Raw genomic sequence first — 55834 nt, forward strand, 5'->3', positions numbered from 1 at the left:
CGGACAAGGTCTCCACGGACAAGATCAACGTACTGCGGGCGTACGGCGCCGAGGTCGTGGTCTGCCCTACCGCCGTGGATCCGGAACATCCAGATTCGTACTACAACGTCTCCGACCGGCTGGTGCAGGAGACCCCGGGGGCCTGGAAGCCCGACCAGTACTCCAACCCCAACAATCCGCGTTCGCACTATGAGACCACCGGTCCCGAACTGTGGGAACAGACCGAGGGAAAGATCACCCATTTCGTCGCGGGCGTCGGCACGGGCGGCACGATCTCCGGCACCGGCCGCTACCTCAAGGACGTCAGCGACGGCTCCGTCGCGGTGATCGGCGCCGACCCCGAGGGCTCGGTCTACAGCGGCGGTTCCGGCCGCCCCTACCTGGTCGAGGGCGTCGGTGAGGACTTCTGGCCCACCGCCTACGACCGGACGGTGACCGATGAGATCGTCGCCGTGTCCGACAAGGACTCCTTCCAGATGACCCGCCGCCTCGCGAAGGAGGAGGGACTCCTCGTGGGCGGCTCCTGCGGCATGGCGGTCGTGGCGGCACTACGGGTCGCCGAGCGCCTCGGGCCCGACGACGTGGTGGTCGTCCTCCTCCCCGACAGCGGACGCGGATATCTGAGCAAGATCTTCAACGACGAGTGGATGGCCGACTACGGCTTCCTGGAGGGCTCCGGCCCTTCCGCGTCCGTCGGTGACGTGCTGCGCCACAAGGAGGGGGGAAAGATCCCCAGCCTGGTGCATATGCACCCGGAGGAGACCGTGGGCGACGCGATCGAGGTGCTCCGCGAGTACGGCGTGTCCCAGATGCCGATCGTGAAGCCGGGCGCGGGCCACCCCGATGTGATGGCGGCCGAGGTCATCGGCTCGGTGGTGGAGCGCGAACTCCTCGGCGCCCTCTACACCGAGCGCGCCACCCTCAGCGACCCGCTGGAGAAGCACATGAGTGCACCCCTGCCGCAGGTCGGATCGGGTGAGCCCGTGGCCGACCTGATGAGCGTGCTCAGCGACACCGCGCATGCGGCGGACGCAGCGATCGTGCTGGTGGAGGGCAAGCCCAAGGGAGTGGTGAGCCGCCAGGACCTGCTGGCGTTCCTCGCCAACGGCGCCAACTGACGACCGGCTGAGGACGGTCCCGTACTCCCATGCTCCCTTGAGGGCCGGGGCGACCTGACCGGAGGGGCGGCGCTCCGGCGGCACCTGCGGCCGGTGGGGTACGGGCACCGTGCCGGATGCGGTTGCGGATGCGGGACCGTGCCCGGCACGGTCTGGTCCGGTCGCGGGGCCACGATTCGGCACGCGGGTGTCACATCGGGGCAGCATCCGCTTAACACGCGTCGTGCACAGTGGTGCTTCACGGACGGCGTCGTGAACCGGAGCGGCTCCCGGCTCGATGGCGTCTAAGGACACAGGCCCGGCCCTCACTCGGGCCCGTGTCCCCCGCGGGGACCGCTGCCGTCCCGGCCCTCGGCCGGCGGCCGAGGGGTTGCGGCGGCCCCCGCGTCAGCCGTACGTACGTCCGTGGAGCGGTGGTGTGACCTCCGGGTGCCCGGAGGTCACTCCTCCCACTCGGAGTGCCCCTCGTCCCGCCGGCTCTTGCGGGAACGGGAGAAGCCTCCCGACGCATGGACGACGTTCACGCCCACGATCCCGGTCCACGTCACGATCAGCCCGGGCAGATCGGCGTTCACCACACCGATCGCGGACAGCGGAATCGCCAGGATCATGGTGATGATGCCGAAACCGAACCGCTCCCCGAAGTTGGGGTCGGCCGGTTGCTGGGGCGGGCGGGTCCCGCGCGCCACTGCCATCTGCTGCTCGGCCAACTGTCGTCGCACGCGGCGGTCCACCGTTCCGTCGAGGCGCTGCTCGACCTTGTCCAGAAACGACTCGACGAGCGCTGATTCGTATTCTTCCCCCAGCTCGCGGCGGGCGTGCAAGGTGGCGTCGAGCTCCTTCTTGAGCTCAGGGTCGCGGGCTTCCATACTCCCTCACGCTACGGGGACGGATCGCCCGCGTCAGTGGGGCTACCCCCACTGTTTCGGCGCCCCGACCATCCCGAGCGGCCGGAACCCGGCCGTGGTGTGCCGCCCTGACCGATGATGAGACCGTCAGGGTCCGGCTCCCCGACCACACCGCACACGACCACGGACCCAAGGAGTGCAGAGGCGATGACAGGCGCGACGAAGAGGACGGCATGAGCGACACCCCCGCCACCCGGCTACAGGAGCTGTTCGAGGGGCATCGACTCACCCCCACCCAGCGGCGCATCGCCCACCACATGGTGCGCCGCGCCGCCGACGTGCCCTTCCTCTCCAGTGTGGAACTCGCCGAACTGGCCGGCGTCAGCCAGCCGTCCGTCACCCGCTTCGCCGTCGCCCTCGGCTTCGACGGCTACCCGGCACTGCGCCGGCACCTGCGCGAGATCACCCCACCCGGGCGCACGGTCGCCACCACGGCCGATGACACGCCCAACGAGTACCAGCAGGCCGTCCAGGCCGAGATCGAGAACCTGCGCCAACTCTCCGACCTGCTCGCCGACCCGAAACCCGTCGAACGCGCGGGCAGACTCCTCGCCGCCTCCCGGCCCCTTCCCGTCCTCGGTCTGCGCGCGGCTTCCGCACAGGCCCACGGCTTCGCCTACTTCGCGAGCAAGGTCCACCCGGATGTGCGCCTGCTGGACCAGGCCGGCAGTCTGCTCGCCGACCGCATCGACTCCTCCCTGCGCGCGGGCGCCGACGTCCTGCTCTGCTTCGCACTACCCCGCCACCCCAAGGAGGTCGTGGAAGCACTCGCGTACGCGCGCTCCCGCGGGCTGACGGTGGTCACGATCGCCGACTCCCCGTTCGCCCCGGTCGCCGAACACAGCGACCTGCTCATCCCGGCGGCGGTCGGCACGGGCTTCTCCTTCGACACGGCCTGCGCCCCGATGCTGCTCGGCCGGGTGCTGCTGGAAGCGATGTGCGACGCACTGCCCGATGCCCAGTCCCGGCTGGAGGACTTCGACGCCCGCGCCGCGGCCCGGGGCCTCTTCGCGGAGTGACGAGCCGTCGGGACGATTCTCAGACGGCCCTCAGAAAACGGCGCTAATCTCCGCGGGACGTTCACCTCACGACGCCCCACAGGTCGCGCTCGACCACGGCGTACGACGGTGGCGAACACATCGACGGACGGAGTGTGGAAGTGGGGCGCGGGGCGCAATCACTGGCGAGGGTCGCCGTGGTCGTACGGGCAGGGGCAGCACCCCTGTGGTGGTCGGGACTGATCGCCGCGGGCATCGGCGTACTGCTGCCCGGTCTGACGGGACGCCGCATCGGCGTCCTGTCCGGGGCCGCCCTCTTTCTGATCGCGGCGGTCGTGACGGCCCTGCTACGCCGCAGGCGCTACGTCCACTTCGCCGACACCGCCACCCGAGCAGGACGCACCGACATCCTCCAGGACCGCCGGGTGACCCTGCGGAACTGGCGCCGTGCCCATCGGTGGCACGGCGCGGTGGCGGTGGTCGCAGCCATCGTCAGTTCCTTCGCGCTACCGGCGGCCGGTGGTCTGCTGCTCGCCGGGGCGGGCGCAGGGCTGTGGGCCAAGGCGCTCTGGCTCGGCCGGCGCGAACAGGACGCGGAGCAGTTGTTGTGGCTGCGCACCGACTGGGCGAAGGCAGGCCCGGTGGGCAAGCCGGTCAAGGGCTTCCGTACGACGGGGATCGCCGCCGGGGACGCCGCGCCCGGTGGGGCGCGGCGTCGCTGAGCGCCGTCCGGGGCCTGGGCCCGGACGGCTTCGGTCCGCTGCCGGGCCGGTCAGATCTCCAACTCGGCCTCGATCTTCTTCAGCTGGTGGCGTGCCATCGCCAGGTTGGAGCGGTTCTTGTCGAGCGCCAGGTACAGGAAGAGTCCGTCGGTGCCGCGCCCGCGCAGCAGTCGGATCAGGTGGTACTGGGTGCCCAGGGTGATGAGGATGTCCTCGATGCCGTCCTTGAGCCCCAACTGCTCCATCGTGCGGACCTTGGCGCGCACCACGTCGGTGTTGCCCGCGGCGGCCACCTGGAGGTCGAGGTCCTTGCCGCCGCCTATCGTCCCGAGCGCCATTCCGCTGGTGTAGTCGACGAGGGCGGCGCCCAGGGCGCCTTCGATGAGGGTGGTCGCTTCCTTGAGGGCGGCTTCGGTGTTGGCCATGTGCTGTGTGCTTCCTTCCGGTGTTCGTTGGTACTGCTCGTGATGCGGGGCGGTGATCCGTCGACGGCTCGAACCGTGCGGCGTGCGCCCTGGGTGCTGATGGGTCGGGGAGGGGCGGGTGGAGGGGATCGGTCAGGTGGCCTCCGGCCGTTCGAGGGCGCCGAGGGCGTCGTCGACCAGATCGCCGATGCGGGCACCGGCACGTCGGGCCTCCAGATGGAGCCGGCCCACGTTGACCCGCGGGCCGGCCAGCAGCGCGAGCACCGCCGAGGGACCGGCTCCGTAGATCGCCGTGTAGCCGAGTTCGCCACGGATCAGGAGTTCACGGAAGCCGCCCCGGCCGCCGACCGCGGTGAGGTGCGATGCGGGGCCGAGGACGGAGAGGGTCAACGACACCAGTCGGTCGGTGTGTTCCTTGGACTCCTCCGGTGCGCGTCCGGTGTCCGATGCCAGCACCACGCCGTCCGTGCTGATCGCGAGGGCTCCCGCCAGCTGAGGCATCCGGACCCGCAGGCGCCGCAGTTCGGCGAGGACGTCGGCCTCGGTCGTCATCAGCTGTCTCCTTTCGGCACGGAGCCGTGTGGCGCGCCTCATGAGGTCCGACGAGGGGCCTGGCGGACGTTCGGCGAGGTCACCGCGGGGCCTCCAGCGCTTCACGGATACGGCGGAGCAGGGCACTGTCCGGGGCGGGCGGCGGCTCGTGCGCCGTGGCCGCCGAGAGCTCCTTCGGCCGCACCGCACCTTCCGCGGGCGGCGGTGGTCGTACTCCCGCCCCCGGGACACCGGCCGATGCGTCGATCAACCCTTCGGCGGCGAGTCTGCGCACTTCGACGAGGGTGTTGAAGGCGGGGCGCCCCAACTCCCGCGCGATGGTGGGTGGTGTGCGCACGCCGTCGGCGAGGTCCAGGAGCGGACGGCGGTGGGGGCTGATGGCCCGTCCGTGGTTCGGGCGTCGCCGTACGGGCGCGGTGTCCACTTCGGGATGGGGCCAGATGGAGTTCAGCAGCCGGACCCGACGCATCGATTCGCGTTCGACCGCGCCGGGGGACACCGGTCGTACGGGGCCCAGCCAGTGGGTGACCCCGTAGCGGAACCTGGTTGCCCCACTGCGGGTGGCAAGGGTGAAGAAGGCCGCGTCGAAGAGGGCGCCGAGATGGCAGATCTCCAGTTCACCGGCGGTGATGACGCCGCTGTCGACGAGTTGGCGGGCGACCTGGCACCGGGCACCCGCCTCGGCTATCGCGTCCTCCCAGTCGGTGGCGCGGAGTCGGCCGCTGGCGGCGGTCAGCACGTCCAGTCCGGGGGCGGCGGCTGCTTCGGCATGGACCACCTGGCCGTCGACGAGGTAGAGCGCCCCGTGGTCCCGGATCAGTACGCCGGTGGCGCGCTCATCGGTGAGCCGGCGGAGCATGGGCGAGACGACCGAGAGCCTGTTGCTCATCCGAGCACCAGCCGTTCGGCCAGGTCGCGCATGCGGATGCGGGCCAGGGCCAGATTGCCCAGGTCGCGATCGAGCCAGAGGTGGAGGCACACGGTGCTGTCGAAGGCCGTGTCCACGAAACGAACCATGTGATAGCCGGTACGGGTGGTGAGGATGAGGTCTTCCACCAGTGGGCCGTCGTCCGGGGCGGGTCGGGGGAGCGGGACCGTTGGGGATCCCTCCGCCCCTTCTGCTGTCGCCTCTGACGGCGGGGGCTCACCCTCGGTCGGTGCGGTCGGTGCGGTCGGTGCGGTCGGTGCGGTCGGTGCGGTCGGTGCGGTCGGTGCGGTCGGGGTTGCGGCGAAGGCCGCGAACTCTGTGCTGAGCCTCGCCAGTTCGCTGGTCTCTGCCGCGGTGCTCTCGTGGTCGCCACCTGCCGCTTCGCCCACGCTACCGAGCGCCAACCCGCTGGCCCAGTCGACGACGGAGGCGCCGCGTGCGCCTGGCACCAGCATGGCTTCCAGTAGGCACTCGTCTATTCCAGGCACGTGGACTCCTCCTTTCCCGCCCAGGTGTTCCGCGCACTGATGTACGGCGGCGGTGACCGGGAGGCTACGCTATGTGGTGGCTCCAGATGAAAGAACTTTCATTTTTCGCCGACTTTGATCGAAAGTTGCATGAACTCGGTAAGATTCGCGCACCACATGATCATGTTTCTGGGTTTTGTATCTTTCTGTACTGGATGTGCGGTTTGTCAACCTCCGTTGGTATGAGGTGTAGTTGCCTCCACCACCGATACGAGCCGAGCGCGCGCCGCAGCGCACTTCCAACGGTCGAGCGCCCCCGCCTCACGCCACCGAAACGGGACCTCCCCCGGGCGCGGTTCTCGTAGGACCTCCGGGCGTTGGAAGAGGGGCCCGGTGTTCACCGGACCCCTCTTCCGAGCCGTGACCAGTCGTTCACTGTGTCCCGGCTGTCATGCACCCACCTCGCCGCGTGCCTTCAGTACAGCCTTGTTCAGCACCCACAGGGCGATGCCGATGGCCAGCAGCACGCCCGCCCGGATGTAGACCTCGGCGTCCCGGTCGGCCAGCGGGCTGGCCAGCACCAGCGCGGTCAGTGCGCCGAGCACGGGAAGCGCCGTGGGGGTGCGGAAGTGCCGGTGCGCGACCCGGTCCCGACGCAGTACCAGGACCGCGATGTTGACCACCGCGAACACGCACAGCAGCAGGAACGCCGTGGTGTCGCTGAGCCCCTCGATCTCCCCGGTGGTGACCAGTCCGATCGCGAGCACCGACACGAACACGATGCCGACCACGGGGGTGCACCGACCGGGGAGCACCTTGCCCATGGCGCGCGGCAGGATGCCCTCGTTGGCCAGTCCGTAGCACAGCCGCGAAGCCATCATGATGTTGATGAGCGCGGAGTTGGTGACGGCGAACAGGGCGATCAGCGCGAAGAGTTTGGGCGGGAAGTCCACCCCGCCGGCCTTGACCACTTCCAGCAGGGGGCCGCTGGAGCCCGCCAGGGTGCGGTGGTCGACCAGGAGCGAGGAGACCAGCGCCACCAAAACGTAGATGGTTCCGGTGACGGCGACCCCGATGAAGATCGCACGGGGGAAGGTGCGGATCGGATCCTTCGTCTCCTCGGCCATGTTCACCGAGTCCTCGAAGCCCACGAAGGCGAAGAATCCCAATGCCGTCGCCCCCAACACACTGGTGATCAGCGCGTATCCGGTGCCCGACGCTTCGAACTCGGTGAGGCGGGACGCATCGCCGTCGCCCGAGAACACCGCCCACGCACCGATGCCCAGGATGATGGCCAACCCGCTGAGTTCGACGATCGTCAGCACCACATTGGCCTTCACCGACTCCGACACACCGCGCAGATTGAGCGCGGCGAGGGCCAGGATGAAGAGGATCGCGATGAGGGTGGCCGGGACGGCGTCGGTGAACTCCAGGAAGTAGTCACCGCTGAACGCCCGTGCCGCGGCACTGGCCGACGCCAGGCCCGAACACATCACCAGGAACGCCACGATGAAGGTGATGAACGGGACCTTGAACGCCTTCTGCGTGTAGAGCGCGGCACCCGCCGCCTTGGGGTACTTGCCGACCAACTCGACGTACGAGGCCGCGGTGAGCACGGCGACGACGAACCCGATGAGGAACGGGAGCCAGAGGGCGCCGCCGACCTTGCCGGCGACCTTGCCGGTCGTGGCGTAGATCCCGGTGCCGAGGATGTCGCCGATCACGAACAGGATGAGCAGCTTCGGCCCGATGGCCCGCTTCAGCGGGCCGTCGCCGTCCGGAACCTCTTCGGCTCTGGCGGTTTCGGATGCGGTGGTCATGGGCCTCTCTCTCGATCTCCTGGTGCGGTGTGGGAGGAGGTCTGCCCCCGAAGTGGGGCCTGATGCCTGGGGGATGTGCAGCTTCTGCGTTCGTTGTGTACCCCTCTTGCCCGGGAGGATCCGGGGATGTGCGGTTCCCGATGTGCCGACGAAGGCACCGTACGAACGCGAGTCGGGCACGGCCTGGTATCGGTTCTTCCGGCAACGCCCGGAGCGGGTGGGTTGCGGGGGGTTCGTGGGCTTGCGGCGGGCTGCCACACTCCTGTCGTGATGCGATTCCGATTCGAACTGCGACCGTTGGCGGACGTCCGGCCGTGGGGCGGGGAGAAACCCTCGCTGCACTGGTTCGGGCTGACGGACGGCTGGTACTGGATCGAGGTGGGCGGTCATCAACTGCTGCGCTACTCGGATCGCACGCTGCACCGGTGGGCGGCGAAGTTCGGTGCGGAGCGGCCGTTCCCGTACGCCGACTACTACGTCGCCCGTCTCTGGGAGGACCTGTTGGAGATGGTCCCCACGGTGTTGGAGCCGATCCCCGACGATCTGGTCGGCTTTGTGACCCGGGACAGGGACGACTGGCCGCGCGGTGAGCACACGCCGCAGGCCGAGGCGGCCGAGCAGTGGCACGCCGAGCGCTCGATCGACCTGGGACCCCTCCGCAATCCTCCGCACGTCCGCTGGTGGCGGACGATCACCGAGGACGGCGATCTCGTCACCGTCGACTGGACGCACCGGCCGGATGTCGAGATCGAGTTCAGTTGCCCGTTGATGGGGCGGGTCGAGGTGCCTACCAGCGTGTTCATCGATGCGGTCACCACGTTCGATCGGGCGCTGCTGGCGGCCATGGACCAGCGCATCACCGCTCTGGAGACCACCGGGCCGCCGGCCGGGGTCGCCGTGGACGTGCGCCAGTTGCGTCAGGAGCAGCAGGAGCGGGCGCGTCGGCTGGGGCTGGCGAGGGCCCGTGAGGTGGTCACCGACGCGAACGCGGTGAGGCTCGGAGCCAGGGAGCTGCTCGGTGGCCGTGCGGGAGGTCCCCGGCAGGTCAAGGCGGACGAGATCCGCTGAGAACGGTCGGCGCGGGTGCCCCCGGGGCAGGGGTCAGACCGTGCCGTACCCCTGCTCGACCGCCGTTGCCACGTCCGCCAGGTCCCGGGCGATCGTCTTCGCCACGGCCTTGGCACCGATCGCCCCGAAGACCCTGGCGAGCAGCCCGCTCATCCCCGGGGGCGGCACCGCCGTGAACGTCATCCGCACCTGTGTCCGATCGGTGCCCGTCTCGCTCAGGACGAACTCCGATGTGTAGTGCGCCCCTTGGGAGTCGGCCTCCACGACGAATCGACGCGGTGGCTCGCTGGTCGTCACATACATCTCTTCCGTGGCCTGCCTGCCCAAGACACGGCGGGTCTCCCGCCAGCGCGTTCCCACGCGGAAGGGGCCGGAGGACAGCACTTCGACCGAGTCCACCCCGCTGAGGACGGCCGGTGCCCGCTCCAGGTCCGTCAGCGTGCGCCAGACCCGCTCTGCGGGAGCCGCGATCCGGCGCTCCACGACCACGCTTCTGTTCGCCATGACTCCAGGAAAGCAGCCGGGGGTGACAATCGCCCCCGGAGGGACACCGACGGATGCCGAGCCCCCGCGGGTGACCGGCCGTGCCCGTGCCGTCGGCGCAGGCCGCCTCCGCCCGGTGGCGGCGGCGACCCGTCGTGCCGGCCTGTGGACACTCCCTAGAGCAGCGCCCCCGCGAGCCCCCCGCCCGACTCGGCCACGATCTCCGCCATGGTCTGCGGCGCCCGTACCAGCGAGAAGCGGACCTTGTCGGTCTCGTCCCCGTCCACCGCATAGCCGTGCACCCCGACCCGGGGCAGGCTGTTGTAGCCGTAGTGGTTGGAGAAGTAGTAGGCGCCCGTGTCCAGGGCTGCCACCACATCGCCCGGCTCCAGCAGCGGCAGTGGCCGTCCCGCCGCGAGCAGATCGCCGGCGAAGCAGGCGGGCCCCGCCACGTCCTGCACCACCGGCTCGCCCTCCTTGGGCAGCCCCTCGCCGTCGTACGCGGCGATCCGCAGCGGCCATGACGCCGGGTCGTAGACGGTACGGGTGGCCACCTGCACCCCGGCGTGCGTGACGGCGATCGGCCGGGAGCCGGAGACCTTCGTGTACTCGACCCTGGCCAGGAAGAGGCCGTTCTTGGCGAGCAGGGAGCGGCCGAACTCGGTCACCAGCCCGTACCGCCCGTCCAGCAGCCCGGGCACCTGCTCCTTGAGCAGCTGGGCGTACTGGGAGTAGGTCGGTGCCGTCTCGTCGGATGCGAAGTTGACGGGGAGCCCGCCGCCGATGTCGATGGTGGTGATCTGCTGCCGTCCGGCCGCCGCGTTGACCTCTTCGGCGAGGCCGTAGACCTCGCGCACGCCGTCGATCATCCGGGCCAGCGGTATGCCCTGCGAGCCGGAGTGGGTGTGCAGTCGGGTCAGCCAGGGCCGGTCGAGGTAGGCCCGTACGACCGATGCGCGGGCGCCCTCGTCGCGGAGTGCGACACCGAACTTCGAGGTTGCGGTGGCGGTGGACAGGGCCTCGATGGAACCGCCGCCGACCTGCGGGTTGACCCGGATGCCGAGCGGTGAGGAGGTGTTCGCGACCAGGGCGTCGAGCCGGGCCAGCTCCTGGGGGTTGTCCGCGTTGACCGCGATGCCGAGCGCGAGGGCCTCCGTCAGTTCGGCCGGTGTCTTGGCGGGGGAGTCGAGGACGATGCGTTCGGCCGGTACCCCGGCCGCGCGGGCCAGGGCCAGCTCTCCGGGGCTCGCCACCTCCGCGCCGATGCCCTCGTCGTTCAACAGCGCGAGCACGGGGACGAGCGGTGCGGCCTTGACCGCGAACGCGTGCAGTACGGGGGCGTCGGTCACGGCCGCGAACGCGGCGCGCAGAGCGGTCGCGGACGCTCGGATCCCTGCGGTGTCGAGGAGGGCGACCACCGGTGTTTCCTCGGTGAGGAGCCCCTGTTGGATGGCGGCACGTACGGCGTGGTGACGACGGTCAACAGTCATTGCAATAGCCAATCATTCGGGTCGACCCCGGCGCATCTGTTGACTAGAGATATTCATTTAGTCAGGATGTGAATAACGAACATCACGGTGGCCGTCGAGGCCATGAGGAGGCTCGCTCCATGTCAGCACCTTCGAGGCCCGGACCGCCCCCGTCGGGTCCCCGCCCGGTCAGGGCCCCGCGCGGTACGGAACTGAGCACCCTGGGCTGGCAGCAGGAAGCCGCCCTCCGGATGCTCCAGAACAACCTCGACCCCGAGGTCGCCGAACACCCCGACCAACTCGTCGTCTACGGCGGCACCGGCAAGGCGGCCCGCGACTGGCGCTCCTTCGACGCCATGGTTCGCACGCTGCAAACCCTCAAGCAGGACGAGACGATGCTCGTCCAGTCCGGCCGGCCGGTCGGCGTGATGCAGACCCACGAATGGGCCCCGCGCGTACTGATCGCCAACTCCAACCTGGTCGGCGACTGGGCCAACTGGGAGGAGTTCCGTCGCCTCGAAGCCCTCGGGCTGACCATGTACGGACAGATGACGGCCGGCTCCTGGATCTACATCGGCACCCAGGGCATCCTCCAGGGCACCTACGAGACCTTCGCCGCCGTCGCCGCCAAGCGCTTCGGCGGCACCCTGGCCGGCACCATCACCCTCACCGCCGGCCTCGGCGGGATGGGCGGCGCCCAGCCGCTCGCCGTCACCATGAACGACGGCGTGGCGATCTGCATCGACTGCGACCCGCGCGCCATCGAGCGCCGCATCGAACACCGCTACCTGGACACCCGCGCCGACTCCCTGGAACACGCACTCCAGCTCGCCACCGAAGCACGGGACGCCCGCCGCCCGCTGTCCATCGGCGTCCTCGGCAACGCGGCCGAACTGCTGCCGCAACTGCTCGCCATGGGTGCGCCCATCGACATCGTCACCGACCAGACCTCCGCCCACGACCCGCTGGCCTACCTCCCGCTCGGCGTCCCCTTCGATGAGATGGCGTCCTACGCGGCCGAGAAACCGGCCGACTTCACTCTCAGGGCCCGGGAGTCGATGGCCCGCCACGTCGAAGCCATGGTCGGCTTCCAGGACGCGGGCGCCGAGGTCTTCGACTACGGAAACTCCATCCGCGGCGAAGCCCAACTTGCCGGCTATGAGAGGGCGTTCGCCTTCCCCGGCTTCGTACCCGCGTACATCCGCCCGCTGTTCACCGAGGGCAAGGGGCCCTTCCGCTGGGCAGCGCTCTCCGGCGACCCCGCCGACATCGCCAAGACCGACCGCGCCATGCTCGAACTCTTCCCCGAGAACGAGTCCCTGCGCCGCTGGATCACCCTCGCCGGGGAGCGTGTCCACTTCCAGGGCCTGCCCGCCCGCATCTGCTGGCTCGGCTACGGCGAACGCGACCGTGCGGGCGAACGCTTCAACGACATGGTCGCCAGCGGAGAGTTGGCCGCACCCCTGGCCATCGGCCGCGACCACCTCGACTGCGGCTCGGTCGCCTCCCCCTACCGGGAGACGGAGGCCATGCTCGACGGCTCCGACGCCATCGCCGACTGGCCGCTCCTGAACGCCATGGTCAATGTGGCCTCCGGTGCCTCCTGGGTCTCCATCCACCACGGCGGGGGCGTCGGCATGGGCCGCTCCCTCCACGCCGGTCAGGTCACGGTCGCCGACGGCACCGCACTCGCGGGCGAGAAGGTCCGCCGGGTGCTCACCAACGATCCCGGGATGGGCGTCATCCGCCATGTGGACGCCGGGTACGACACCGCCGAAGCGGTCGCCGACGCCCGAGGGGTCCGCATCCCCATGCGGGAGGGCGAGTGACCGCCCCCGCCCCCCAGTCGAGTTCCTTCCACACGATGTGGAAGGAACTCGCCCCCATCGGCCGCGACCGCGACACCGGTGGCTATCGGCGCTACGCCTGGACCGGTGCCGACGCCGACTGCCGCACCTGGTTTCAGGAGCAAGCGCACGCCCGCGGACTCCACTACGAGAGCGACCGCAACGGCAACCAGTGGGCCTGGCTCGGCGACCCCGCCGCGGGGGACGCCGTGGTCACCGGCTCCCATCTGGACTCCGTCCCCGACGGCGGCGCCTTCGACGGCCCCCTCGGCGTGGTCAGCGCCTTCGCCGCCCTCGATGAACTCCGCACCAGGGGAGCACGGTTCACACGTCCGCTCGCCATCACCAACTTCGGGGACGAAGAAGGCGCCCGCTTCGGCCTGGCGTGCGTCGGCTCCCGCCTCACCGCGGGCCTCCTCACCCGTGAACAGGCGTACGAGCTGAAGGACGCGGCCGGTATCGGCCTGCCCCAGGCCATGGAGAGCGCCGGATACGACCCCGAGGCCATCGGCCCCGACCGGGAACGACTCGACCGCATCGGCGCCTATGTGGAACTCCATGTGGAACAGGGGCGGGCCCTGGACCTGACCGGGGACGCGGTCGGCATCGCCAGCGCGATCTGGCCGCACGGTCGGTGGCGGTTCGACTTCCGCGGCGAGGCCAACCACGCCGGCACCACCCGGCTCGTCGACCGCCGCGACCCCATGCTCACGTACGCCGAAACCGTCCTCGCCGCCCGCCGCGCCGCCGAACTCGCGGGCGCGGTCGCCACCTTCGGCAAGGTCGCCGTTGAACCTAACGGTGTCAACGCCATCCCCTCCCTGGTCAGGGGCTGGCTCGACTCCCGGGCCGCCGACCAGTCCGCACTGGACACCGTCCTCGCCGAGGTCCAACGGGCCGCGCGGGAGCACGCCGAACACAACGGCGTGGACCTCACCGTCGTCCGGGAGTCCTTCACCCCGGTCGTCGAGTTCGAACACGCCCTGCGGGACGAGATCAACCGACTGCTCGGCGGCCGGACCCCCGTTCTCGGTACGGGAGCGGGACACGACGCCGGAATCCTCTCCGCGGCCGTCCCGACCGCCATGCTGTTCGTACGCAACCCCACGGGCGTCTCCCACTCCCCGGCCGAACAGGCGGCGGAGGACGACTGCACGGCCGGGGTCCTCGCACTCGCCGACGTACTGGAAGGTCTCGCGTGCCGCTGACCCCGGGAACCGTGTACTGGGCCGAACACGCCTGGCTGGGCGTCCACACCGAACCCGGTGTGGTGCTGGAGGTCGCGGACGGCCGGATCTCGGCCGTCCGCACCGGCGCGGACACCCCACCGCCCGGCGCGGAGGTCCTGCGCGGCCTAACCGTCCCCGGCCTGGCCAACACCCACTCGCACGCCTTTCACCGAGCCCTGCGCGGCACGGTCCAGGTCGGCGGCGGTTCGTTCTGGACCTGGCGCGAAATGATGTACAACGCCGTCCACCGCCTCACCCCCGACAACTACTTCGCCCTCGCCCGTGCCGTCTACGCCGAAATGGCCTTGGCGGGGGTGACCGCGGTCGGCGAGTTCCACTACCTCCACCATGGCCCCGGCGGCACGCCCTACGCCGACCCCAACGCCATGGGCGAAGCCCTGATCGCCGCGGCTGCCGAAGCTGGCATCCGCATCACACTCCTCGACACCGTGTACCTCCGCGGCGGCCTCGACCACAACGGCCACCAGCCCTTGAAGGGCCCCCAACTCCGCTTCGGCGACGGCTCCCTCGACGCCTGGCACGAGCGCTGGAGCCTGCTCCGGGACACCGACCGGGTACGGATCGGAGCGGCGATCCACTCCGTACGGGCCTTCTCCGACCGCGACGGCTACGAGGAGTTCGCCGCCCGCACCGACGGCGTACCCGTCCACGTCCACCTCTCCGAACAGCCCGCCGAGAACGAGGCGTGCCTCGCCGTCCACGGGCGCACCCCCACCCGACTGCTGGCCGACGCCGGCTTCTGGAAGCCCACGGTCACCGCCGTCCACGCCACCCACCTCACCGACGACGACATCGCCACCCTGGGCGGCGCGGGCACCGGCATCTGTATGTGCCCCACCACAGAACGCGACCTCGCGGACGGCATCGGCCCCGCCCTCGCCCTCCAGCGCGCGGGCTCCCCGCTCTCCCTCGGCAGCGACAGCCATGCGGTGATCGACCTGCTCGAAGAGGCGCGGGCGATGGAGCTGAACGAACGCCTGCGCACCCGCGCCCGCGGCCACTGGACCACCCCCGCCCTCCTCCGCGCGGCCACCGCCGACGGCCACACCGCCCTCGGCTGGCCGGACGCCGGCACCCTGGAGGCGGGCGCCCTCGCCGACTTCACCACGATCGCCCTGGACTCGGTCCGCACGGCCGGCCCACCACCCCGGATGGCCGCGGAGGCGGTGGTGTTCGCGGGCACGGCTGCGGACGTCCGCCATGTGGTGGTGGGCGGTCGCACGATCGTCCGCGACGGCGAACACCTGCTGGTCCCGGACGTGGCGGGGGTGCTGGGGGAGGCGATCGGGGGGCTGCGGGCGTAGTCGCCTGTTCGGGACGGGGGGTTTTGACACTTCCTTCGGGCCGCCGTGTGATCGGGACATGCTGTATGCAACCCCTGCACTCGACGCCGATGACCTCCGTGTGCTCGCCGATATCAAGGAGATGAGTGATCGGCTTCTAGACGTCACCAACGGTGGGCCACCTTGGACGGTTCACCTGCGACGGAACTTGACCGCGCGAGCGATCGCGGGATCGAACACGATCGAGGGCTACGCAGCGACCGTGGACGATGTCGAAGCATTGATGACGGGCGAGGAGCCGTTGGAGACGGCTGACCGCACCCGGGCAGAGCTGGAGGGCTACCAGCGTGCCATGACCTACATCCAGGCCCTCGCGGACGCGGCAGAGGACTTCCGCTACGACGCTGGCCTGCTCAACGGTCTTCACTTCATGCTGCAAGGCCACCACCTGAACAAGCGCCCGGGCCGTTGGCGCGATGGGCCGGTGTTCGTCACTAGCCCCGACGATCCGTTGGTGCCCGCCTACACGGCCCCGGACTCCGAACTGGTTCCCTCCCTCGCGGGTGAACTGATCGAGTGGCTGAACGACGGCGAACTGGATGCGCCGGTGCATGTCAGGGCGTCCATGGCCCATCTGAACCTGGTGAACATCCACCCGTGGAAGGACGGGAACGGGCGGATGTCCCGGGCACTGTCGACGCTGGTGTTCGCCCGCGAGGCGCTGATGCCGCCTGAATTCTCCTCCATCGAGGAGTGGCTGGGTCGCGGCCAGAACACGTACGGCTACTACCGCGTACTTCAGCAGGTGGGCGGGCCCCGGTGGACTCCCGAGCGCGATACCCACCCGTGGATTCGCTTCTGTCTGGAAGCCCACCACCGTCAGGCCCAACAGGCACAACGCCGTACGGACCTGCTGTCGAGGGCATGGATCCATCTGGGCGATGCCGCCGCAGAAAGCGGTCTGGACGAACGGGTCGTCTATGCGCTGCTGCCCGCGTTCTGGGGATCGAAGGTGCGGCGCACGGTCTACCAGCAGGACGCCGAACTCTCCGACCAGCAGGCGATCCGCGACGTTCGCGAACTGGTCCGCTTGGGCTGGCTCACACCCCACGGCAAGGCGCGTGCGCGCTACTACGCGGCAGGGCCTCGCATGGCGGCGGCGAACGCGGAAGTACGGGGCAACTTGGAACCGTACGCCGATCCGTATGCCGACTGACGTCTGGTCCTCAAGATTAACTGCGGCCGTGCGCCGACTACTCTGGCGCGGCCCGCCGGCTGTCTCGTTGTCGGCACTCTTTCGAGTGGTGTGCTTGTCGGTTGGTACTTCTGCTCAGAGTGGCGGGAGTAGTAAGTATGGTCATGGGGCTTGGGGATAGACATCAGAAGAAGGACATTGAGGCGGCTCTGAAGAGGGCCGAGGGATGTGAACTCAAGGTGAAGGAAAGCATCGCGGATGTTCCTAGTTGGCACTTCATCATGCACGCGTATGAGCCAATTACGTCTGAGCAGGACAACATCATGGCCCATCTTGATTGCTTCGCCGATGGGTTCGTCGGAACTGAACAAGGTCCAGGTTTCACCAAGTTCGAGTGCTACTTCGAGGCCGACAGTCTTATGGACGCGATGAAGCAAGCTCTTGCTCGGATGGAGCAGGTTCCGGGTGTGCTCATCAGCGGCATTGAACTGAGTCCACGATCCTTCGAACACAATGGCATGGACGCGGCTTCTGTTTTGCCGCCACCCACCTGGGATTAGTTCGCCCTCCGGCCGTGTCCACCCGGCTGCGAAGATGACGAACTTGCTGCTGCTCGGCAGTTCCACGTGCGGAGTGCCCCTCGTCCGAGTAGGAGAGAGGGGCACTCCGCGCGCTCGTCCATGGGAGCTTGGCTGGTGGTCAGTCCAGTGGCGCGCGATCGGCTGCGAAGGCGATGAACGTGTGCCACGCGCCTGTTGGGACGACCAAAGCCGGGCCCTGCTTGTTCTTAGAGTCGCGAATGCCCACCTGCCCCGGCAGTGCCGCGATCTCAAGACACGCTCCGCCGGTGTCGTTGCTGTGGGATGACTTGAACCAGGCGGACTCTTCGACCACATCAAGTGCCGCGATTTGCTCGTTGATGACTACTCCCGTTCTTGTGCTAGCTGATGTAGGAAGTCAGCAGTGCGAGCCGGAGGCAGCGCGCTGTCCCGCATTGCATCGAAGCGTCTGATGTTCCTTTGGACCTCGCGCCATTCGTCCGTGACGCTGATCGTGTTTGACATGTCGACCTGCACCACAGGGTCGAGCGCGTCCGAGAAGTCGAGCAGGATGAAGTTGCTCTCTGTTCGGTAGGTCACCACGTCGTGCGGGAGGATCTGGACGGTCACATTGTCCAGACGACTCATCCCAGCGATCTCGTCGTACTGCTCGCGCATTACCATCGGGCTTTCCACCATGCGACGCACGGCTGCTTCGTCCATGATGACGCGAAGTTCCAAAGGGCTTTCGGAGCGAGTGATCAACTCTTTTCGCTCCATGCGAAGCCTGACGTTCTGCTCGATGTACTCCGAGGTCGTCTCTTCGACCGGTTTGGCGATCGTGTAGAGCGCTCGCGTGTACGCCTCCGTTTGCAACAGCCCGAACACGAAACTCGGCTGGAACGCACGCATCACCCTCGCGTCCTGCTCCAACCCTCGAAACGTCGGCATCTTCGACGGCATGAACGCCTTGTACGGAGTCCACGGCTCCTTGCTCAGTGACTCACGGTGGAGCTTGAGCAGTGTGTCCCGGTCCTCCCGGGCCATGTGCGCGTCGTAGAGGTCCAGGAGTGCTTCGAGATCACCTGACCTCGGGAGATCGTTTTCGCCGATCTCCACCCGCGCCAGTTTGGTGAACGAGAAGCCCAGCTCTCCCGCCACTTCTTGGAGGGTTAAGCCCTTCTTCTCCCGGAGCTTCCGCAGCTCTTTGCCGAGCTCCCTGCGTCGGAACGTAGCGCCCCTTTTGGCTGCCACCTCAATGTCCCCCTTCCTCATCGGTCTGTCCTTGGCTGACGTGACCTCTGTGGGGTGCCGACGCATGTCGTACCCCGAGTGTGCCACTCCGTGCCTGCCTCTCGGCAACCCATGTCCCTGCTCGGGCATGTGCCAATCCTAGAGTCATTGGCTATGCGCTTGAATATTAACTCCCATATGCGGCACGGTATTTGAGTCAAGCAAAGACGGACAGCAGTGGGCATACCCGGCGTCCCTCACGTCGTGGCTTGCCCTGTCCGGAGATCGTGGAGGACCACGCCCATGCCCCTCGCCGTCGTTCAGTCCGACGCCCCCACCACCCACCACATCGGGCAGCTGACCATTGGGCAGTCGGACATAGAGCTCGGGTTTCAGGTCAGTGTGTGCAGGACCGGGCCGGTCGGGGAGCCGATGAGTGTGCAGGATCGGACCTGGGCCGGTCTGATGCGGCGCATCGGGTTGGTGCATCTGCGGATCTGGCAGTGGGAAGTGCTCGCTGACAGGGTCGATCTGTTGTTGTCGGAGCTCGTCACCAATGGCTTTCAGCACGGGCAGGGCGAGACCGTCGACGTACGACTGTGGCGGACCGCCGACCACGTTGGGATCGAGGTGGCCAGTGGGAGCGGGCCGCAGGTGCCCTGTCCTCGGGTGCCCGGGTTGTTCGACGAGAGCGGGCGGGGGCTCGGGCTGGTCGCGGCCGTGGCCGACGCCTGGGGGATCGCTGACGGCGGGCGGATCTGGTGCCTAGTCGCCCGAGGGGAGTCGACATGAGCCGGCACACCGGGCAGGTGTGTGCGGCAAGCGCCGATCTCCCGCTCCAACTGCTGTTGTTCGCCCTGGAGATCGCGCCGGACGAGCCCGGGCATCCGCTGGAGGTCGTGACCCAACTGCGGTGTCCGTTGGAGGGTGGCCATCTCGGTCCGCACCTCGATCTGGTGCGCGCGCTCGACGGTGATCGGGGCGATGTCTGGGCGCGGTGGGAGGGCGGGCAGGAGCCCCGGGCTGTGGCCGTTCTAGCGGACTGCACCGTGGACAACGGCCTGCCCGGAGATGCCCAGGACGCCTGCACCCTCTTCCTGGGGCACCCCGGTGGGCACGGGTTCACCTTCGTCGATGCCGGGTTCGACACCGTCCCGGAGGCTGACCGTGCCGGCACCGCGCCGTAACGTGTGGCATGACCTGCGAGAGGACGTCATGAGCACCACCCTCATCACCCATATCGGCAGCCTCGTCACCAACGACCCCGCGTTCGGCGACGACGGTCCGCTTCACCTCATCGAGGACGCGGCCGTGGTCATCGAGGGCGCGCGGTACGCCTGGGTGGGTCGGGCCGCGGACGCGCCCGACGCCGACACCGCGCACGACGCCGGAGGTCGCGCCGGCATCCCCGGGTTCGTCGACTCCCACTCCCACCTCGTGTTCGCGGGCGACCGCACGGCCGAGTTCAACGCCCGGATGTCCGGTCAGGCGTACGCGGCCGGGGGCATCAGGACCACCGTCGCCGCCACCCGGGCCGCGTCGGACGAGGCGTTGGATGCCAACCTCGCCCGCCATGTCGCGGAAGCCCTACGGCAGGGCACGACGACGATCGAGGTCAAGTCCGGCTACGGACTCACCGTCGAGGACGAGGTCCGGGCGCTGAAGATCGCCGGGCGGCACACCGAAGAGGTCACCTATCTCGGTGCCCACATCGTGCCGCCCGAGTACGCCGATGACCCCGCGGGCTATGTGGACCTGGTCACCGGCAAGATGTTGGACGCCTGCGCCCCGCATGCCCGCTGGGTCGATGTGTTCTGCGAGAAGGGCGCCTTCGACGGCGACCAGGCCCGGGCCGTCCTCACCGCCGGGGTCGCGCAGGGACTCATCGCCCGTGTGCACGCCAACCAGCTCGGCTACGGCCCCGGTGTGCAGTTGGCGGTCGAGTTGGGGGCGGCCAGCGCCGATCACTGCACCCATCTGACGGACGCCGATGTGGACGCGCTCGTCAGTGGTTCGACCGTGGCCACCCTGCTGCCGGGTGCCGAGTTCTCCACCCGGGCCCAGTGGCCCGATGCGCGCCGGCTGCTGGACGCGGGGGTGACGGTCGCGCTCTCCACCGACTGCAACCCGGGATCGTCGTACACCTCGTCCATGCCGTTCTGCATCGCGCTCGCCGTGCGCGACATGGGGATGACCCCCGATGAGGCGCTGTGGGCGGCGACCGCGGGCGGGGCCGCCGCGCTGCGCAGCACGTCCCGGGGCAGGGTCGCGCCCGGTGCGTACGCCGATCTGGTGCTGTTGGACGCGCCCAGCCATGTCCATCTCGCCTATCGGCCGGGTGTTCCGCTGGTGACGGACGTCTGGCGTCACGGGGTCAAGTGCGCGTAGGACTCCGGGTTCTCCCGGAGGAACTGGGCGAAGGACTGGGCGGGGCGGCCCGCCAGTTTGGGTACCGCGTCTGAGACGGTCGCCATCTCACCGCTGGCGATCGCCTCGTACGAGGTGACCCAGCCCGTCACCTCCCAGGACTCGGCGCCGTACACGGACCGGGAGGCGTACGCCTCGTCCTCCGACTCCGGCACGTAGCCGATCGTGCGGCCGGTGACCAGGGACAGTTCGGCGGCGGCCTCCGCCAGGGTGATGGCGCTGGGGCCGGTGAGGTCGTACGTGGCGCTGTCGTGGCCCTCGCCGAGGAGTACGCCCACGGCTGAGTCGGCGATGTCGTCATGGGCGACCGCCGACACCCGGCCCGCGCCCCCGGGCCCGCGGATCACCCCGTCCGTGCCGGCCATCCGGGGGAGCGAGTCGAGGTAGAAGCTGTCACGCAGGAAGGTGTAACGGAGGTTGGACGCGCGGATGTACTCCTCGGTGTGCCAGTGGTCGCGGGCGAAGGTGAACGTGGCATCGGGTGCGGCGTTCAGGAAGGACACGTACACCAGGCGTTCCACCCCTGCGGCCACGGCGGCGTCGACGGCCGTCATATGTTCCCGTACCCGGCCCTGTGCCTCGTGGGCGGAGACCATGAACAGCGTCTTCACCCCGGTGCAGGCGGTACGCATCGCGTCGCCGTCGCCGTAGCCAGCGGCGGGGCCGACCCGGGCGCCCGTGATCTTCGGCAGTCGGGCGGGGTTGCGACCCAGGAGCCGTACGTCCGCACCCCGCTCGGCGAGTCGCTCGGCGACCCGGCCGCCGATGCGTCCACTCGCGCCGGTGACGGCGATGACAGAAGGCATGGGATGTCCTCTCGGGGCCGGGCGACCGTCGTGCGGTGCGAGAGCCAGTCTCGGTCAGCAGGGTGGTGTTCGCAGCCGGGCCGACGCGTCTACGGCGGGCCCGAGCCGTGTAGCCAGAACGCGCCGTACACCGCGGCCACCACTGCCGCCCCCGCCACCACGGACCAGGCCACCGCGGTTCTGGTGCGGGCGAGGGCCAGTCCGAGCGGGATCAGCAGGGGGAAGGCGGGCATCAGCAGACGGGGTTTGGAGCCGAAGAACCCGGAGGAGCACAGTGCCAGCAGCACCACGATCCCGCAGTACGTGAGCAGGGCCGGCGGCTGTCCCTGCCGTACGCCCCTCACGAACAGCCAGCCCACCAGGGCGACACCCGCCAGCAGTCCCAGTCCGGCCGGGAAGGCCGGGCTGAAGAGGCGTTCGCCGATGAAGCGGGCGAAGGCGATCCCGCCGTCGAAGCCGTTGCCCCAGGCGCCCTGGACGTCGAGGTAGCCGAGGAGGCTTCCGGTCCGCTGCCCCACCCAGAGGACGTATCCGCCCGCGCCGAGGGGGGCGAGCACCATCCCGGCCACCAGCCGACGGCGGTCGGTCGACGTCTTCCAGGCCAGCAGCGCGGCCACCCAGAGCGCCGCCGCGACCGCGAGACCCACCGGTCGGGTCAGTCCCGCCAGTGCGGCGAGCACTCCGGCGAGCAGCCAGTTCCGTCGTAGCACCGCGTAGAGCGCCCAGGCGGCCAGGGCGGTGAACAGCGACTCGCTGTACGCCATCGACTGGACGATCGCGACCGGCAGCGCACCCCAGACCGCCACCGTGAACAGGGCGGCCCGCTCGCCGTACACCGCGTCGACCACGCGGAAGATCCCCCAGGCCGCGGCGATGGACGCGACCGCACTGATCAGTACGCCCGCATCCGCAGGACCCAGGGGGGTGAGTGCGGACAGCCCCTCCTCCAGCCAGGGCAGCAGCGGGAAGAACGCCATGTCGGACAGGACCCGGCCGTCGGGTGCGGTCAGGGTGAAGTCATAGCCGTGCTCGACGACCCGGACGTACCAGAGGGAGTCCCAACGCGCGGAGAGCAGGGTGTACGCGTCACGGTCCGCGAGGTGTGCCCAGAGGAACAGGACGGCGAGGCAGAGCGCCTTGACCGCGACGAACAGCGTGAGCGCCCGACGCGGGGACGCGGGAGGTTCGGTGCGGAGCACGGAGCCCTGTGCGGGCGGGTCGGTGAGGGACGGCAGGGGGGTCGGCATGGCCCGTTCAGCCTACCGACAGCCCCTGGGGCCCGTACCGCTGTGACCTGCTGCGGAGTCCTCCCCGGGCGCTCGGGCGTCAGATCTCCTGTGGCGGTGCCGACCGTTCGGGGTGCTCGGGGGCATGGGGCAGTTGCGGTTTGGCGAAGCGGACCGGCAGTGCCGCGAGTCCCTTGCTCCAGGGCGATCGCACCCAGGCCAGCTCCGATTCCGGTACCGCCAGTTCCAGTTGGGGCAGCCGGTGCTGGATGGTGTCCACGGCGGTCCGGGTGATCAGCCGGGCCGGGTCCTGCGCCGGGCACATGTGCGGGCCCGCGCCGAAGGAGAGGTGCGAGCGGTTCCCGATGACGGGAGTGCCGCTCTCGGGCAGTACCTCGGGGTCCTGGTTCGCCCCGGCGAGACCGAGGACGAGCATGTCTCCCGCGCGGATGTGCCGGCCGCCGAGTTCCAGGTCCCGGGTGGCGTAGCGGGCGGGCACGTTCTGCGTCGGCGGATGCCGCCACAGCACCAGGTCCAGCGCGTCGTCCACGCTGAGGTGTCCCCCGCTGACCGAGGAGCGGAACCCGGGATCGCAGATCAGGACCCGCAGGGTGGTCGTGATCCAGTTCACCGTGGTCTGGTGGCCGGCCACGAACATCACGACCAGGTTGTGCAGGACCTCGTCCTCGGTGAGGTTCGCCGGATGGTTCAGCAACGCCGAGGTGAGATCGCCTCCCGGCCGGCGCCGCTTCTCCTTGATCAACTCGTGCAGGATGGAGTCCATGCGTCCACTGGCGTTGATGGAGTCCGCATTGGTGACGATCACTCCCATGATGGCCTGCGCCAGGAGTTGGCCGTTGCGGTCGTCGAGCCCCAGGAGCCCGGTCAGGACCTGGAGCGAGAGTCTACGGGCGTAGTGCGGTACGAGATCGGCCTCCCGGCGATCCGCGAAGGAGACGATCAGTGCCTCGGCCGCGCCCTGCACGGTACGGCGCAGGGCGTGTCCGTCGACGGCGGCGAGCGCGTCGGACACGGCGGTGCGCATCCGGCGGTGCTGCTGGCCGTCGGTGTAGAGCAGGGCGGGACGCCAGCCGACGATGGGCAGCAGGGGCGAGTCGGGCGGCACCCGACCCTCGCGCAGCAGGGTCCAGCGCCTGGGGTCGTGGGAGAAGTCCTGCTCCTCGCGCGTGAGTCGGAGGACCTCGCGATGGCCGATGACCAGCCAGGCCGAGACTCCGGGCGCGATCATCACCGGGGCCACCGGGCCGTGCACCCGTCGCAGTTGCTCGTACAGGGCGGGGAGCGAGTCCCCGTCCAACTCGGGGCCGTACAGGGCGACCGCCGGACAGCGACCGAGGAGCCGGGGCCGCCCGGGGGGCGTCGCGGAGGACGGCGGCAGGGTCACCAGGACTCCGTGACGGCCGGTGGGGTGGGTTGGGCCGTGTTGATGAGATGCGTGAGCAGGGCGATCAGCACGCCGACCGACGAGCGACGGTCGCGGGCGTCACAGCGCACCAAGGGGGTCTCGGGCAGCAGGTCGAGCGCCGTTCGCAACTCCTCGTCCCGGTAGGGCGGACTGTCGGGGAACGAGTTGACGGCGACCGCGAACGGCAGTCCGAGGTCCTCCAGATTGCCCAGGGCGTCGAAGGATGCGGCGAGGTCGCGGGTGTCGACGAGGGCCAGTGCGCCGAGGGCGCCACGGGCCAGGTCGCGCCAGGCGGGGAGGAACCGCTGCTGGCCGGGGGTGCCGAAGAGATAGAGCACCAGGGCGCCGTCGACGGTGATGCGGCCGAAGTCGAGGGCGACGGTGGTGGTGGTCTTGCCCGGGGAGTGCAGGGTGTCGACGAGTGCGCCGGCCCGGGTCATCACCGCTTCGGTGGAGAGCGGTTTGATCTCCGAAACCGTGCCGATCATGGTGGTCTTGCCGACGCCTGTCGGGCCGACGATCAGGATCTTCGCGGAGCCGGTGACGGTGGGGCTGACGAAGATGCCTCCCTGGGCGGGGGTGCTTTCGGCGGGCGGCCCCCAGGGGCGGCCCGGTTCGATCCGTGCGCCCGGGGTGCCGGGACCGCCCGGCTGCCCGGCCGGAGCATGGGATCGCGCGCCCGGCGCCGTGCCCGGGCCCTGCTCGTGTCCCGACGCCCCGTCCTGGGCGTCAGAGACGGCTTTCGAGGCCATGGAGGACCTTTCTCAGCATGGTCACATCGTGGTGTTCGGCCGGCGGGATGGGCGGGCGGATCACGATGAGCCCCCAGGTGACGAGGTCGGACAGCAGGACCTGTACGACCGGGGGTGGCTGACCGAGATGAGCGGCCACTTCGGCGACCGACAAGAGACCTTGACAGAACGTCAGAATCCTGTGGTGCTCGGGTTGGAGGGACGCGGGGAATGCGGCGTCCGTCGCCATCACCAGCGTCTCCCAGTCCAGTGGTGCCGCGCCGGTCTGAGAGCGTCCCAGGGTGATCACGTACGGGCGTACCGCCGAGGGGGTCCGGTGCTCCGGACGGTCGGTCATGAGGAGTCGATCACCGGATCCCGTGGCTGGCTGCCCACGTGTGCACCGATCTTCGCCACCAGGAGTTGCATCTGCTGGGCGACCAGGCCCACATCCGCGTCCGTCTCGGTGGCCACGCCCAGGTGTGCGCCCACCCCCGCATGGGTGAACAGCACGAAGCCGTGCTCGGACTCCAACATCAACTGCCGCACCCCCGCGCCCCGGCCGAACAGGAGGGAAGCGGTCGACCGACCGGTCATCGTCATGGCGGCGCAGGCAGCGGCCAGCGACTCCGCTTCCGCCACGGACAGGGCGGGGACCGGACCCGAGAGCTTCTCGGCGGAGACGTGCCCGAGCCGCAACCCGTCCTCGGAGACCACGACGGCATGTCGGACACCGGGGATGTCGGTCAACGGGCGGAGCATCCAACCCAGGTCGGGAAGTCTGGTGATGATCCCGGTCACAGCCGGCCTCCATGGTGCGGATTGGGTTCGGAAGGGTGCTCGGAGGGCGCGACGCCGGCGACGGCCGCGCGACCGCGACGAGAGCCGGACACCACACTGGTGATGGACGCCCGTGCCGCCTCGGGCGTCCATGCGGGCCGGTCGGCCGGGACGGGCGGTGCCTGAGGCATGGACGGCTGCGGCTGGAGGGCCTGTTGGGCGGCTGCCTCCACGGCGGCCCCGCGCCGGCTGCGTCGCCGGGGGAGGGGCTGCGGGACGGAGGTCTGACCCTGGCCCTGGTTCTGCCGGGCGCTCTCCCGCAGGCCCGGAGGGCGAAGGGGTGTGTCCGCCGTACTGCCCTGCTGGGTCCCGCCGTACCGTCCGGGTTCGACCCGCGCACCCGTCTGGTGGACGTCGGTGCGGGCTGCCGCGGTCGGTCGGGTGTCGGACCGGCCCTGGGCCTGGTGGGCGCCGGGGTGCTGCGCCGCGCCCTGCCCGTCCTGGTACGCCGTTGCGTGCTGGGGCGTGCCCTGGGGGGAGACCGGAGGTTGGACCATACCGCGATAGGCGGCGGCGGCCTGGGCCGCGACCGCCTCCCGGTACGCGGCGGAACCCCCGATCGACCCGTCGGCCGGCGGGGTCACGAACCCACGGCCGGACGGCTCCTCGTAACCGTGGGAGACGTCCTCCTGGTCGGCCGCCTTCCGCTCCCGGTACGCGGCTGCCGCCCTGACCTGGCTGTGGTAGGCGGCGGACGCCGTGCTGCGCCCCCGGGCCCGGTACACGGCGTCGGACGGGTCCTCGGTCCCGCCCGTCGCGGGGTCGCTCGGGCGGCCGATCCCGCCGTACTCCGTAGCGCTCGGTGAGGGTTCCGCGTACTGCGTACCGCCGTACTGGCTGCCGTCCGCGCCCACTCCGGCATATTCCGTAGCGCTGTTTCCGCGTCCCGCGTACGCGGCGCCCATGTTCACACCGTCGGCCTGCCCTGCGGTCGACGGGGCCGAGCCGGGCGCGGGCCATGGAGCCCGACCCGAGTGCTCCCGGGCCGTGGTGTCGTCGAAGCGGACGCTGCCCCGGTGCCGTCCGTCGGAGAAGTGCGACAGCGGCTCGGTCAGCAGCCGGTAGGGCACGAAGGTCACCGCCCGGGTGCCGCCGTACGCCGATGTGCCCGTCAGCTCCACACCGAAGCCCAACTCCCTGCTCCAGCGGCCCACGCAGGCGAGGCCCAGCCGGGGCACGGCACCGAGGTTGGCCAGGTCCAGCTCGTCCTTGAGCCGGGCCGTCGACTGGGTCAGCACGTCCGGCGGCATCCCGAGCCCGGCGTCGTCGACCTCCACCACCGCACCGGCCCCCACCTCGCGGATGGTGACCACCACCTGGGTGCGCGAGGGGGAGAACACGGTGGCGTTCTCCAGCAACTCGGCGATGGTGTGCATCAGGCCCTCGACCGCCGGGGGCACCACGTACAGCGTCTGACCGCCGTGGACCTCGATCCGGGGGAACTCCACGATCCGCGACTGCGCCCCGCGCACGCAGTCGTAGAGCGAGACGGGGTGGACCTCGCGCCGCGCGGGCCAGATGCCGCACATCACCAGCAGGGTCTGTGCCTTGCGGGTCATCTGGGCCGCCGCGTGGTCGGCCTTCATCACCTCGGCCAGCAGCCGGGGGTCCTCGATGGTCTGCTCGACCCGGTCCAACACCTGCTGCTGGACCGTCGCCATGGCGTGCATGTTCCGGGCGACCGATTCGAAGGCGGCCTGCACGGAGTCGCGCAGGGTGCGTTCCCTGCGTACCGCGTCCTCCGAGCCGAGTGCCTCGACCACGGCCTCCAGCGCGTCGGTGAAGGGCTGGCCGACCTCGTCGGCGCCGGCCAGCGGGCCGGGCTCCGCATCGGGCCTGGCCCCCGCCCGCAGGGACGCCACGATCGCCGGGATGCGCACCTCGACGAGATGGGTCACCTCATCGGCGCGCGTCTGTGAGGTGCGCTGATCCGCCCGCCGTCGCAAGCGCTCCAGCCGGAGCAACCGGATCAGATGGAGGGTCCACGCCAGGGCGAGGACCGCCGTGGCGGCGCAGGCCCAGGCGAGTATCTTCCCGAGTTCCGCGCGGGTGTAGAGGTCGGTGAGCGCCGAGGCCGTGATCACGGCCGCCAAGCCCATGAGGGGCGGCCACCACACGGTGGGTCCGGTGCCGGATGAGCCGGTGGAGTGAGGTGCGCCAGGTGCCCGGCTCACCATGACGATCCAGCCCTGCTCGACAGGATGTCTCTGTAGACCACGACCACGAAGACCGAGCCCTTCACGAAGACTGAGCCCTACCAGGACACACCGGACTCCCGCGGAGAATCGGGGAGCGTGAGGAATCCTACGATCAACGGAGCGGCCGCGAATATCAGTTGGCCAACTCACTTCAGATTGTTGCTGCGCTGCGCACGGATTCGTGCTAGGCCCCAGAAGTAACATGAACACCATGTGTATCTGGCCCCCCGATTCTTCACGAATCCGCCACAAGATGGCCGGGGTTCGCTCCCCCGCTGACCCCCTGCCGGTACCGTCCCTGGAGATGGGCTCAAGGGGAGGGACCGGGGGGTCACATTGAGCGGCTTTGAGAACTGCGGTGCCCAGGACGAGGGCGTCCGCATCCGAGTGGTGAAACCCGAACAGCTCGGGGAAGACCAGATCGAGTCCTGGCGGATGCTGCGCGCCAAGACCGGCCTGCCCGCGAGCCCCTTCATGGAGCCCGAATTCACCCTCACCGTCGGCCGGGTGCGGCCCGCGGCCCGGGTCGCCGTGCTGCGCCAGGACGGCGAGGACGCCGGATTCTTCCCCTACGAGCGGGGCGCGCTCGGCCACGGCAGGGCCATCGGCTTCGGCGTCTCCGACTGCCAGGGCGCCGTGCTCAAGCCCGGCCTCGACATCACCGCACGCGATCTGCTGCGCGCCTGCTCCCTGTCGGCCTGGGAATTCGACAACCTCGAAGAGGGCCAGGAACTCTTCACCCCGGCCGTCGCCGAGGGCTTCGACTCGCCGGTGATCGACGTGGGCGAGGGGTACGCCGCCTACGAGGAGCAGCTCCGCGGCGAGTCGCCCAAGTTCCTCAAGAGCACCCTGGCCAAGGAGCGCAAGCTCGGCCGGCAGGTGGGCGAGGTCCGCTTCGTCTTCGACGAGCGCGACCCGGCCATGCTGCGCACCCTCATGGAGTGGAAGTCCGCCCAGTACCGCAGGACGGGGCGCCGCGACCGGTTCGCCAAGGACTGGATCCACACCCTGGTGCAACTCCTCCACGAGACCCGTGCGCCCGGCTGCTCCGGAGTGCTCTCCGTCCTCTACGTTAAAGACCGCCCGATAGCCGCCCATTTCGGGCTGCGATCGTCCACCGTGCTCTCCTGTTGGTTCCCGGCGTACGATCCCGAGTTCGCCAAGTACTCGCCGGGGCTGATACTGCATCTGCGGATGGCGGAAGCCGCCGCGGCGGAAGGCATCGGGATGCTCGACATGGGGCGCGGATCGGCCGAGTACAAGGACTCCCTCAAGACCGGGCAACTGCGCGTCCACGAGGGTTCCTCCACCCGGCCGGGGGCCGGAGCAGCCCTGTACTGGGTGAGCCGGGAGCCCTCGCGAAGAGCCCACGGCTTCGTCCGCGACAGGCCCAAGCTCGCCGGACTCGCCCAGCAGGCGCTGACGCGCATCGGCAAACTGCGCCGCACGTGACGGTCGGTTCCCTCGCCGGCCGCAGGTCTTACACAAGCAAGGACGAACATGGAAAACCCACCCAAGCTGCCTCCGATCCAGGTGGCTCAGCTCGACCTGGACGGACCCGAGGGAGCCGTACTCGACTTCCGTCCCGCGCTGGGCTCGGGCGCCGAGATCGGGAGCGGTGACGTCTACGCGCTCGTGCGGCTGAACGGCCGTCCCGTGGCCACCGTGGTGTGCCGGGTGGCCCCCGGGAAGAACGCGGCGGACGCCGTCGCCGCCGAAGCCAGGGCCCTGCTCGCCCGCTCCGCCCCCGAACAACCCATCCTCACCGCGCCCGGCCCGCTGCCGCGCACCAGCGTCATCGTCGCCACCCGCGAGCGCGCCGACTCGCTCGCCCGCGCGCTGGACTCGCTCCTGGCGCAGAACCACCCCGCCTTCGAGGTCATCGTCGTCGACAACGCACCGGTGACCAGCGCCACCCAGGACCTGATCGAGCAGAAGTACGAGGGCCGGGTCCGCTACGCCCGCGAAGAGGTCCCCGGCCTCGCCATCGCGCACAACCGCGGAGTCGCGGTCGCCACCGGCGAAGTTCTCGCCTTCACCGACGACGACGTCATCGCCGACCCCAACTGGCTCACCGCACTCACCACCCCCTTCGCCGCGGACCCGGCGCTGGGCTGTGCAACCGGGCTGATCCTGCCCGCCCAACTCGGCACTCCCGCCCAGATCCTGCTGGAGAGCCACGGCGGCTTCGCCAAGGGCTTTGCCCCGCGCCTGTACGACCCGGCCGACCCGCCCGCCGACGAACCGCTGTTCCCCTTCACCGCCGGCAGCTTCGGCTCCGGCGCCAACATGGCCTTCCGCGCCGCCGCGCTGCGCTCCGCAGGCGGCTTCGACCCCGCCACCGGCACCGGCACCCCCGCCCGCGGCGGCGATGACCTCTTCGCCTTCGTCAGTGTGCTCGCCGCCGGTCACAAACTGCGCTACTCGCCCGAAGCGCTGGTGTGGCACCACCACCGCGAGACCTGGCAGGACCTGAAGAACCAGGCGTACGGATACGGTGCCGGGCTCACCGCCTTCCTCACCGCGACCCTCGTCCGACGCCCCTCCATGCTCCCTTCTCTGCTCCGGAAACTACCCCGTGGTCTGGCCCATGCCCGTACGATCACGGCTCACCGTGATTCCGGTGACGCGGCCGTCCCGGGCGCGCACGGCGCCCAGGACTACCCCTGGCCGCGCCACCTCTCACGGCTGGAGCGCCGCGGCATGTTGGCGGGCCCCATCGGGTACGCGAAGGCCCGGCGTCGGGTCCGCGGCGTATCCCTGCCGTGGGACAGAGAGGAGCAGAGATGAACGACGGCGGTGAGGCGACCGCGCCTCATATCCCCGTCCTGCTGTACCACGCCGTCATGGACGATCCACCGGAGTGGATCGCGGAGTTCACGGTCACCCCGAAGGACTTCGAGGCACAGCTGGATGCGATCGTCGCCAGTGGGCGCACACCGGTGACGGTCAGCGCCCTCGCCGCCCACCTCGCGGGTGGCGAACGGCTGCCCGAGCGGCCCGTGATCCTCACCTTCGACGACGGCTTCGCCGATCTGCCCGGGCCGACCGCGGAGGCACTCGCCTCCCGCTCGCTCCCCGCGACGGCCTACCTCACCACGGGGGCGATCACCCCGGGCCGGCGCAGCCTGCTGCCGCCCGCCCCGATGATGACGCTGGAGCAGACACCGCTCCTGGAGCAGTACGGCATGGAGGTTGGGGCCCACACCGTCACCCACGCCCAGTTGGACACCCTGCCGGGCAAGGCGCTCCGCCATGAGCTGCGCGAGTCGAAGGCCGTGTTGGAAGACGTGTTGGGGCACGAGGTGCAACATCTGGCGTACCCCCACGGGTACAACAGCCGCGGAGTGCGCAAGGCCGCCCTGCACGAGGGATACGTTTCGGCGGTGGCGGTGCGTCATGCCCTGAGCTCCCAGCGGGACGAGGCGTACCGCATCGCCCGTCTCATCCTGCGGTGCACGCACACGGTGCAGGACGTCGAGGAGTGGATGGAGGGCAGGGGAGCGCCGATGGCCCCATTCCCGGACTCGCTCCAGACGGTGGGGTGGCGGCTGTTCCGCAGGGCCCGTGCGGCGATCAAGGGCCCGGTCTTCGCAGGCTAGACGTCGTCGACAGCGCAGGGTCCCGACCACGGTCAGGGCGAGGGCCGGGCCGCAGTGCGCGGCCCGGCCCCTTGTGCTGCTGGTCCCGTCGGTGTCAGGGCCTGGGCTGGTTGAAGTACGGGTCGGAGACGGCCTTCTTCAGGCTCTTCCACGACTCGTCCCGTGCGAGCGAGAGATCGCAGTGGGGCCCCGGGTCACGCCAGTTCCACTGGAGCGCCGCCTTCACACCGTCGAGTTCCTTCACCACCCGCGGCACCTCCTTGTACCAGTCGGCCTGGGCGGAAGGCTTGGACGGATCGTCCGCCGTGCCGAACTCCGACAGCATCAACGGCTTGGTGGCGGAGAGGTTCTTCCGGATCCACGCGTGCGCCGCCTTCTGCGTCTGCTCGAAGGTCATCCACGGCGCCTCGTGGCAGCGGTAGTAGTTGTACTGGTTGTAGCCGATCCAGTCGACGTACCGGTCGCCCGGGTAGAGCTGGGGGAAGAGCTTGTTGTGCCCCTCGTAGCCGGTGATGATCCAGGTCCACACCACATTGGTGACGCCCAGTTCGCGGAACCGATCGTGGATGTGCCGGTACGCGGCCACGTACTGCGCCGGAGTGCCCTCCGCCGGGGTCCGGGTGTCCATCTCCAGGTCGAAGGAGAGGAACACCGGCTTTCCGTACGCCTTGATCCGCTTGGCCTGGACGTCGATCACGGTCCGGTCGAGCGCACCCGAGGAGATCTGGGGCCACTTCGGCTGCTGCTGCGGCGTGCCGCCCCACCACTTGCTCTCCCAGGACAGCAGCAGCATCCGTTCCTTGCCGACGCGTTTCTCCTGCTCGGTCAGCAACTGGCCTTCCAGACCGTCCGTGGACATGTCGTGGTAGGCGTAGACGATGTCCAACTTGCGGTCGATGCGCTTCTCGTAGGCCAGGACCTTCTCTTCGAGGTCCGGCTTCTCGTGTCTGACGTACGCGCCGAACCAGGCCCCGCACCGGGGCTCCAACAGCTCGGTCGGTCTGCACTTGGGGTCCACGGCGGCGGAGGACTTGGAGTCGTCCGCCATGGTGTTCTGGAGGGTGAGGGTCCCCACGAGCAGCACGCCGACGAGAGCCGCGGACAGGGTCCACAGCTTTCGTCGTCCGTGCGGCCTGCGAAGAATGCCTGGCGCCCCAGGCTCGGGGCGTCGGGGTTCCGTCACAGAGTTCAGCCTTTCCGAGGCGGTGATGCCACGCGCGCCGACCGGTGCCTTCCGATGGTGGGAGGCAACTGCGGACAGCAGGCGGCGAGCAGGGTTGCGAGGGTGAGCAGCGCCAGGACCATAAAGCCGCTGAAGAGTTCGAGCGCGATCAACGCCGTGGCGACGATGACACTGGCGCTCAGGCTCAACAGGATGACCAGGAGGAACTGTTCGATGCGGTCCGAGTCCCGTTCGAAGTTCCGGTCCCAACTCTCCGCCGGCCCGACCGCACGGTTGCGGTTGAGGGCCGGGCCGCAGATCCGCAGGGCGGCGAAGCCCGGACCTGCCGCCAGGAACAGGGCCACGGGGGCTATTCGCAGCGGAGACGCGGCGGGCAGGGCGGTGGCGCCCATGGCGACCAGGCCCGCGGCGGGAGTCAGCAGTCGGATGGCGAGGGGGCGGTGCTTCATGAAGTCCTCCTCGTGAGGCCGGCGGCGGCATCGGTCGAACCGGCCGCGCTGTGCTCGCTGTCGTTGGTGTCCCTGCGTTGCTCTGTGTCCTCGGTCGCCTTGCGCCGGGCGGTGTCCTCCGTGTCCTCGGCCGGCTTGGTGTCCGACGGCTTGCTGTCCGCCGGCTTGGTGTCCTTGGCTGGCGGCGGTGTCGCGGGGCGCTTGAGCTCGAAGAAGACACCCGCGCTGTTGCGTCCCAACTCCCTGAAGAGCGGCGATGCGGCCACCGAACGCTCGATGCGACGCAGATCGTCCCCCGTGAGCATGCCGTTCATCTCCGAGTTGGCGATCTGGCCCCGGGTGAGCAGGAGGTACGCCTTGCCCGGTGCTTCCACACCCCCCATGTCCGACGCCAGGGTGCCGGCCGGATCCTTGACGATCTTGTCGACGTGCGTCTTGGCATCGTCGAGGAACCAGTAGTGCCCGACATCCCAGTACGAATCGTACGCGAGGGGATAGTTCCGATGTGCGGCAACGACGAGAGAGCCCTTGGGGGCCTGGTCGAACAGCTCCTGCACCAGGGCGACTTCCTCCGGCGGGAAGTAGCTGAGCCGGTCCTTGCCCGAGTAGCTGGGTACGAACAGTGCCGTCAGGACCACCAGCACCACGGCGGGCACCACGCCGTAGCGCAGACCCCCCACGGTGGTCGGCCGCCCCTGGCCCGCCGGTTCGGCCGCCAGCGGTTTGGGCACCGGCAACAGGGCCGCAGCCGCGAAGAAGCAGAGCGCCGGGAGCATGAACATCAACACCCGGAAGATCATTTCGCTGCCGTAGCCGTTGGCGATGGCGAGCATCGGGGGCATCACGGCCAGCAGCAGCAGCGGTCGGGCCCGATGCCTCAACAGCTTGCCGCCCCGCACCAGACCCACGGCCGCCAGCAGGACCACGGCCGCGGACAGCAGCCGCGCGGCCCAGGACGCCACCAGCGCACCCGTACCCGTCGGTTTGGAGCCGTAGCCCCGCTCCAGGTTGTCGGCGACCTTGCCGAAGGAATTGATCATGTCGGGGACCGCTTCCTTCAGGAACGGCAGCGACGCGGTCAGATTCCAGGACATGAACACCAACATCAGGATGATCAGCAGCGTCCAGTCGCGATAGCGCCGCATCAACAGCAGCGAACCGAGACTGACGGCCAGCATCACCGGCGTCAGTTGGTGGGCGATCACGATGCCCGCGATCAACGGCACCAGCAGCGCGGTCCACACCATCTGTCGCGAGCGGCGTCCCGGCGCCCTGCGCTCCGCCCTTCGCAGGGCGACCGCGATGACACCGAGGTGCAGGGCGAAGGCGAGCGACTGGGGCGAGTAGTAGTCCTGACCGACCCAGTTGGCGACGTAGAACAGCCAGACCGCGGTCCAGATCAGCCGGCGGTCCTGGGTGAAGGTCCGGTAGATCAACAGCAGCGGGGCGAGCAGCAGCAGACTGGAGAACAGCGGCCACCACGCCATGAAGGACGCCGCGGTCTCCGCGCCCGTCAGCTTCACCAACGCGGCCTGCGCCGTGAAGAATCCCGGCCACTGGTCATAGACGGCCATGTCGCCCAGCTCCGCACCGCGCTGGAGCCGACCCGCGTCGATCAGGTGGTCGATGACCGCGTCGTGCTTCCACGCCCAGGCGTAGAGCGGGGTGGGATAGACGACCGCCTGCGTGGCGCGTTCCATCACCAAGAGGCCCACGGTGTACGCGAAGGGCCACCAGTTGCTGCGCTGGGGATCGCGTACGACGACCCAGAAGCCGACCGTCAGCGTGGCGAGCCCCACCCAGAAGATCACGGGGAGTTCGGGCACGAGCCCGTAGTCGGTGAGGTTGGACGGGTCGGTGAGCGCCATCGCCACCGCCCACAGCACCAGCCCCACGACCAGCGGAGCCGCCATCTTCAGCAGCTGGGGCCAGCGGACGCGCTCGGTGACCGCGGCCCGTAGACCGGCCACCGACAGGTTCATGGTCGCCTGGTCGTCCAGCGCGGAGCCGGTACCGGCCGCCGCCCTCCGGGCCTCCGCCATTCTGAGGTCCGCGACGGCGAGGGCTAGCGTCGACTCGTTCAGTGACTCGTCCGACGACTTCCCGGGCGACTTCCCGGGCGACTTCCCCGGCGACGTTCCGGGCGGCTTGTCGAAGGAGGTGCTTCCCGCCCGGTTGGCCGCCCGCTGGCGGGCCGCCTCCTGAACCGCCTTGTGCGCCTCCCGCAGATCGGCGACGGAGAGCGCCATGGTCGACTCATTGGGCCGTTCGTCGCCCGTGTCCGCCGCTTTCCGTTCGGCGTCCGCGCGCTGCTTCTTGCGCAGATCGGCGACGGAGAGCGCCATCGTGGACTCGTTGGGGCGTTCCTCGTCGGTGTCCGCCGGCTTCCGTTGGGCGGCTGCGCGCTGGGCCTTGCGCAGGTCGACCACGGACAGGGCCATGGTCGACTCATTGGGCCGCTCCTCGGCGGCCACTCCCTCCGACCGGCCGGTAACCGACTGGGACGGGCTGCTTCCGGACGCGGACCGGTCGTCGGCGGACTTCGGCCGGTCGTCCGCCGAATCCGAGCTGTCCTTCCCCGATCCGGACCGGTCGCCCGCCGATGCGGGTGGGGTCGCCTGCGGCTGCTCCTCCGCCTTCGGGTTGCCCTCCGCTTCTGTTGCCGCCCCCCCTGCTGCACCTGCTTCTCGTGCCACACCTGCTTCTCGTGCCACACCTGCTTTTTCGTCGTGCCGTTCCGCCGACGCCTTCTGCGCCTTGCGGAGATCCACGACGGACAGGGCCATCGTGGACTGGTCCTGTACGGGGGCGTCACCGGGCTCGTCAGGGACACGCTCGCCAGGGGGCGCCACGGATTTCCCGCTGTCAGTGGCTGGTTGTTGCACGGTTCACCCCAGGTAGCTCAGTTCCTTGACGGCGTTCTACGCGCCGCGCGTATCCAGATCAGTGCCAACGCCGCACAGGTAAGGATCAGCTGAAGCGGCAGTGCCACGGGTGCCAGCGGGCGCTGGAGTGCCCAACCACACACTGCGAGCAGCCACAGGACCCCCCACTGGGCCGGTACCGGAAGCGCCAGGCCACGTGCCAGCGCCAGTACCGCCACCAGGCAGAACAACTGGCAGACGGTCGGCAGCCAGCGCAACAGGGGCTCGGTGCTCTCCATCCCCCCGGCCGATGCGAGGAAGCGCGCCAGTGTCTCGTACCACGCGCCCTCCACCGGCTCCGGTTCCCAGCCGAGCACCGCCGGAGCGCTGTGCAGTGCGGCGAACGTCGCCAGCATTCCGGCGCCCAACAGCCATGGGCGCGGGCGCAGCAGCGAGAGCGCGGCACTGTGCACCACGATCAGGAGCACGCCCGCGGTGAGGGTGATGGGCGGCAGCGCCTTCATCAACTCGGTCCCGGAGAGTTCGCCCCCGGTGACGTCCGGGGCCCGGAACAGCGGCACCCAGAACAGTACGGTGGCCAACCCCAGCAGCAGCCAGAGCGTCAGCGCGATCCGACCCTCGGCCACATCGCTGACCGACACCTGGGACGCGGCCGTCCGCTGCTGCGTCGCCTGTTGCGCAGTCCGGTCCGGGACGTACATGGGGATGCCGAACGCCGGTGTGGCGGTGTCGTCGTGCACACCGCGCAGATACGCCGTCTGACGCGCCCAGTCCTCGCCGTACTCCTTGGCGTACTCCTCCGCCGCCGCCTCGCGGCGCTCGGCGGCCTTGCGGGCCCAACTGGTGCCGTACTCGACGTCCGGCTCGGTGTCCTTGCGCAGGGAGCGGGCGAGGCGGCCCAGCACCTTGGCGGTCCGCGACGGCGCGGGCTCACGGCCGACGAGCGTGGCCCGCAGACCGGGTGCGGAGACGACGGCCATCAGCAGCATCGAACCGAGCATCGCCCAGCCCGCGCCGGAGATGCCGACCGGGCCGAGCAGCATCGCGGCACTGCCCAGCACCAGCGCGCACATGGTGCCCTGGAGCGCGGCGAGCATTCCGGTGCGGCCCTGGACGCGCAGCACGCCGATGTACAACTCGACGGCGACCCGGGGCAGTGCGGCGGCGGCCAGCAGCCGGAGGACGGTGGTGCCGTTCTCGGCGTACGCGGCCCCGAAGGGCGCCAGGATCAGCGGTGCGAAGAGGACCAGGAACAGTACGACCGGCACCAGCAGCAACGCCATCCGGCGCAGTGCTCCGCGGACGCCCGCGGCGAGCGTCTCGGGGCTGTGCGAGGCGTGCGCGGTGAGCGAGGAGGCCATGTTGATGGCCATGAACTCCATCGTGCCGCCGACGGTGTACGCGATGTAGAAGAAGCCGTTGTGTTCGGCGTCGAAGTTGACGGCGACCATCACCGGCAGCAGGTTGATCATCGCCAGTGAGAACAGCGAACCCACCGAATCGCCGGCGAGGAACCGACCGATCTCCTTCATCCGCGGCGGTTCGCGGTCCCGGTCGGCAGCCGCCTGCTGGGGTATCAGCTTGCGGAAGATCAGCCAGGCCAGCGGCAGCACCGACAGCACCATGGCCGCCGCCCAGGACACGAAGATCCCCAGCACGGGCAGGGTGGCGGCGAGTGCGGCGAGCAGCAGGAGCTTCCCGACCGAGAAGACCGCATTGCCCACCGGTACCCACACGGCCTTGCGCAGACCGGTGAGCACTCCGTCCTGGAGGGTCAGCAGGGCCCAGCCGACACAGGCCGCGATGAAGAAGAGACCGGGCCCGACGCCGTCGAGGGGTTCGTAGGAGGGGCCCCACAGGTCGAGCGTGAAGAGGAAGACGACCGAGGCCAGACAGACCACGAGGGAGCTGGCCAGATAGGTGCGCCACACCAGTGGTCCGGTGGCGCGTCCGGCGCGTGGCACGTACCGCACCACCGCGCCGATCATGGTGGTCGCCGTGATGGAGGCGAGCAGTCGCATCGCGGCGATGGCGGCTGAGCCCTCGCCGACGGCGTCCTTGCTGTAGTAGCGGGCGGCGACGAGCCAGAAGCCGAGGCCCAGTCCCGCCGAGACTCCGGTGGAGAGCATCAGCATGTAGGCGTTGCGGAACATGGAGTCGCCGCTACCGCCGTCGCCCTCCGCCGCCGGCTCTCCCTCGGCCGGCCCCGCAGCCGCGTCGGGGGGCTGTGGATCGTGCACGTCGTACGGGCCCGGATCGTCCGGGGCATCCCCGGAGCCGGGTTGGGACGGCTTGCGCAGTCGGGTGATGTCAGCCACCGGTCTCGCCCTGGGAGGCGGGATGTCCCGCCGCGGTCCTCGGGTGCGGCGCTGCGGTGTTCCGTAGGCCCGTCGCCACTTCGGTGGTCCGGCCGGTGTCGCCGGAGGGCGCCTGATCGTCGGCCGGGTCGGGAGCGGGTGGCGCCGGTCGTATGCCGGACCGGTGCAGTATCGATATGACCTGGTCCGCGCGGAGCGGGTCGACGGGCAGTGCGTGCCGTGCGAAGTACGTGGCGCTCTCGGGCGACGGCGAGGGGTCGGTGAACGCCTCCCCCGCATAGGTGTCGAGCGGCGGGTCGTAGAGGTATCCGGTGGTGATCCGGTGTCGGGCGAGCGCCGTCATGGCGGCCGTCCGGTCCTCCACGAGCAGCGGTACGCGAAAGAGGGGCTGGTGGGGGCCCGAGTGGGGGGCCGCCCAGCGAGAGGCGGCGAGTCGTTCCGTGCCGCGGCGACAGGCCGTCAGCCGGGGTGGCAGTCGGTCGAGCAGGCGCTCGGTGCGCCGTAGGCGCATTCCGCCCGGGCTGAGTCGATAGTCGTGCATGTCCACGCGTATCCAGGAGTCGAAGTCGTCGAGCGCGGGGGCGACTGCGACGGCGTCCTTGAGTTCGCCGGGCCGCAGTGCCATTCGGATGTCCTCGCGCTCCTCAAGGCCGAGCAGCCTCAGGGCGGTCCGGGCCGCTCCCGTGAGCCGTAGTCCCCGCACACCGGCCTCGGCGTACGGTCGCAGGCCGTAGGCCAACTCCGCCGTCAGCCGGGTCGGCTTCAGGAGTTCGTCCCGGGCCCGCTCAAGTGTCCCTCTCAGCGCCGGATCGGCGACGGCGAGGAAGCCGCCCGTTTTGGCTCCCGTGTGTTTGGAGAGGCTGAAGACGGACGCGTCACCGAAGCTTCCCACGGGCTGGCCGCCGACTTCACTGCCTATGGCGTGTGCGGCGTCCTCAAGGAGGGGGATGCCGAGTCGGTCGCAGCGGGCGCGCAGTTCGGGCGCGGGGTCGGGATTTCCGTACAGATTGGTGGTGAGCACGGCGGACAGACCGGACCACACGGACGCGGGCACGGCGTCGACGTCGATCGAGGCGTCGTCGGCGCGCAGCGGAGCCTGCACCGGGCGCAGTCCGGCGGCGAGGACGACGAAGAAGATCACGTCATCGTTGACGGGCGACATCAACACCCGTCCGCCCGGCGGGCACCAGTGGCGCAGCGCGATGTAGAGCCCCAAACGGCATGACGGCACATACAGACATTCTCTGCCCAGGCGTCGGCGCATCAGCTCTTCCAGTGCTGAGTACGCGGACGGGCAGCCCTCCCCAAGAGCCATTATTGTCCCCCCATTGTTGCGGGCTCAATGGGAACCGATCCGGCCAGCGCCGTCAACACGAGGAAGGGCCCCTTCCGCGGGGGAAAAGGCCCTGTCTCGGGAGGTGGTGAGGGGGGTGCTCACTCATCGAGTGTGAGCCCTTTGCGCAGCTTGGCAAGGGTGCGGGAGAGCAGTCGCGACACATGCATCTGAGACAGGCCCAGTTCTTCGCCGATGTCGGACTGTGTCATGTTTGCGACGAAACGCAGGGAGAGAATTTTACGGTCCCGTGGCGGAAGGGTTGCAATCAGCGGCCTGAGGGATTCGATGTACTCGACGCCTTCGAGTCCGTGGTCCTCGTAGCCGATGCGGTCCCCGAGGGTGCCCTCGGTGTCGCCGACGTCCTCGCCGTCCGACTGGGCGTCCAGGGAGGCGGCGGTGTAGGCGTTGCTGGCGACCATGCCCTCGACGACCTCGTCCACGCCGATGCCCAGATGGGCGGCGAGTTCGGCGGTGGTCGGGGCGCGGTCGAGCCGCTGGGAGAGTTCGTCGCCGGCGCGGGCGAGTTCGAGGCGCAGCTCCTGGAGTCTGCGCGGGACCCGGACCGACCAACTGGTGTCGCGGAAGAAGCGTTTGATCTCACCGACGATCGTCGGCATCGCGAAGGTGGGGAACTCGACGCCGCGGTCGAGGTCGAACCGGTCGATCGCCTTGATCAGGCCGATCGTGCCGACCTGGATGATGTCCTCCATCGGCTCGCTGCGGGAGCGGAAGCGGGAGGCGGCGAACTTGACCAGTGCCAGATTGAGCTCGACGAGCGTGTTGCGGACGTACGCGTACTCGTAGGTGCCTTCTTCGAGGCGCTCCAGTCGGGCGAAGAGGGTCTTCGACAGGGCTCGCGCGTCCAGCGGTGCCATCTCGTCGAACGGGGGGGTGCCGGTGGTGCCGCCGATCTCCGTGGCCACGGGGGCTTCGGCCTCGTCGAGTTCCGCGCCGTCGGCGGCTTCGGCCCGGGCGGGTCGTCCGGGGAGCTCCACCAGGGCGGTGCTGACGCGGGGCGCGGCGAGTGTGTCGGGGTGGCTGGGGGTATTCGGGGTGGGGGCTGACATGGGTCTCCTCCATCGTGCTCGGCACAAGGCTGCCGATGCCTCTACATGCGCTGCGGTGAGCGGCGCCTCCAAAGCCGTCGTGGGGGTTGGTTCTCGCGGTCCCTTCCAGACCTACCCGTTCCCCGGGGGGCGTTGCAAGTGTCAAATGTTCGAAATGCTTGGTTTGTTGGGAAGTCCTGCTGGCCGAGCCCCGTGAAGGAGGCGTAATGTTCGAGGGGAGCCGCCGTGACGAGTCCCATGACGTCGCGGTGGTTCCGCACCGGGAACCACCGGCCCGACATGCGACGCCCCGCCGCCTCACGGACTCACGGCGAAGGGCCGCGGGCGGCGGCGAAGGGTCGTGGCACACGCCACGCCCGATGCCGCACAACGGACGGCGGTATTCGGTGACGCAGCTCACACGAGTGACTCGAATGACGTGAATTGCTCGCATTGCTCGATTCACGACTTAGACGACTTGCACGGCTCATACGGCGAAGTAGGGACGGACATGGATCGCGGGACGGTCGGTAGCGCGAATCGTGGCCGACTTCAGGTCGAGGTTCGGACCGAGGGCGGCAGTGAAGTGGTGCGGCCGGCGGGTGAATTGGATCACCACACCGCCGACCTGCTGAGCGTTCCTCTGGACGAGGCGCTCGCCAAGGGGCGGTCACGCCTGGTCGTCGACTGCTCCGCGCTGGAGTTCTGTGACTCCACCGGGCTCAATGTGCTGCTCGGTGCTCGACTGAAGGCCGAGGCGGCCGGGGGAGGGGTCCATTTGGCCGGCATGCAGCCCGTTGTGGCGCGGGTGCTGGAGATCACCGGAGCAGAGGCTGTCTTCACCGTGCATGACACGGTTGAGGACGCTCTGGCGAGCTGAGTGCCCTATGCGGTGGATGCGGCGCATGTGCCGTCCGCGCTGTGAGATCCGCTTTCGGCGTAGTGAGTGTTGTCACCACGCGACAGGGCAGGAGAACTCCCGCGGGGCCACGCGAAGGTCCGCCGTCCGGCACTCTGAACCTGTGTACGGCGGCGCCCTGGGGCGCGGCGGTCACGCTGACCTGATGAGATACGAACGCAAACTGGTGAATCGGTGAGGTGAAGCGCTGATGAGCACCACCCGGCCGCAGCAGCCGGGCGACCTCGGCCCCGAGTCGGAGGACGTCGTTGGCGCTGCTTCCGGCGTACCCGGTGGGCGGGTGCGCACCCTGGCGCTGGGCAGCGCCAGCGGCATCGTTCCGCTCGCCCGGGACTTCACGCGCCAGGCGCTCTACGACTGGGGCTGGCTCCCCGCCGCCACCGCCGATCGCCGTGCCGCAGCGGAAGACGTGCTGCTGGTCGTCTCGGAACTGGTCACCAACGCCTGTCTGCACGCCGAAGGCCCCGAGGAGCTGAAGGTGGGCTGCGACGGCAAGGTGCTGCGGTTGGAGGTCTCCGACCGCGGCGCAGGCCAGCCCGCACCCCGTACCCCGCACCGCGCGGGCCGTCCCGGCGGTCACGGCATGTTCATCGTGCAGCGCCTCTGCCTCGACTGGGGCGTCGTACGGGTGCCCGGTGCACCGGGCAAGACGGTCTGGGCCGAGTTGGCCGCACCCGCTTGATCCCCGCCGTCCGGTCCGGGCGGCGTACGTCTGTTGTGGAGCACGCCGGGGCGGCGTGCTCTTTCGGCTTTCCCGCCGCGTTCCCCCCTGGAGCGCACCGCCGACGCCAGCACGCACGCCGGCCTGACCGTCCGCGAGTTCCTCACCACCCACCAGCACGCGCCGATTGTCCGCCTTGTACCGGAACGGTCGCTTCCGTCGCTGGTCCGCGGACGGACACCCGGGGAGGCACCCGGCCCGTCACCCAACCCAAAAAAATGCACCAGTGGAGCAGGCCGCCGGCCGTACTACGGTCGGGGCATGACTACTCTCGCGTCCGACACCGGTGTGGGTCCCCTGCTGAGGGGCTGGCGGGAGCGGCGGCGGGTCAGCCAGCTCGAACTGGCCCTGCGCGCCGACTCCTCGGCCCGGCACATCAGCTTCGTCGAGAACGGGCGTTCCCGCCCCAGCGAGGAGATGATCCTGCGGCTCGCGGAGCACCTGGACGTCCCCGTACGGGAACGCAACGCGCTCCTGCTCGCCGCTGGTTACGCCCCCCGGTACACCGAGACGTCGTACGACGACCCCTCCATGGGCGCCCTGCGCGAAGGACTCCAGCAGCTGCTCCACGGCTACGAGCCGTACCCCGCGATCGTGGTGAACGGGGTCTACGACGTGGTCGCGGCCAACCTGGGGATGACCAGGCTGCTGGAGGGGGTCGCCGATCATCTGCTCACGCCACCGTTCAACGGGATCCGCATCGTGCTGCATCCGGAAGGCATGGCCCCGCGGATTCTGAATCTCCGCCAATGGCGTTCCCATCTGCTGCACCAGATGGAGAGCCAGATGTCCCTGGTGCGTTCGGACCCGCTGCGCAAGCTGTACGACGAGGTGGCCTCGTACCCCTTCCCCGACGGCCATCCGGACCACGGCCCGGGAGGGGCCGACGCGTCGGGCGACCCGGGCCCCGGACCGGCGATGCCGTGCTTCGCGCTGCCGCTGCGGATCGCGCACCGGGGACAGGAGCTGTCCTTCGTGTCGTCGATCTCCACGTTCAACACCCCGATGGACGTGACGGTCGCCGAGCTGGCCATCGAGACCTTCCTCCCGGCGGACGCGGCGACCGTCGACCACCTGCGTTCCCTCAGCGCCTGATTCCGGACCCGGCCCGCAGCGCACCCCAGTAGAGACCGGCGAGTCCGGCGGGCACGAGGGCCTGGAAGACGATCCAGACGGTGCCGACGGCGCTCGGGTCCAGCCAGAGGAAGGGAGCGGCGAGACTGGCGGCGGTCCATGCGAGATTGACTTCGATCACCACCTTGACCGCACCGGCGGGCGGCTCCCTGCGGGCCGCGATCAGGGCGACACCGATGGTGAAGAGGACGAGGAAGGCTCCGCTGCCGAGGAGGACGTCCGGGTCCACCCCGAGCAGTCGGCCCACCGGGCCGGAGGCGGCGAGGTAGACCGCCGCGGTGGGGGCGGTGACCACGGCGTCGACGGTGAGGAAGCGGCGCAGCATCGTCAGGGGCTCGGTGGTGCGGGCGATGCCGGTCAGGAACGTTGCGGACACGGTGTTCGGCCTCCTGCGGAGTCGTGACATCGGTGCGGGTCCCTGAGCTCGGGACCCCCGAGGGGGCCGGCCCCCGGACGGAGTGCGCCGCCCGGGTTCCGGTGGGGCAAGGCTGCATCCAGGGGCGGGGCCTCGTCGATTACGCGGGAGGTAATGGGGGTGCGGGCCACCACCCCACCACCTTGACCCAACCCATAGGGGCACCCCGCCGTCCGAGGATCCCCGGTCGCCTGCGTGTGCACCCCGGGGACCTCGGGTCAGAGCATGCGTCCGTGGACGTCCCAGCCGTGCTGGTCCATCTCGCGTGCCGCGGCGAGACGGCGACGACCGACGGGGTGGTCCGCGGTGAAGTTGACGATGGCGACCCAGAACCGGCTGATGTGACGGGTGTCGTTGGCGATGTAGTCGTCTATGTCCATCTTCTGGTAGGTGCGCTTGCCCGCGTAGAGGAGCGACAGCGAGCGGGCCGCGGTGCCCTCGGTTGCCATCGCCGCGCCGATCCGGTCGGCCGAGTACTCCTGGGACCGGCTCAGGGTCTTGCTGAGGAAGACGATGCGCAGTGCCGAGGCGAGGATCACCCGCCGGAAATTGACGTGCCCGAGCCTGATGTGCCCGAGTTCGTGCGCCAGAACGAATCGGATTGTCTCCTGGTCCCCGAGTTCGTAGAAGGTGTCGACCAGATCGCTGTAGACGACGACGTACGTCTTGTGCACGGTGCGCTTGGCCGAGTAGGCGTTGAGGACGCCGTTGCCGTTCGTGATGTAGAGCCGTGGAGGCTTCGACAGACCGATCTTCCGGGACAGTTCCGTGAAGATCGCGTACAGCTCCGGGTACTGGTGCTCGTTGACCTCGACGGCGTCCACGGCCGTCTTCCAGAACTGGTACCTGACGTAGAAGACCAGCATGACCGGAAGTGTGAGCACGCTGGTCACCAGCCCGGACAGCCAGCCCGGCAGCTCCTGGTGCGCCAGCAGGAGCGCGATCGCCGTGAGCAGCCACACGGCGGTGGCCACCGCCCCCGCGGCCACCATGGGCAACTCCGCGCGGTGGCGGAACCGGTTGACCTCGTGGAGTGCCTGCTGCGACTCGACCGCCATCTGACTCACTCTCTCCTCATGGCCCTCGATATGAGGGAACGTTTCTTCGATAGGGATACGGGTACGGCACACGGAGCGCCGAGACAAGATCGTCGTCCCCTGTATCCGGTCACCGCCGCGCTTCCCCGCGCGTGCGTTGGGCCGACCACGAGAAGACCGCCCTCCGGAATCTCCGGGGGCGGTCTCCTACGCGGTCGGGCTTCCCATGGGTTACGGGATCATCTGCGGGCGGTCGGCATCCATCCGCCCGCAGGGCAGCTCGAAGGGGGGTTAGTTCACGCCACCCATGAGCGGCTGCACCCTGCGCCGCCACATGAAGATGGCGACACCCGCCAGTACGGCGACCACGCCCTGACTGGCGAACCAGCCCTGTGTGTCCGTCGATGCCCCCAGCAGTTGCAGCAGAGCGATGACCGAGTTGCCCGCCGTCATGGCGAGGAACCAGACACCCATCATCTGGGACGCGTACTTCCGCGGTGCGAGCTTGGTCGTCAGCGACATGCCCACCGGAGAGAGGCACAGCTCACCCACGGTCTGCATGAAGTAGACGCTGACCAGCCACATCGGCGAGACCTTCACATCGCCCGTGGCCACGCCCTGCGCCACCATCATCACGAAGAAGGAGCCGCCGACCATCAGCAGGGCGAACGCGAACTTCGACAGGGTGCTCGGCTCCTTGCTCCGCTTGTACAGCGCGACCCAGAGCATGGCGAACAGCGGTGCGAGCGACATCACGAACAGCGGGTTCAGCGACTGGAACCAGGTGGTCGGGAACTCGAAGCCCAACAGGGTCGCCTCGGTGCTCTCCTTCGCGAACAGCGCGAGCACCGAACCGGTCTGGTCATAGATCGCCCAGAACGCGGCGGCGGCGACGAAGAACCAGATGTAACCGGACATCCGGGAGCGCTCGACCTGGGTCAGCTCCTTGTCGCGACGGATCTTGAACAGGTACCACGCGGGCAGCAGCAGACCGAGGATCGTCAGCGGCCACAGCACCCAGTCCACGGTGAAGGCCCCGGTCAGCCCCACGATCGCATAGGCGGCTGCGGCGATGCCGACCCAGATCAGGCCCTTGCGCAGCAGACCGGAACGCTCCTCGGCGGACGCCGGCGAAGGGATCTGGTGGGACTCCGGGCTCAGGTGCCTGAAGCCGAGGAAGAAGAAGACCAGGCCCAGTGCCATGCCGACGCCGGACATCGCGAACGCCAGGTGCCAGTCCACGTTCTGACCGACCGAGCCGATCGTCAGCGGCGCGGCGACGGCACCCAGGTTGATGCCCATGTAGAAGATCGTGAAGCCGCCGTCACGACGGGGGTCGTTCCGGTCCGGGTAGAGGTGGCCCACCATCGTCGAGATGTTGGACTTCAGCAGCCCCGAACCGGCCGCGATGAACGCCAGTCCGACGAAGAACATCGCGTCCACCGGCACGGCCAGCATGAAGTGGCCGCTCATGATGATCACGCCGGCGATCGCGGTCGCCTTGCGCGCTCCCCACAGGCGGTCACCGAGCCAGCCCCCGGGGAGGGCGAGCAGATAGACCATCGCGTTGTAGACGGAGTAGATCGCGACCGCCGTCGCCGTCTTCATGCCGAGTCCGCCATCGACCACTTCCGTGGACAGGTAGAGGACGAGCAGCGCCCGCATTCCGTAGAAGCTGTACCGCTCCCACATCTCGGTCATGAAGAGGAAGGCCAGTCCGCGGGGGTGGCCGAGGAAGGTCTTCTCGGTGCCGGTGGAACCGGCGGAACCAGTGGGGGCCTTCGTCAGGCTTGACGCCATGGTCGATCCTTGCGTGCTCGGGACGCACCGCTTCGTGAGCGGTCGAGCGCCCGGTGGGGGTGGCCGGCACCGGTGACGAGACTGCCCCGCCCCACGCCGAGGGGCTGCTCCGGCTGGGATGGCCGCAGGCGCAGGGACAGTACGCACCGGGATCCACGCCCCGAATGCGTCGTCGCGCTCGGGGCCCGGCCCACAGGTCATTCACTGTCTTCGAACCCGGTATTTCCGGCTTCGAGCACAGAAAGAGACCCTTGGATTCACTGCCGCGCTCACTGCTAGCTGCTTGCGCGCAGGCCAAAGGTCTCCGTGTAGTGCTACAGGCGTAATCGACACCATACGACACGACACAACACAAAACGAAAGCGCTGGAGAGGCGGATCGCAGGCGATCTTGCAACCGCACGCGCTCATTCCAAGGTCTTCAGCAAGATCTACGCATAGACCCGCAGGGGTTCCGCATCGCACCCCGGTTCGAACGCGTTGCGGACTACCATCACTCCATGACGCGTGTACTGCTCGCCGAAGACGACGCATCCATCTCGGAGCCCCTGGCTCGCGCGCTGCGCAGGGAGGGATACGAGGTCGAGGTGCGCGAGGACGGACCGGCAGCGCTGGACGCCGGACTCGCGGGCGGTGTCGACCTGGTCGTCCTCGATCTCGGGCTGCCCGGCATGGACGGTCTGGAGGTCGCCAGACGGCTGCGGGCCGAGAAGCACACGGTTCCCATTCTGGTGCTGACCGCCCGCGCGGACGAGGTGGACACCGTGGTGGGCCTCGACGCCGGCGCGGACGACTACGTCACCAAGCCCTTCCGGCTGGCCGAACTGCTCGCCCGCGTCCGGGCGCTGCTGCGCCGCGGTGCGACCGAGCCCGCTCCTCCGCCGGCCACGCACGGCGTGCGCATCGACGTCGAATCGCATCGGGCCTGGATGGGCGACGAGGAACTCCAGCTCACGGCAAAGGAGTTCGATCTGCTGCGCGTCCTGGTCCGTGACGCCGGCCGGGTGGTCACCCGCGACCAGTTGATGCGCGAGGTCTGGGACACCACCTGGTGGTCGTCGACCAAGACGCTCGACATGCATATCTCCTGGTTGCGCAAGAAGCTCGGCGACGACGCGGCGAACCCCCGCTACATCGCCACGGTCCGGGGCGTGGGCTTCCGCTTCGAGAAGAGCTGAGCCGCACCCGCGTGATCCGATCTGGCGGGTCGGGCGGTCGGGATCTGGCGCCTGATGGGCAGAGCCACCTCGCACGGGGCGGGGGCACAGCCCGAGGAGCACCACATGGCACCGACCGCACCGGACTTCGGTCCGGACATCGACCCCTACGCGCTGTACGAGCCCCAGCGCGACTGTGACCCCACGGCCAAGCCGGGAGTCGTGGAGTTCCGCGATCTGGTGCTGGCCGCGTACCCCGGCACGACCAGTCTGGGGATCACCCGGGCCTGCGGCAGCGGCGGCCAGAGCGAACACAAGGAGGGCCGGGCCTGGGACTGGGGCGTCAACCTGGCCGGCCAGGAGCATCTGGCGGACGACCTCATCGGCTGGCTGCTGGCCACCGACCGGCACGGGAACGCCCATGCGCTCGCCCGCCGCTTCGGCATCATGTACATGATCTGGAATCGCCGGATCTGGATGGCGAACAGGTCGAGCGCCGGATGGCAGCCCTACCGCGGCAGCAGCCCGCACACCGACCACATCCACTTCAGCTTCGGCTGGGCCGGCGCCCGCAAGCAGACCACCTGGTGGACCGGGGGCCAGGGGCCCGGGTGGGTGCCGCGCGTCAGTGTGGGCGTCCCCTCGGTGGTCGACACCGGCACCGGAATGGTGATCTTCGGCGTCGGTCCCGATGGCGGCGTCGTCCACCGCTGGCAGAACGCCCCGGGAGGCGCCTGGTCGGCGTGGACCGGGCTCGGCCGACCCGCACCCGGGGCCGTGGGCCGCCCCCATGCGCTGGTCGGCCGCTACGGCAAGCTCGCCGTCTTCCTACGGGGGGAGGACGGCGGGCTGTGGCACACCTGGCAGTCGGAGACCGGCGCATGGGCCCCGGACTGGGTCTCCCTGGGCGGCCGTCTGGCGGGTGATCCTTCGGTGGTGTTGAGTCCGAATGGTTCGTTGTCGGTGTTTGCTCGTGATCCTGGGGGTCGGGTGACGCATACGTGGCAGCGTGGGGCTGAGCACGGTCATGCGTGGAATGTGGGTTGGGTGGATATGGAGGGGGCTGTGGTGGGGCGGCCGGTGGTGTTGGTGGGCCGGGATGGCGGGATGGTGTTGTTTGGTCGGGGGGTGGATGGTGGTCTGCATCATCGTTGGCAGTCGGGTACGGGTGGTCCCTGGTCCGCGTGGACCCCTCTGCACGGCCGTCTGGCGGGTGATCCTTCGGTGGTGTTGAGTCCGAATGGTTCGTTGTCGGTGTTTGCTCGTGATCCTGGGGGTCGGGTGACGCATACGTGGCAGCGTGGGGCTGAGCACGGTCATGCGTGGAATGTGGGTTGGGTGGATATGGAGGGGGCTGTGGTGGGGCGGCCGGTGGTGTTGGTGGGCCGGGACGGTGGGATGGTGTTGTTTGGTCGGGGGGTGGATGGTGGTCTGCATCATCGTTGGCAGTCGGGTACGGGTGGTCCCTGGTCCGCGTGGACCCCTCTGCACGGTCGACTCACCGCCGACCCCTCCGTCGTACTGGGACCGTTGGGCGGACTTTCGGCCTTCGGCCGGGACCCTGAAGGCCGCGTGACCCACACCTGGCAACGCGGCCCGGAACACGGCTTCGCGTGGAACGATCGCTGGGTCGACATGGAGGGCGCCCTTGCCCCCGACGCTGTCCTTCCCGCCTCAGCCGAGGCCACCAGTCCGGTCTGAGCCGCCCCGCCGCCCCGCTGATCTGACCGACCCGGTCTGAGCCGCCCCCGGCCGGACCGACCTCGACCGAACAGACACCCCGTCCGGATCCAGCCGGGCGGGGTGTCCGGCCGGCCCTCCAGCCTCTGCCGGTGCCTTCCGCCCGTCGCCCGCCCCCCTCCGGCCTCCGCGTCCGCCATCGGGGGCGTACTGCGCCGAACGGGCGAGGGGTGATCGTTTCCGCACGTCCGACAGGTGGGCCAGGACGAGCACACGGGGTAGTCCCCCGGCGTCCCCGCCCATCCGGGACCCCCGAAGGACAAGGAGCCCCCGTGCGACCCCGTACCTCAGCCGCCGTAGCCCTCGCCGCGCTCGCCCTCGTGGTGCCGCTCGCCTCACCGGCCGGCGCGGCGGTCGGCAACTTCCACTACCGGTACACCGGTCTGAACGGACAGCCACAACAGGGCGTGCTCGTCGATCCGCCCAGCCAGCGGTGCGTCGTCATCCCCGAAGCGGCCAACCCGGGCTCCTCGTCGCCCGCGTTCGGCCCGCGCAACGACACCGGCTCGGTCGCCATCGTCTACACCGAGCCCGACTGCACTGGGGAGTCCTTCCGACTGCGCCCCCACGGTGAGCAGACCACCGACCGGCTCCAACTCCGCTCGGTGATCTTCAGCTGAGCGAACGGGAGCCCGCCCGCCCCGGCGCGCGCCACCCCCAAGGCGCGCGCCGGGGCTTCGCTCACCAGGGCGTACCCAAGAAGTGCCCTCAGGAGGGCAAAGATCCGGGAGGGCCGCGCGCCGGCGCATAGGCTCAAGGAGCCGTCACCCCACCCCGGAGGGCCCCTTGCGCCGACGACTCATCAACTCCACGCTCGCCGTCGTCCTGGTGGTGATCGGCGTCTTCGGCGTCTCGCTCGTCCTCGTCGAGACCCGCACGATCACCAGCAGCGCAGAGCAGAGCGTCAAGGCCGAGGCCCTTCGGCTGGCGAACATCGTGGACAGTCGGATCATCGGCGGGGAGCCCCTCAACAGCGCCGTCCTCGCCAAACAGGTCGGCGGCGGACGGTACGTACGGATCGAGATCCCGGGGCGGCCCGACATCGAGGTCGGCGACCGGCCCCGCGGCAGTGTGATCCGCAGCGAGACGCAGGGGCAGCGGGAAGAGACCGTCATCGTGGAGGAGTCCCGCTCCTCCATCACCCGCGAGGTGGGACGCACCCTGCTCATCATCGGCACGGTGGCGCTCGTCGCCGTGATCGCGGCGATCCTGCTGGCCGTGCGGCAGGCCAACCGGCTCAGCTCCCCGCTGACCGACCTCGCCGAGACCGCGGAACGCCTGGGCTCCGGCGACCCTCGCCCCCGCCACCGGCGCTACGGGGTGCCCGAGCTGGACCGGGTCGCCGACGTCCTCGACGCCAGCGCCGAGCGGATCGCCCGGATGCTCACCGCCGAACGCCGACTCGCCGCCGACGCCTCGCACCAACTCCGTACGCCGCTGACCGCCCTGTCCATGCGCTTGGAGGAGATCTCGGCCACCGACGACCCCGAGACGGTGAAGGAGGAGGCCAACATCGCGCTCACCCAGGTGGAGCGGCTCACCGACGTGGTCGAACGGCTGCTGACCAACGCCCGTGACCCCCGTACCGGCTCCGCCATCGTCTTCGACCTCGACGAGGTGGTGAAGCAGCAGATCGCCGAGTGGCGCTCGGCCTATCGCAGCGCAGGGCGCGCCCTGGTCTGCTCCGGGAAGCAGGGGATGCGCGCGGTCGGCACCCCCGGCGCGGTGGCCCAGGTGCTGGCCGCGCTCATCGAGAACTCACTGATGCACGGTGGGGGGACGGTCGCGCTCCGTACGCGGGTCACCGGCAACCAGGCGGTGATCGAGGTGACCGACGAGGGCCCCGGAGTCCCGGGCGAACTGGGGGCGCGAATCTTCGAGCGGGCCATCAGCGGCCGTAACTCCACGGGCATCGGACTGGCGGTCGCCCGCGACCTCGCGGAGGCGGACGGCGGACGGCTGGAGCTGTTGCAGCAGCACCCGCCCGTGTTCGCGCTCTTCCTCAGCAGGGTGGCCCGCAAGCGCAAGGACAGCTATCTGACCGTACGGTGACGAACGCCCGCGGTCGCCGGCCGCGCGGACCCACAACGAACGCTTGCGGTCGCTAGCTGCGCGGGCCCACGGCGTCCGGCTCGGCTGAGCGCGCGCCCTGGTCCAGCCGCTCCAGCTCCAGTTCCTCCTCCAGGGAGGGCTCTAGCGCACGATCGATGGCGGCGTCCAGACACGCCTCGCCCTGGGGCTTCAGGGCGCCGTACGCGGGATCTGCGGATGCGGGCGCCGGCTGTTCCGGCGCTCGCTCGGGCAGATCACGGAACACCCAGGTCCGGTACGACCAGAACCGGAACAGCGTCGCGATCCCGATGCCGAGGAACTTGAACAGATTGCTCTGCAACGAGCTGTCCCAGCCGAAACCGTACGTCGCCACGTACAGGATGCCGTTCTCGATGACCAACCCGACCAGGCTGAACACCAGGAAGAGCGACAGCTCGCGCGTACGTCCGCTCTTGTCGCGGTCACGGTAGGTGAAGTACCGGTAGCCGAGGTAGTTGGTGATGATGGCGACCGCGTTGGCGATCAGCGATGCGCGCACCACCGGGATCTCGGTGGTCGCGCGCACCAGATTGAAGACCGCCAGGTTGACGACGACACCCGCGCCACCCACCGCTCCGAACTTGGCGACTTCGCGCAGGAGCTGTTGGAGCTGCCCGCGCAGCGCACCGCCTCGTTCACTCATAGTGAGAGTCCAGCCCCATCAGATCGGTGTCGTCAACCCAGTCATGCTAACCACCCTTGCGTGCTCCCGCCCGGGGACGCCCGTGATGGTGTGGCGAGGCGGTGACACGCCCGTTCGGCGTTCGGGTGCGACAGATACCCTATAAGGGTGACGTTCCCGGTAGTCGGCATGGTCGGTGGCGGTCAGCTCGCCCGTATGACCCACGAGGCGGGCATCCCCCTCGGCATCCGTTTCAAGCTCTTGAGTGACACCCCGCAGGACTCTGCGGCCCAGGTGGTCAGCGATGTCGTCATCGGCGACTATCGCGATCTGGGCACGCTGCGTGAGTTCGCGCGGGGCTGCGACGTGATCACCTTCGATCACGAGCATGTCCCGATCGAGCATCTGCGTGCCCTGGAGGCAGAGGGCATCCCCGTACGGCCCGGACCTGCTGCGCTGGTCCACGCCCAGGACAAGGGCGTGATGCGCGCCCGGCTGATGGAACTGGGCGTGCCCTGCCCGCGCCATCGGATCGTGACCGATCCCGCCGATGTGACGGCCTTCGCCGATGAGGTCGGCGGCTTCCCCGTGATCCTGAAGACCGTGCGTGGCGGGTACGACGGCAAGGGCGTCTGGTTCGTGCGCACCGCGGCCGACGCGGCCGACCCCTTCCGCGCGGGCGTGCCCGTGCTCGCGGAGGAGAAGGTCGACTTCACCCGGGAACTGGCGGCCAATGTCGTCCGCTCCCCGCACGGCCAGGCCGTCGCCTACCCGGTGGTGGAGTCCCAGCAGGTCGACGGCGTCTGCGACACCGTCATCGCCCCCGCGCCCGACCTCGACGAGGAACGTGCGGGGCAGGCCCAGCAACTCGCCCTGAAGATCGCCGCGGAGCTGGGAGTGGTCGGCCACCTCGCCGTCGAGCTGTTCGAGACACCCGACGGCCGCATCCTCGTCAACGAGTTGGCGATGCGCCCCCATAACTCGGGCCACTGGACCCAGGACGGCGCGGTGACCTCGCAGTTCGCCAACCATGTGCGGGCCGTGCTCGACCTCCCCCTCGGAGATCCGCGCCCCCGCGCCCCCTGGACGGTGATGTGCAACGTTCTCGGCGGCGACTACCCCGACATGTACGCGGCGTATCTGCACTGCATGGCCCGCGACCCCCAGCTCAAGATCCACATGTATGGCAAGGACGTGAAGCCCGGCCGCAAGGTCGGCCACGTCAACACCTACGGCAACGACCTCGCGGATGTCCGCGACCGCGCCCGCCACGCAGCCGACTACCTCAGAGGAACGATCACCGAATGAGCACTCCCGCACCCGGCCCGCTCGTGGGCATCGTGATGGGCTCCGACTCCGACTGGCCCGTCATGGAGGCAGCGGCCCAGGCCCTGACCGAGTTCGAGATCCCCTTCGAGGTCGACGTGGTCTCCGCACACCGGATGCCGCGCGAGATGGTCGCGTACGGAGAGCGGGCCGACGCCCGCGGCCTGAAGGTGATCATCGCGGGTGCCGGGGGAGCGGCCCATCTGCCGGGCATGCTCGCCTCCGTCACCCCGCTGCCCGTCATCGGCGTGCCCGTACCGCTGAAGTACCTCGACGGCATGGACTCGCTGCTGTCGATCGTGCAGATGCCCGCGGGCGTGCCCGTCGCCACCGTCTCCGTCGCCGGTGCCCGCAACGCGGGACTGCTGGCCGCCCGCATCCTCGCCACCCATGACACCGAGCTGCTAAACCGGATGCGCGAGTTCCAGGACGAGCTGAACGAACAGGCCACCGACAAGGGCAAGCGCCTGCGCGCCAAAGTCGAAGGCACTGCTTCCTTCGGCTTCGGGAAGTAAAGACGACATGCCCAACGCTACGGACGACCCGCACGGCAACACCGACGACCGGGAGGCAGCCGCCGACATCAAGGAATCCGCCGACATCAAGGAATCCGCGGACATCAGGGAGCCCGAGGACGGGGAGGGGATCGTCCTCGCCGACGCCCCCGACCCCACGCATCTGGCCCGTGCCCTGGAACTGCTCGGGGACCACCCCGTCGTCGACGGGCACAACGACCTGCCGTGGGCCCTGCGCGAGAAGGTCCGCTACGACCTCGACCGGCTCGACATCTCCGCCGACCTCACCGGCAGCCTCCACACCGACCTGCCCCGGCTGCGCGCCGGCAAGGTCGGCGCCCAGTTCTGGTCCGTCTACGTCCGCTCCGGAATGTCCGGCGACGACGCGGTGAGCGCCACGCTGGAGCAGATCGACTGCGTACGCCAACTGCTGGCCCGCTACCCCGCCGAACTGGCTCCCGCGCTGACCGCGGCGGACATGGAAGCCGCCCGGGCCGAGGGCAGGATCGCCTCGCTGATGGGAGCGGAGGGCGGCCACTCGATCAACAGCTCGCTCGCCACCCTGCGCGCACTGTTCACCCTGGGCGTGCGGTATCTGACGCTCACCCACAACGACAACGTCCCCTGGGCCGACTCCGCGACCGACGCCCCGGGCGTCGACGGCCTCTCGCCCTTCGGCCATGAGGTCGTCCGGGAGATGAACCGCCTGGGCATGTTGGTGGACCTCTCCCATGTGGCGCCCTCCACCATGCGCGACGCCCTCGCGACGTCCACGGCCCCGGTCGTCTTCTCGCACTCGTCGGCACGGGCGATCTGTGACCACGTCCGCAATGTGCCCGACGACGTGCTGGCGCTGCTCCCGTCCAACGGCGGGCTGGCGATGGCCACCTTCGTACCGAAGTTCATCCTGCCCGAGGCGGTCGACTGGACCCTGGCCGCCGACGAGAACCTCCGCAGGAACGGCTTCCACCCGCTGGACCTGTCCGCGGAGGCGATGAAGCTCCATGCCGCCTTCGAGGACGCCAACCCCCGTCCGATCGCCACCGCCCACACGGTCGCGGACCACCTCGACCACATGCGCGAGGTCGCGGGCATCGATCACGTGGGGATCGGCGGCGACTTCGACGGCACGGCGTTCACCCCGGCCGGGCTCGACGACGTCGCCGGCTATCCGAACCTGATCGCGGAGTTGCTGCGCCGGGGCTGGTCCGAAGTCGATCTGGCCAAGCTGACCTGGGGCAATGCGGTACGGGTCCTCGGGGACGCGGAGTCGGTCGCCCGCGACGAGCAGTCCCGCAGGGGGCCGTCGCTGGCCACCATCGGCCAACTGGACGGCTGAACGACAGTGGGGGCGGGCCAGCCGCCCGCCCCCACCGCGCCGATCGTGCGGAGCCGTGGTCGCCCCCGGACCGCCACGACTACTCGGGCACGGCGTCCGCGGGCTCTGCGGCCCCGGCGCCCGGCTGATCCGAGTCGGCGACCAGCTCCGCGATCTGGATCATGTACGCGTACGTCGAAATCCGGTTCCGGATCCTGATGAAGTAGGAGCGGTCGGAGACCCGGAACACCTCTCTCCGTCG

Annotated in this window: 53 protein-coding genes (2 of these 53 cut by a window edge); 25 read left to right on the plus strand and 28 right to left on the minus strand. The window is 69.6% G+C overall.

Translation table 11 applies throughout. From position 1 onward, the window contains the following. A protein-coding gene (locus tag ABZ348_RS22860; protein WP_358935834.1) for a cystathionine beta-synthase crosses the window boundary here: on the plus strand, positions 1-1118 show its 3' portion. Its footprint begins 283 nt before the window's first position; the window shows 1118 of its 1401 coding nt (coding positions 284-1401); its start codon lies off the left edge, out of view; the stop codon is at positions 1116-1118. A gap of 440 nt (positions 1119-1558) precedes the next feature. On the opposite strand, the gene ABZ348_RS22865 is transcribed toward ABZ348_RS22860, so the two are convergent. Further along, the gene (locus tag ABZ348_RS22865) at positions 1559-1987 is read right to left on the minus strand and encodes a hypothetical protein (RefSeq protein ID WP_358935836.1); all 429 of its coding nucleotides are present in this window, start codon (positions 1985-1987) and stop codon (positions 1559-1561) included. A gap of 212 nt (positions 1988-2199) precedes the next feature. Between ABZ348_RS22865 and ABZ348_RS22870 the strand changes: the two genes are divergently transcribed. Together ABZ348_RS22870 and ABZ348_RS22875 are read left to right on the plus strand one after the other, a co-directional pair. Further along, the gene (locus ABZ348_RS22870) at positions 2200-3045 is read left to right on the plus strand and encodes a MurR/RpiR family transcriptional regulator (protein ID WP_358935838.1); all 846 of its coding nucleotides are present in this window, start codon (positions 2200-2202) and stop codon (positions 3043-3045) included. Positions 3046-3185: 140 nt separating this feature from the next. After that, positions 3186-3746 (plus strand): hypothetical protein, encoded by a 561-nt coding sequence (locus ABZ348_RS22875; protein ID WP_358935840.1) that lies wholly within the window; start codon positions 3186-3188, stop codon positions 3744-3746. 50 nt (positions 3747-3796) lie between these two features. Here ABZ348_RS22875 and ABZ348_RS22880 read toward each other — a convergent pair whose 3' ends face one another. The 5 genes from ABZ348_RS22880 to ABZ348_RS22900 form a co-directional block, all read right to left on the minus strand. Beyond that, on the minus strand, positions 3797-4171 hold the full coding sequence (locus tag ABZ348_RS22880) for a hypothetical protein (RefSeq protein WP_358935842.1): 375 nt from the start codon (positions 4169-4171) through the stop codon (positions 3797-3799). 132 nt (positions 4172-4303) lie between these two features. Further along, positions 4304-4723 carry a roadblock/LC7 domain-containing protein gene (locus tag ABZ348_RS22885; protein WP_358935844.1) on the minus strand — a complete coding sequence of 140 codons (420 nt, stop codon included), beginning with the start codon at positions 4721-4723 and terminating at the stop codon, positions 4304-4306. Positions 4724-4802: 79 nt separating this feature from the next. Next, a complete protein-coding gene (locus ABZ348_RS22890) occupies positions 4803-5612 on the minus strand; it encodes a transcriptional regulator (protein WP_358935846.1) in 810 nt (269 codons plus the stop codon). Continuing rightward, the gene (locus ABZ348_RS22895) at positions 5609-6139 is read right to left on the minus strand and encodes a hypothetical protein (protein WP_358935848.1); all 531 of its coding nucleotides are present in this window, start codon (positions 6137-6139) and stop codon (positions 5609-5611) included. The genes ABZ348_RS22890 and ABZ348_RS22895 overlap by 4 nt, the downstream gene beginning before the upstream one ends. A gap of 428 nt (positions 6140-6567) precedes the next feature. Beyond that, complete coding sequence (locus ABZ348_RS22900) at positions 6568-7938, minus strand: APC family permease (RefSeq protein ID WP_358935849.1); 1371 nt, start codon at positions 7936-7938, stop codon at positions 6568-6570. 270 nt (positions 7939-8208) lie between these two features. On the opposite strand from ABZ348_RS22900, the gene ABZ348_RS22905 reads away from it, so the two are divergent. Beyond that, complete coding sequence (locus ABZ348_RS22905) at positions 8209-9006, plus strand: DUF5984 family protein (RefSeq protein WP_358935969.1); 798 nt, start codon at positions 8209-8211, stop codon at positions 9004-9006. 33 nt (positions 9007-9039) lie between these two features. Here the strand turns inward: ABZ348_RS22905 and ABZ348_RS22910 are convergent, their stop codons facing one another. Together ABZ348_RS22910 and ABZ348_RS22915 are read right to left on the minus strand one after the other, a co-directional pair. Continuing rightward, complete coding sequence (locus ABZ348_RS22910) at positions 9040-9510, minus strand: SRPBCC family protein (protein ID WP_358935851.1); 471 nt, start codon at positions 9508-9510, stop codon at positions 9040-9042. 155 nt (positions 9511-9665) lie between these two features. Continuing rightward, a complete protein-coding gene (locus ABZ348_RS22915) occupies positions 9666-10979 on the minus strand; it encodes a diaminopimelate decarboxylase (protein WP_358935853.1) in 1314 nt (437 codons plus the stop codon). 119 nt (positions 10980-11098) lie between these two features. Here ABZ348_RS22915 and hutU point away from each other — a divergent pair, with 119 nt between their 5' ends. The 5 genes from hutU to ABZ348_RS22940 all read left to right on the plus strand — a co-directional run bounded on the left by hutU (position 11099) and on the right by ABZ348_RS22940 (position 17093). Next, positions 11099-12787 carry a urocanate hydratase gene (hutU, locus tag ABZ348_RS22920; RefSeq protein WP_358935855.1) on the plus strand — a complete coding sequence of 563 codons (1689 nt, stop codon included), beginning with the start codon at positions 11099-11101 and terminating at the stop codon, positions 12785-12787. Between the two features lie 35 nt (positions 12788-12822). Further along, positions 12823-14013 (plus strand): allantoate amidohydrolase, encoded by a 1191-nt coding sequence (locus ABZ348_RS22925; RefSeq protein WP_358935971.1) that lies wholly within the window; start codon positions 12823-12825, stop codon positions 14011-14013. Next, positions 14004-15359 carry a formimidoylglutamate deiminase gene (locus ABZ348_RS22930; RefSeq protein WP_358935857.1) on the plus strand — a complete coding sequence of 452 codons (1356 nt, stop codon included), beginning with the start codon at positions 14004-14006 and terminating at the stop codon, positions 15357-15359. The genes ABZ348_RS22925 and ABZ348_RS22930 overlap by 10 nt, the downstream gene beginning before the upstream one ends. Before the next feature lie 58 nt (positions 15360-15417). Further along, a complete protein-coding gene (locus ABZ348_RS22935) occupies positions 15418-16554 on the plus strand; it encodes a Fic family protein (RefSeq protein WP_358935859.1) in 1137 nt (378 codons plus the stop codon). Positions 16555-16814: 260 nt separating this feature from the next. Further along, on the plus strand, positions 16815-17093 hold the full coding sequence (locus ABZ348_RS22940; RefSeq protein ID WP_358935973.1) for a hypothetical protein: 279 nt from the start codon (positions 16815-16817) through the stop codon (positions 17091-17093). A 139-nt stretch (positions 17094-17232) separates the two neighbouring features. Here ABZ348_RS22940 and ABZ348_RS22945 read toward each other — a convergent pair whose 3' ends face one another. After that, the gene (locus ABZ348_RS22945) at positions 17233-17427 is read right to left on the minus strand and encodes a DUF397 domain-containing protein (RefSeq protein ID WP_358935861.1); all 195 of its coding nucleotides are present in this window, start codon (positions 17425-17427) and stop codon (positions 17233-17235) included. Positions 17428-17456: 29 nt separating this feature from the next. Next, positions 17457-18455: a helix-turn-helix transcriptional regulator gene (locus ABZ348_RS22950; RefSeq protein WP_358935862.1), complete on the minus strand. Its 999-nt coding sequence runs from the start codon at positions 18453-18455 to the stop codon at positions 17457-17459. A 282-nt stretch (positions 18456-18737) separates the two neighbouring features. On the opposite strand from ABZ348_RS22950, the gene ABZ348_RS22955 reads away from it, so the two are divergent. From ABZ348_RS22955 to hutI, 3 genes are read left to right on the plus strand one after another with little or no spacing between them, the layout of a single operon-like run. Then, positions 18738-19097 carry an ATP-binding protein gene (locus ABZ348_RS22955; protein ID WP_358935864.1) on the plus strand — a complete coding sequence of 120 codons (360 nt, stop codon included), beginning with the start codon at positions 18738-18740 and terminating at the stop codon, positions 19095-19097. Beyond that, positions 19094-19492: a hypothetical protein gene (locus ABZ348_RS22960; RefSeq protein ID WP_358935866.1), complete on the plus strand. Its 399-nt coding sequence runs from the start codon at positions 19094-19096 to the stop codon at positions 19490-19492. Before ABZ348_RS22955 ends, ABZ348_RS22960 begins: the two co-directional genes overlap by 4 nt. Before the next feature lie 28 nt (positions 19493-19520). Continuing rightward, entirely contained in the window at positions 19521-20693 is a 1173-nt protein-coding gene (gene hutI / locus ABZ348_RS22965; protein ID WP_358935868.1) for an imidazolonepropionase, read from the plus strand. Here hutI and ABZ348_RS22970 read toward each other — a convergent pair. The 7 genes from ABZ348_RS22970 to ABZ348_RS23000 all read right to left on the minus strand — a co-directional run bounded on the left by ABZ348_RS22970 (position 20672) and on the right by ABZ348_RS23000 (position 27860). Then, a complete protein-coding gene (locus ABZ348_RS22970; protein WP_358935870.1) occupies positions 20672-21538 on the minus strand; it encodes an SDR family oxidoreductase in 867 nt (288 codons plus the stop codon). The genes hutI and ABZ348_RS22970 overlap by 22 nt on opposite strands. Positions 21539-21627: 89 nt before the next feature. After that, positions 21628-22785: a glycosyltransferase family 39 protein gene (locus ABZ348_RS22975; RefSeq protein WP_358935872.1), complete on the minus strand. Its 1158-nt coding sequence runs from the start codon at positions 22783-22785 to the stop codon at positions 21628-21630. 79 nt (positions 22786-22864) lie between these two features. Further along, positions 22865-24163, minus strand: coding sequence for a cytochrome P450 (locus ABZ348_RS22980; protein WP_358935975.1), 1299 nt, complete (start codon positions 24161-24163; stop codon positions 22865-22867). 2 nt (positions 24164-24165) lie between these two features. Continuing rightward, entirely contained in the window at positions 24166-24942 is a 777-nt protein-coding gene (locus ABZ348_RS22985; RefSeq protein ID WP_358935874.1) for an ATP/GTP-binding protein, read from the minus strand. Further along, positions 24920-25279: a DUF742 domain-containing protein gene (locus ABZ348_RS22990; protein ID WP_358935876.1), complete on the minus strand. Its 360-nt coding sequence runs from the start codon at positions 25277-25279 to the stop codon at positions 24920-24922. The genes ABZ348_RS22985 and ABZ348_RS22990 overlap by 23 nt, the downstream gene beginning before the upstream one ends. Then, entirely contained in the window at positions 25276-25722 is a 447-nt protein-coding gene (locus tag ABZ348_RS22995; protein WP_358935878.1) for a roadblock/LC7 domain-containing protein, read from the minus strand. The genes ABZ348_RS22990 and ABZ348_RS22995 overlap by 4 nt, the downstream gene beginning before the upstream one ends. Continuing rightward, on the minus strand, positions 25719-27860 hold the full coding sequence (locus ABZ348_RS23000) for an ATP-binding protein (protein ID WP_358935880.1): 2142 nt from the start codon (positions 27858-27860) through the stop codon (positions 25719-25721). The genes ABZ348_RS22995 and ABZ348_RS23000 overlap by 4 nt, the downstream gene beginning before the upstream one ends. 534 nt (positions 27861-28394) lie before the next feature. Here ABZ348_RS23000 and ABZ348_RS23005 point away from each other — a divergent pair. From ABZ348_RS23005 to ABZ348_RS23015, 3 genes are read left to right on the plus strand one after another with little or no spacing between them, the layout of a single operon-like run. Then, positions 28395-29411 carry a GNAT family N-acetyltransferase gene (locus tag ABZ348_RS23005; RefSeq protein ID WP_358935977.1) on the plus strand — a complete coding sequence of 339 codons (1017 nt, stop codon included), beginning with the start codon at positions 28395-28397 and terminating at the stop codon, positions 29409-29411. Between the two features lie 48 nt (positions 29412-29459). Next, positions 29460-30749: a glycosyltransferase gene (locus ABZ348_RS23010; RefSeq protein WP_358935882.1), complete on the plus strand. Its 1290-nt coding sequence runs from the start codon at positions 29460-29462 to the stop codon at positions 30747-30749. Beyond that, the gene (locus ABZ348_RS23015) at positions 30746-31561 is read left to right on the plus strand and encodes a polysaccharide deacetylase family protein (RefSeq protein WP_358935884.1); all 816 of its coding nucleotides are present in this window, start codon (positions 30746-30748) and stop codon (positions 31559-31561) included. The genes ABZ348_RS23010 and ABZ348_RS23015 overlap by 4 nt, the downstream gene beginning before the upstream one ends. 94 nt (positions 31562-31655) lie before the next feature. Here ABZ348_RS23015 and ABZ348_RS23020 read toward each other — a convergent pair whose 3' ends face one another. The 6 genes from ABZ348_RS23020 to ABZ348_RS23045 form a co-directional block, all read right to left on the minus strand. Next, positions 31656-32744, minus strand: coding sequence for a glycosyl hydrolase (locus tag ABZ348_RS23020; RefSeq protein ID WP_358935886.1), 1089 nt, complete (start codon positions 32742-32744; stop codon positions 31656-31658). 5 nt (positions 32745-32749) lie between these two features. Further along, entirely contained in the window at positions 32750-33193 is a 444-nt protein-coding gene (locus ABZ348_RS23025; protein ID WP_358935887.1) for a hypothetical protein, read from the minus strand. Further along, positions 33190-35979, minus strand: coding sequence for a hypothetical protein (locus tag ABZ348_RS23030; protein WP_358935888.1), 2790 nt, complete (start codon positions 35977-35979; stop codon positions 33190-33192). The genes ABZ348_RS23025 and ABZ348_RS23030 overlap by 4 nt, the downstream gene beginning before the upstream one ends. A gap of 116 nt (positions 35980-36095) precedes the next feature. Next, the gene (locus ABZ348_RS23035; RefSeq protein WP_358935890.1) at positions 36096-38396 is read right to left on the minus strand and encodes an oligosaccharide flippase family protein; all 2301 of its coding nucleotides are present in this window, start codon (positions 38394-38396) and stop codon (positions 36096-36098) included. After that, positions 38389-39660, minus strand: coding sequence for a DegT/DnrJ/EryC1/StrS family aminotransferase (locus ABZ348_RS23040; protein WP_358935979.1), 1272 nt, complete (start codon positions 39658-39660; stop codon positions 38389-38391). Before ABZ348_RS23040 ends, ABZ348_RS23035 begins: the two co-directional genes overlap by 8 nt. Before the next feature lie 170 nt (positions 39661-39830). Further along, a complete protein-coding gene (locus ABZ348_RS23045; protein WP_358935891.1) occupies positions 39831-40799 on the minus strand; it encodes an RNA polymerase sigma factor SigF in 969 nt (322 codons plus the stop codon). A 490-nt stretch (positions 40800-41289) separates the two neighbouring features. Between ABZ348_RS23045 and ABZ348_RS23050 the strand changes: the two genes are divergently transcribed. The 3 genes from ABZ348_RS23050 (at position 41290) to ABZ348_RS23060 (ending at position 43513) form a co-directional block, all read left to right on the plus strand. Then, positions 41290-41658, plus strand: coding sequence for an STAS domain-containing protein (locus ABZ348_RS23050; RefSeq protein ID WP_358935893.1), 369 nt, complete (start codon positions 41290-41292; stop codon positions 41656-41658). A gap of 229 nt (positions 41659-41887) precedes the next feature. Continuing rightward, complete coding sequence (locus ABZ348_RS23055; RefSeq protein ID WP_358880030.1) at positions 41888-42379, plus strand: ATP-binding protein; 492 nt, start codon at positions 41888-41890, stop codon at positions 42377-42379. Between the two features lie 300 nt (positions 42380-42679). Continuing rightward, positions 42680-43513, plus strand: a complete 834-nt coding sequence (locus tag ABZ348_RS23060) for a helix-turn-helix transcriptional regulator (RefSeq protein WP_358935895.1) — start codon at positions 42680-42682, stop codon at positions 43511-43513. Here ABZ348_RS23060 and ABZ348_RS23065 read toward each other — a convergent pair. From ABZ348_RS23065 to ABZ348_RS23075, 3 genes are all read right to left on the minus strand, one after another. Next, positions 43503-43928 carry a hypothetical protein gene (locus ABZ348_RS23065; protein ID WP_358935897.1) on the minus strand — a complete coding sequence of 142 codons (426 nt, stop codon included), beginning with the start codon at positions 43926-43928 and terminating at the stop codon, positions 43503-43505. The two genes, ABZ348_RS23060 and ABZ348_RS23065, sit on opposite strands and share 11 nt — an antisense overlap. 257 nt (positions 43929-44185) lie before the next feature. Then, positions 44186-45025: a M48 family metallopeptidase gene (locus ABZ348_RS23070; RefSeq protein WP_358935899.1), complete on the minus strand. Its 840-nt coding sequence runs from the start codon at positions 45023-45025 to the stop codon at positions 44186-44188. 270 nt (positions 45026-45295) lie between these two features. Beyond that, the gene (locus tag ABZ348_RS23075; RefSeq protein WP_358935901.1) at positions 45296-46804 is read right to left on the minus strand and encodes an oligopeptide:H+ symporter; all 1509 of its coding nucleotides are present in this window, start codon (positions 46802-46804) and stop codon (positions 45296-45298) included. Positions 46805-47303: 499 nt separating this feature from the next. On the opposite strand from ABZ348_RS23075, the gene ABZ348_RS23080 reads away from it, so the two are divergent. From ABZ348_RS23080 to ABZ348_RS23095, 4 genes are all read left to right on the plus strand, one after another. Further along, complete coding sequence (locus ABZ348_RS23080) at positions 47304-47981, plus strand: response regulator transcription factor (RefSeq protein WP_250920445.1); 678 nt, start codon at positions 47304-47306, stop codon at positions 47979-47981. 105 nt (positions 47982-48086) lie between these two features. Then, a complete protein-coding gene (locus ABZ348_RS23085; RefSeq protein ID WP_358935903.1) occupies positions 48087-49661 on the plus strand; it encodes a hypothetical protein in 1575 nt (524 codons plus the stop codon). A gap of 311 nt (positions 49662-49972) precedes the next feature. After that, entirely contained in the window at positions 49973-50320 is a 348-nt protein-coding gene (locus tag ABZ348_RS23090) for a hypothetical protein (RefSeq protein WP_358935904.1), read from the plus strand. Between the two features lie 166 nt (positions 50321-50486). Further along, positions 50487-51752, plus strand: coding sequence for an ATP-binding protein (locus tag ABZ348_RS23095; RefSeq protein WP_358935906.1), 1266 nt, complete (start codon positions 50487-50489; stop codon positions 51750-51752). Between the two features lie 52 nt (positions 51753-51804). Here ABZ348_RS23095 and ABZ348_RS23100 read toward each other — a convergent pair whose 3' ends face one another. Beyond that, positions 51805-52434, minus strand: a complete 630-nt coding sequence (locus ABZ348_RS23100; RefSeq protein WP_358935908.1) for a GtrA family protein — start codon at positions 52432-52434, stop codon at positions 51805-51807. Positions 52435-52581: 147 nt separating this feature from the next. On the opposite strand from ABZ348_RS23100, the gene ABZ348_RS23105 reads away from it, so the two are divergent. From ABZ348_RS23105 to ABZ348_RS23115, 3 genes are read left to right on the plus strand one after another with little or no spacing between them, the layout of a single operon-like run. Continuing rightward, positions 52582-53721 (plus strand): 5-(carboxyamino)imidazole ribonucleotide synthase, encoded by a 1140-nt coding sequence (locus ABZ348_RS23105; protein WP_358935910.1) that lies wholly within the window; start codon positions 52582-52584, stop codon positions 53719-53721. Then, the gene (gene purE, locus ABZ348_RS23110; protein WP_358935911.1) at positions 53718-54254 is read left to right on the plus strand and encodes a 5-(carboxyamino)imidazole ribonucleotide mutase; all 537 of its coding nucleotides are present in this window, start codon (positions 53718-53720) and stop codon (positions 54252-54254) included. Before ABZ348_RS23105 ends, purE begins: the two co-directional genes overlap by 4 nt. 7 nt (positions 54255-54261) lie before the next feature. Further along, complete coding sequence (locus ABZ348_RS23115; protein WP_358935913.1) at positions 54262-55593, plus strand: dipeptidase; 1332 nt, start codon at positions 54262-54264, stop codon at positions 55591-55593. A 79-nt stretch (positions 55594-55672) separates the two neighbouring features. Here ABZ348_RS23115 and ABZ348_RS23120 read toward each other — a convergent pair whose 3' ends face one another. Further along, on the minus strand, positions 55673-55834 hold the 3' portion of the coding sequence (locus ABZ348_RS23120; protein WP_358935915.1) for a hypothetical protein. The gene runs 153 nt beyond the window's last position; 162 of the gene's 315 nt are visible here — the last part of the coding sequence; the start codon falls outside the window, past its right edge; it ends in the stop codon at positions 55673-55675.

Origin of the sequence: Streptomyces sp. NPDC005963 (assembly GCF_040638655.1) — a bacterium.
Classification (GTDB): Bacteria; Actinomycetota; Actinomycetes; order Streptomycetales; family Streptomycetaceae; genus Streptomyces.

Coding starts and splice junctions, on each gene's coding strand:
- ABZ348_RS22865 (WP_358935836.1), bottom strand. CDS start 1,987: ATGGAAGCCCGCGACCCTGAGCTCAAGAAGGAGCTCGACGCCACCTTG.
- ABZ348_RS22870 (WP_358935838.1), top strand. CDS start 2,200: ATGAGCGACACCCCCGCCACCCGGCTACAGGAGCTGTTCGAGGGGCAT.
- ABZ348_RS22880 (WP_358935842.1), bottom strand. CDS start 4,171: ATGGCCAACACCGAAGCCGCCCTCAAGGAAGCGACCACCCTCATCGAA.
- ABZ348_RS22885 (WP_358935844.1), bottom strand. CDS start 4,723: ATGACGACCGAGGCCGACGTCCTCGCCGAACTGCGGCGCCTGCGGGTC.
- ABZ348_RS22890 (WP_358935846.1), bottom strand. CDS start 5,612: ATGAGCAACAGGCTCTCGGTCGTCTCGCCCATGCTCCGCCGGCTCACC.
- ABZ348_RS22900 (WP_358935849.1), bottom strand. CDS start 7,938: ATGACCACCGCATCCGAAACCGCCAGAGCCGAAGAGGTTCCGGACGGC.
- ABZ348_RS22905 (WP_358935969.1), top strand. CDS start 8,209: ATGCGATTCCGATTCGAACTGCGACCGTTGGCGGACGTCCGGCCGTGG.
- ABZ348_RS22910 (WP_358935851.1), bottom strand. CDS start 9,510: ATGGCGAACAGAAGCGTGGTCGTGGAGCGCCGGATCGCGGCTCCCGCA.
- ABZ348_RS22915 (WP_358935853.1), bottom strand. CDS start 10,979: ATGACTGTTGACCGTCGTCACCACGCCGTACGTGCCGCCATCCAACAG.
- hutU (WP_358935855.1), top strand. CDS start 11,099: ATGTCAGCACCTTCGAGGCCCGGACCGCCCCCGTCGGGTCCCCGCCCG.
- ABZ348_RS22925 (WP_358935971.1), top strand. CDS start 12,823: ATGTGGAAGGAACTCGCCCCCATCGGCCGCGACCGCGACACCGGTGGC.
- ABZ348_RS22935 (WP_358935859.1), top strand. CDS start 15,418: ATGCTGTATGCAACCCCTGCACTCGACGCCGATGACCTCCGTGTGCTC.
- ABZ348_RS22940 (WP_358935973.1), top strand. CDS start 16,815: ATGCACGCGTATGAGCCAATTACGTCTGAGCAGGACAACATCATGGCC.
- ABZ348_RS22950 (WP_358935862.1), bottom strand. CDS start 18,455: ATGCCCGAGCAGGGACATGGGTTGCCGAGAGGCAGGCACGGAGTGGCA.
- ABZ348_RS22955 (WP_358935864.1), top strand. CDS start 18,738: ATGAGTGTGCAGGATCGGACCTGGGCCGGTCTGATGCGGCGCATCGGG.
- ABZ348_RS22960 (WP_358935866.1), top strand. CDS start 19,094: ATGAGCCGGCACACCGGGCAGGTGTGTGCGGCAAGCGCCGATCTCCCG.
- hutI (WP_358935868.1), top strand. CDS start 19,521: ATGAGCACCACCCTCATCACCCATATCGGCAGCCTCGTCACCAACGAC.
- ABZ348_RS22970 (WP_358935870.1), bottom strand. CDS start 21,538: ATGCCTTCTGTCATCGCCGTCACCGGCGCGAGTGGACGCATCGGCGGC.
- ABZ348_RS22975 (WP_358935872.1), bottom strand. CDS start 22,785: ATGCCGACCCCCCTGCCGTCCCTCACCGACCCGCCCGCACAGGGCTCC.
- ABZ348_RS22985 (WP_358935874.1), bottom strand. CDS start 24,942: ATGGCCTCGAAAGCCGTCTCTGACGCCCAGGACGGGGCGTCGGGACAC.
- ABZ348_RS22990 (WP_358935876.1), bottom strand. CDS start 25,279: ATGACCGACCGTCCGGAGCACCGGACCCCCTCGGCGGTACGCCCGTAC.
- ABZ348_RS23000 (WP_358935880.1), bottom strand. CDS start 27,860: ATGGGCTTGGCGGCCGTGATCACGGCCTCGGCGCTCACCGACCTCTAC.
- ABZ348_RS23005 (WP_358935977.1), top strand. CDS start 28,395: ATGCTGCGCGCCAAGACCGGCCTGCCCGCGAGCCCCTTCATGGAGCCC.
- ABZ348_RS23010 (WP_358935882.1), top strand. CDS start 29,460: ATGGAAAACCCACCCAAGCTGCCTCCGATCCAGGTGGCTCAGCTCGAC.
- ABZ348_RS23015 (WP_358935884.1), top strand. CDS start 30,746: ATGAACGACGGCGGTGAGGCGACCGCGCCTCATATCCCCGTCCTGCTG.
- ABZ348_RS23025 (WP_358935887.1), bottom strand. CDS start 33,193: ATGAAGCACCGCCCCCTCGCCATCCGACTGCTGACTCCCGCCGCGGGC.
- ABZ348_RS23030 (WP_358935888.1), bottom strand. CDS start 35,979: ATGGCCCTGTCCGTCGTGGATCTCCGCAAGGCGCAGAAGGCGTCGGCG.
- ABZ348_RS23040 (WP_358935979.1), bottom strand. CDS start 39,660: ATGCGCCGACGCCTGGGCAGAGAATGTCTGTATGTGCCGTCATGCCGT.
- ABZ348_RS23045 (WP_358935891.1), bottom strand. CDS start 40,799: ATGTCAGCCCCCACCCCGAATACCCCCAGCCACCCCGACACACTCGCC.
- ABZ348_RS23050 (WP_358935893.1), top strand. CDS start 41,290: ATGGATCGCGGGACGGTCGGTAGCGCGAATCGTGGCCGACTTCAGGTC.
- ABZ348_RS23055 (WP_358880030.1), top strand. CDS start 41,888: ATGAGCACCACCCGGCCGCAGCAGCCGGGCGACCTCGGCCCCGAGTCG.
- ABZ348_RS23060 (WP_358935895.1), top strand. CDS start 42,680: ATGACTACTCTCGCGTCCGACACCGGTGTGGGTCCCCTGCTGAGGGGC.
- ABZ348_RS23070 (WP_358935899.1), bottom strand. CDS start 45,025: ATGGCGGTCGAGTCGCAGCAGGCACTCCACGAGGTCAACCGGTTCCGC.
- ABZ348_RS23075 (WP_358935901.1), bottom strand. CDS start 46,804: ATGGCGTCAAGCCTGACGAAGGCCCCCACTGGTTCCGCCGGTTCCACC.
- ABZ348_RS23080 (WP_250920445.1), top strand. CDS start 47,304: ATGACGCGTGTACTGCTCGCCGAAGACGACGCATCCATCTCGGAGCCC.
- ABZ348_RS23085 (WP_358935903.1), top strand. CDS start 48,087: ATGGCACCGACCGCACCGGACTTCGGTCCGGACATCGACCCCTACGCG.
- ABZ348_RS23100 (WP_358935908.1), bottom strand. CDS start 52,434: ATGAGTGAACGAGGCGGTGCGCTGCGCGGGCAGCTCCAACAGCTCCTG.
- purE (WP_358935911.1), top strand. CDS start 53,718: ATGAGCACTCCCGCACCCGGCCCGCTCGTGGGCATCGTGATGGGCTCC.
- ABZ348_RS23115 (WP_358935913.1), top strand. CDS start 54,262: ATGCCCAACGCTACGGACGACCCGCACGGCAACACCGACGACCGGGAG.